The organism is Staphylococcus sp. GDY8P57P (assembly GCF_017892585.1).
In the GTDB taxonomy this organism is placed as follows: Bacteria; Bacillota; Bacilli; order Staphylococcales; family Staphylococcaceae; genus Staphylococcus; species Staphylococcus borealis.
In genome coordinates this window covers 57,672-115,342 of record NZ_JAESLK010000002.1, presented here as the reverse complement: position 1 = coordinate 115,342, position 57,671 = coordinate 57,672, and the positions used below count along the sequence as shown (strand labels likewise).

Genomic DNA, 57,671 nt, shown 5'->3' with positions numbered 1-57,671 from the left:
TTTTTATAGTATTCTGCTGCTTTATTAAAATCTTGTGTTTTATATTTTTGATCCGCCATTTTACGATAAAATGGTTCATCAAATTTCATTGAAATAATTTTATCATTGTTTTGCGCCATTCTTTGTCACCTCTCTTTATTTATAATGAATGTGCATAGGATTGCCATATGCAACGGCATCGTCTGGTATATCTTTCGACACAACTGTGCCGGCTTTCACAACCACATGATGACCGATATTTACACCTGGTAATATTGTCGAATTCGCACCAATTAAAGTTTGATCACCTATTCTAACTGGACCATAGCGATATTCATCTACTAATACCTCATGCGTTAATATTGTAGTATTATAACCAATTACTGTATTATTGCCAATGGTTATAAGTTGGGGATAAAACAAGTCTGGCATGACCTTATAGGCTATAGCTGTATGTTGGCCAATGGACATGTTCAATAAATGGATGTATAGCCATCTTTTCCAACTTAAATTCGGTATAAAGCGACAAATTTCAATAATCATAGTATTCCTAAGCACTCTCGGGAAACGTACAAAACGATAAATTCGCCATAATGGATTAATCTTATGATGACCCTCTTTCGTTAATCGTCTCATTATTTTACTTTACCTTTAGGACTAGGCCATGATAATGGGCCTGCCTCTTTATATAATGGTGGTTGATGTTTAATACGACGATAAATCATTAGCGCTAAACCAATCACAATCAAAATGACTGAAACAAGTTGGGCTACTCTAATGTTACTTGTTAACATCAAACTATCAGTTCTTAGACCCTCTACGAAGAAACGTCCAATGGAATACCAAATTAAATATGATGTGAATGTTTCACCCACACGTAAATGCTTTCTAATTGTAATTAATATGATAAAGCCTAATACATCCCATATTGATTCGTATAAAAATGTGGGATGGTAGTACACGCCTTCTATATACATATTACGGATAATGAACTCTGGAATATGTAAGTTTTCAAGAAATGTTCTTTGAACTGGGCCACCATGAGCTTCATGATTCATAAAGTTTCCCCAACGCCCAATTCCTTGAGCTAATATAATACTTGGTGCTACAATGTCACCTATTTGGAACGGATTAAGATTTTTTACTTTGCATACAATTATACCGGTAATAAATCCGCCTAGAAGACCACCATGTATTGCTATACCACCATGCCATATCATTAGAATTTCAATAGGGTTTTGCATGTAATATGGCCATTGAAAAATCACAAAATAAATTCGAGCAGTGATGAATCCAAAAATGGCACTATAAAAGATGACATCAACAAGCGTATCTTTATGTAGCCCAACATATTTCAAACTTTCTTGAGCTATAAAATAACCAATGAGAATACCTACAGCAATAATGATACCGTACCATTTTATTGAGAGTGGTCCTAAATTAAATGCAGTAGGGTCAATATAATTCAAATTTAAAAGCATGCTCTAGCTCTCCTTGCTTTGATGACCTTTTTTTAGGATTTCTTCATTTAATCGTTGGTTAAACTCTTCTGCAGTATTAATGCCCATTATATTCAGGCGATAGTTCATTGCTGCAACTTCTATAATAACTGCCACGTTTCGTCCTGGACGTACAGGAATCGTTTTTTTAGTGATTTCTGTATCAAGAATTTGTAATGTTTCTTCATTTAATCCAACTCGGTCATACAATTTATCTTTATCCCAATTTTCAAGGTTGATGTTCAAACGAATTTGTTTCTGTGTAAGGATAGAGCCTGCACCAAACAATGTCATAACATTGATGATACCAAGGCCTCTAATTTCGAGTAAGTGTTCAATCAATTTGGGTGGTGTGCCTATTAATTCATCTTTTGTTATTTCACGAATTTCGACATTATCGTCTGCTACAAGTCGGTGTCCTCGTTTCACTAATTCAAGTGCAGTCTCACTTTTACCTATACCAGAATCTCCAGTGATTAATACACCAACACCGTAAACATCGACCAATACACCATGTAATGATGTCGTCTTAGCTAATTCGTGTTCTAAGAACGTTGTTAATCGACTCATCAAACTTGTCGTTGCATCTTTGGATACAATCAGTGGTGTATCCATTTCTTGAGCTGCTTCTATCAACTCTTGTGGCGGTTCTAATCCTCTAGTCACTATGATTGCAGGTGTTTCGGGACGACATAATTTTCTCATTCGTCCGTGACGTTCCTCATCAGGTAATAAATTATAAAACGATAATTCCGTTGTTCCTAATAGTTGGATACGATCTGCAGCATAATGTGAAAAATAGCCAGCCATTTCTAAACCCGGTCTTGATATATCTGTATTTTTAATCGGTTTATGTAATCCTTTTTCACCTGTAAATAATTCTAATTTAAGTAATTTGACTAATTTCTCTGTCGTTAACATGAGTTCACCTCAAAATTTTCACTTGAATTCATTCATCTATTATCATATCAAAAATAAAGAGAAGATTAATATAAAAAAGAAGAATTCCTAATATATTTGTTTCGTTCACATTTTACAACACACTCAAATGAAAAGGGAGTGGGAGAGAATTCTTAATAAATTCGTTCTCCCACCCCCGCAAGGGTGACTAGAACTGAGAAAAGCTTGAATTAAGCGTCTTCTCAGTTCAGTCAGCTACTGCGAATTTGCAAAATAGCTTCATTATATTATTTTTGTTCCGGATTCTATACGGGTCTCGAGTGTCAGGAAAACTTAATTTGTAAGTTTTATGATTTAATGCCCCGTTCCAAGCCTACTTAGCTTGTAGATTTTGTAGTTAAAATTTAATAACTAGGCCACCTTGTGCATTATTAATCATTCTTCGTCTTTATAGTTTCCTGACGCTAGGTTTAGTTATTCAACTTTATCGCGTTCGAGTACTGTTTTTAAATATTTACCTGTGTATGACGATGGTACATTAGCGATGTATTCAGGCGTACCTGTGGCAACAAGTGTACCCCCACCATCGCCACCTTCAGGTCCTAAATCGATAATGTGATCTGCTGTTTTGATGACATCTAAATTATGTTCAATGATGACAACTGTATCACCATTTTCAACTAGTCGATTCAATACTTTTAGCAATCGGCTAATATCATCAACGTGTAGACCCGTCGTCGGCTCATCTAGAATGTAGATAGAACGTCCAGTTGAACGTTTGTGCAATTCTGATGCTAATTTAACACGTTGTGCTTCCCCACCTGATAAAGTTGTAGCTTGTTGGCCGAGCGTGATATAACCTAAGCCAACGTCCACAAGTGTTTGTAATTTACGGTATATTTTTGGGATATTTTCAAAGAAATATGCAGCTTCTTCCACCGTCATTTCAAGTACTTCGGCAATATTTTTACCTTTATACGTTACTTCTAATGTTTCACGGTTGTAACGTTTACCATCGCATACTTCACAAGGGACATACACATCAGGTAAAAAGTGCATCTCAATTTTGATAATGCCATCGCCTTTACAAGCTTCACAACGTCCACCTTTAACATTAAAACTGAAGCGTCCTTTTTGATAACCACGAATTTTAGCTTCGTTAGTTTGAGCGAATACATCGCGAATATCATCAAATACGCCAGTATAAGTAGCTGGGTTAGAACGTGGTGTTCTACCAATTGGTGATTGGTCAATATCTATAATTTTATCTAACTGGTCAATGCCTTCAATACTATCATATGCACCTGGCTTAACTTTAGATTTATTTATTTTTTGAGCTAAAGATTTATATAATACTTCGTTAACTAATGAACTTTTACCGGAACCTGATACACCAGTCACAACGGTCATTACAGATAATGGAATATCAACATCCACACCTTTTAAATTGTTACTTCTTGCACCTTTAATACTGATTTTGCGATCTGTCACTTCTCGACGATGTTCAGGGACATCAATACGTTTCTTACCGCTTAAATATTGACCTGTTAAAGATTTTTTGTCTTTCATCACTTTGCTTGGTGTACCACTAGAAACAATTTCTCCACCGTGATTCCCCGCACCAGGACCGACATCTACAAGGTAGTCAGCAGCACGCATTGTGTCATCATCGTGTTCAACAACTATAAGTGTGTTACCTAAATCACGCATTTCTTTCAGTGTACTTATTAATCGGTCATTATCACGTTGATGTAGACCAATAGACGGCTCATCAAGCACATATAGCACACCTGTTAAGCGTGAACCTATTTGTGTAGCTAATCGAATTCGTTGTGCTTCACCACCAGAAAGTGTACCTGATGCACGATTAAGTGTTAAATACTCTAATCCAACATTATTTAAAAATGATAATCTTGAAATAATTTCTTTTAATATTTGATTTGCAATTGCACTATCTTGTTCGGATAGTTCAATATTTTCGTAGTAATTCAATGCATTTTTAATAGAGTATTCCACTACTTCACCAATGTTATAGCCACCAACGTAAACAGATAGTGCTTCTTTGCTTAGGCGTTTACCATGACATGTTTCACAAGGCAATTCTGTCATATATTTACTCATCATTTCACGTGTATATTCTGATGGTGATTCATGATAGCGACGGTCAATGTTGGCAACAACACCTTCGAACTTCATTCTTCGATGACGTGTACCTCCATTTCGACTGTGGAAAGAAAAATCAATTTCTTTATCTCCTGAACCATGCATTAATATATTTTTCTGTCTGTCAGTTAATTTTTTATAAGGTTTATCCATATTTATTTTATAAACGTCGCATACGCGTTTTAATAATGTTGGATAAAAATCAGAACTTGTTGGTTCCCAAGGTTCAATAGCACCTTCATTCAAAGTTTTGTTGGGGTCTGGTACCACTAAATCAAGATCGACAGTAAGTTTTTGGCCTAGACCGTCACAAGTTGGACATGCCCCAAACGGACTATTAAAACTAAACATTCTAGGTTCTAATTCACCGATAGAGAATCCGCAAATTGGACAAGCGTGATTTTCAGAGAATTTAAGATCTTCGCCATCGATCACATCGACAGTAATATTACCTTCCGCTAATTCTAAACCTGTTTCTATTGAATCTGCTAAACGTGTTTCAATGCCTGATTTTACGACTAATCTATCTACAACTACCTCGATAGTATGATTTTTATTTTTATCTAATTCTGGCACTTCATTAACATCAACAATTTCGCCATCGACTCTCAGACGGACATAGCCCTTTTTACCAATATCTGAGATAAGTTTCTCATGGCTACCCTTTCTATGAGATACAATGGGTGCTAAAATTTGAATTTTAGTACGTTCCTCAAGCTCAAGTATACGGTCAACCATTTGTTGAACGGTTTGCGATTCAATTTCAATATTATGATTTGGACAATATGGCTTGCCTATTCGTGCGTAAAGTAGACGTATATAATCATAAATTTCAGTTACAGTCGCTACAGTAGAGCGAGGGTTTTTACTTGTCGTTTTTTGATCAATTGAAATTGCTGGAGACAATCCTTCGATTGTATCCACATCTGGTTTATCCATTTGACCCAAAAATTGGCGCGCATATGCACTTAATGATTCGACGTATCGTCTTTGACCCTCAGCATAAATCGTGTCAAAGGCTAAAGATGATTTACCTGATCCTGATAATCCTGTCATAACAATAAGTTTATTTTTAGGAAGTTCTATATCTACATCTTTTAAATTATGTGCGCGTGCGCCTTTTACTACAATACTTGGTCCCTTCATTTAACTGTCACCCTTCTGCTTTTAATTCAAATAACATATCTCTTAATTCCGTTGCTCTTTCGAAGTCTAAATCTTTAGCTGCTTTTTTCATTTCTTTTTCTATATTCTCAATCGTTTTTTGTCTTTCTTTTTTAGTCATTTTCTTAGGTAGTTCAGTTTGTTGTTTGTCATTTGTTTCATCATTATCTACGGTAGCACTAATAACATCATGAATCTTCTTGTTAATTGTTTTTGGCGTGATACCATATTTTTCATTATGTGCCATTTGTATATCACGACGTCTTTGTGTTTCATCAAGTGCATATTGCATTGAGTCGGTGATTTTATCAGCATACATGATAACTTCACCTTTCTCATTACGCGCCGCACGACCAATGGTTTGAATTAATGAACGGTTTGAACGTAGGAAACCTTCTTTATCCGCATCTAAAATGACTACTAATGAAACTTCAGGTATATCGATACCTTCCCTTAGTAAGTTGATCCCTACAACAACATCATATGTTCCCATTCTTAAGTCACGAATGATTTCAATACGCTCTAACGTTTTAATTTCTGAGTGCAGGTAATTCACTTTAATTCCCGCTTCTTTCATATAAGTGGTTAAGTCCTCACTCATTTTTTTAGTTAATGTAGTGACTAGGACACGTTCGTCCCTATCAATACGTTCTTGAATTTCACTAAGTAAATCATCAATTTGATTTTTAGTTGGTCTCACATCAATCTTAGGATCTAACAGACCCGTTGGACGGATAATCTGTTCAACCATCTCATCAGTATGTTCAATTTCATATGGCCCTGGTGTCGCTGAGACATATACTAATTGATTTGTTTTTTGTTCAAATTCTTCAAATTTTAATGGTCGGTTATCCATCGCGCTTGGCAAACGGAAACCATGATCAACGAGCACTTGTTTACGTGCACGGTCGCCATTGAACATGCCTCTAATTTGAGGTAATGTCACGTGAGACTCGTCTATCATGACTAACCAATCATCACCAAAGTAATCTAGCAATGTATAAGGCGTTGAACCTAAAGGTCTTAATGTTAGGTGAACAGAATAATTCTCTATACCCGAACAGAAGCCCATTTCTCTCATCATTTCTAAATCATAATTTGTTCGTTGCTCTAAACGTTGTGCTTCTAATAACTTGTTCTCATCTTTTAATTCTTTTAATCGTTCTTCTAATTCTTTCTCGATACGCTCTATTGCGATTTTCATTTTTTCTTCACGTGTTACGAAGTGAGAAGCAGGGAAAATAGCGAAATGTTCGCGTTCACGAATCACTTCCCCTGTTAAATAATTGACTTCTCGAATGCGATCAATCTCATCGCCAAAGAATTCAACGCGAATACACATCTCTTCGCGTGAAGCTGGAAAAATTTCGACAACATCACCACGTACTCTAAATGTACCACGTTGGAAATCAATATCATTTCTAGAATATTGTACATCTACAAGTTTACGAAGAAGTTCACTTCGGTCCATCTCCATACCAACTCGAACACTTACTACTAAATCTTTATATTCTTCTGGGTTACCTAAACCATAAATACAACTTACACTGGCAATGATAATGACATCATCACGTTCAAATAATGCACTCGTTGCAGAATGTCGTAGTTGGTCAATTTCATCATTAATTGAGGCATCTTTCTCAATAAATGTATCGGTTGAAGGTACATAAGCTTCTGGTTGATAATAATCATAATAACTAACAAAATACTCCACCCTATTCTCCGGGAAGAACTCTTTAAACTCACTATAAAGTTGTCCTGCTAGCGTTTTGTTATGTGCAATGATGAGCGTTGGTTTACCCACTTCTTTAATTACATTACTCATCGTGAATGTTTTACCTGTACCAGTCGCACCTAACAGCGTTTGATGACGCTTACCTTCTTTAACACCTTCCACTATTTTCTCGATTGCTTGTGGCTGGTCCCCTTGCGGATCAAACTCAGAATTCAATTTAAACGGGTAATGTTCCACCATTTTGACAAGCGCCTCCTTGAATTAAACATTCATTTCTATTACTTTTTTAAAGGTTTTATTTACTTATATTTATGTACTAAACCGAAGTTTTGATCTTTATAAATTGCATAGTACATTACAATCATAATGTAATGAGATTAACAGTGACACGCACACGTCGTACTTATAGATTGATATACTTATTAATTACCTATTATTGAAATAATATGCTCACTTAAGGTTATTTTATCAAATATACAAAGAAAAATACAAACGTTTGTTCGCTTACGTTTGTATTTTAAAAAATGTATCGCTATTTTGTATTCCACTTATGAATGTGATTGATTCATATCTCATCTATTGATGCCACGCACTTACATATATTTATTATCTTTACGCTTCAATGTACATATTGTGTATTTACACTATAAATCAACTGACTTTTACATTCAAAAGTTCTGTTTCATAATGTTTATTCTTGATGCTTATGAAATTCAAGATTATCTATGATGACATATCCAGCTAATAAAGAAACGACATCGATAAAAATAATCCACTCATTATGAAAGAAACCTTTATAAATAGAAGCTGCTATCAAAATAAGTGTAACAATCACACCAACCCACTTGCTTCGTGTTATGACACTAAACAACACAACAAGTACACATGGAAAAAATGCAGCTAGCGCGTACCAAATCATTCAACTCACCCATTTCTTCGATTTAAAATCGCCATTGTAGTTTCTCGCAATTCTGCACGAGGAATGAAATTCTCTGTCAACATTTCTGGTATTACATTTTCAATAAAGTCTTGAACAGAACTTAAATGATCAAATTGCATAATTGTTTCTAAACTATTTTCATAAATTTCAAAGAATAAGTCTTCAGGATTACGTTTTTGAATTTCGCCGAACGTTTCATATAGTAAATCAATCTTGTCGGCCACAGATAAAATTTGACCTTCTAGTGAATCATCTTTACCCTCTTGAAGTCGTTTTCGATAAATATCTTTGTAAGGTTCAGGTATTTCTTCATTAATAAACGTGTCCACCATATCTTGTTCAACTTGTGAAAATAACATCTTCAATTCTGTTTTAGCATACTTAACTGGTGTTTTGATATCTCCAGTAAACACTTCCGCAAAATCATGATTCAATGCTTTTTCATATAAACTTTTCCAATCAATGGTATTCCCATGATATTCTTCTACAGTTGCTAAATATTGGGCAATCTTAGTGACTTTGAAAGAATGCGCAGCAACGTTATGTTCAAAGTATTTAAATTTACCTGGTAAACGAATTAATTTTTCTAAATCTGAAAGTCTTTTAAAGTATTGATGAACACCCATATTACCTTACCTCCATGTTTTATTAAATAAAGATTATACTTACATTTATTATATCAATCAACATTTCTATGAGAAGTGTCAATTCTTTATACATTGTAGAAGGTTAAAATAGTATAAAAAATAAGACGCCTCAGTATTGTTCACGCTTAAATGAACGATCGAGGTGTCTTATGTATACAATTTATCGAATGGTTATATTGTGGTACTTTAAATTGAATTTGAGGCTTTCATCATTTTATCGAATACTTTGGTTGGCAATATAGCATGTAAAAGCACAAGGGGTTTAGCTGCAAACCCTATTAGATAACGTGGTTTCGGTTTATTACTATCTATGGCTTTTGAAATCGCTTTTGTAACGACCATTGGATTTGAAAGCAAATTAGAATGATATTGCTTATTCATACTTTCAGCCACTTTCATCGCAGTAGCTTCATAAGCACCGCCTTTTGCAGAATCAGCTAATTTATCAGCGGCGATGATACCCCAATCTGTTTTAATCCCACCTGGTTCAATAATAGATACTTCTATCCCGAATGCTTCTACTTCCATTCGTAAAGCATCACTAAAAGCTTCTAATGCATATTTCGTAGCATGATACCAAGCGCCAAAATATGTTGTAAGTCGTCCACCCATCGATGAAATATTAATGATATGTCCTGACTGTTGTGCTCTCATATGTGGTAAAACAAGCTGTGTAATTCGTGCTTAACCAAATAGATTTACTTCAAATTGCTGTTTCGCTTCTTCAATTGTGACGTCTTCGATTGCACCATATGAACCATAACCGGCATTATTTACGAGGACATCAATTCTTCCTTCGTTTGCGATGATTGTATCGATAGCCGTTTTCATCGATGCTTCATTTGTTAAATCTAATTTTAAAGGATGTACTTGTTTTAAATTTTCAAGGCTTTCTATTCTACGACCAGCGCCATAAACGATATTGCCCTGTGCTACTAAATATTCAGCTGTTTTATAACCAATACCACTCGTTGCTCCTGTAATTAAATGACTTTTCTCACCATTAATTCCACCTTATTATTTTATTTTGAAATCACGATTATGCGCAAAAAACGCAAATCAATTATTAAAATAGTCGCTTACACTAAGCGTACTTCAATACATAACAATTATTTTATTTTCTTTTGTTTTCCAATATATACTAGTTACATAGAAATGTATTGTGATAAGTATTTTAATTAAAGATTAAATTGGTTTCCTATACCTCGTTAATACATTTAATCGTTCTATTATTTTCTAGGAAATGACATTACTTATAAAATAAAGAGTTCAATGACTATGCTAATTCACATAGCCATTGAACTCTGACGACTGAATATATTAAAAATAGTGTCTAAACATATTTATTAGTGAATAAAGTTATAACTTGAAGTATTGGTAATTGTTCTATTAGTGACATGGTTATAGTGTCCATTCCAGTTCATTTCTGAAACATATACCGAACCATCTTGATTCACATGTTCCACAACACCTACATGACCATAATAACCTGCAGTTGTTTGGAAAATTGCACCTACTTCAGGACGATTATCTACTGTTAATCCAGCATTTTTCGCTGAGTATGCCCAGTTATTTGCGTTACCCCAATAACTTCCAATTGCGCGCCCTAATTGTTGGCGACGATCAAATGCATAGTATGTACAATTTCCGTAACTATAACGGTTACCTTGATTGGCAGTTGTAATATGTTGATATGATACTGGTGAATTTACTGATGATTGGTATGTGTCATTCGTTGTAGCCACAGGTGCACTTGTAGGTACAACATTGTAATTAGACACATTTGTTGTGCTAGCACTTACTGATTGAGCTACTACATCCGCTTGATTATAGCCTGTTGTTTCTGTATATGCTTGTGCATAATTAATCTCTTTATTTTCTAATTTTGCTGCACCTTTGTCACTTACCGCTATTAAATCACCTGGATAAATTAATGCCGTTACACCTGGATTAAGGCTATAGAGTTGTTCTAACGATAAATGATGTGATAAAGCAATTTGATATAACGTATCGCCAGCTTTAACTTTAACGATATCTTTATCTGTTAACCCTAAGTTTGTTTCTTGTGCCACTTGGCCATCATAAGCATTTGCTTGGTGTGATGTTGTATGTGTTGAAGTTGTATGTGTCGTTTCTTGCGCATTAGCTAAACCACTTAAGCCTGCTAAAGCCGCAATTGAAGTAAATGTTACTGTAAGCGTCTTATTTATCATGCTGTCATTCCTTTGTCGTTTTATATTATTCTTAATTTATACTCTAGCACACCGCATTTCATGTGTGTTCAATGTTATCGGCTTGTAATATAAAGGTTAAAAAGGACTTCAAGAACATGTAAAAAGACGTACTCTAGTAATAATTAATATTACATTTTACATTTATTTAGCGACTATTTATGTTTTATAAATAATTAGAGCCTGGAACATAAATAATATGATGATGTTATTTTGCAAATTGGCAATAGCTAACTGATTTGAAAATGCGCTTAAAGCAAGCTTTTTTCAAACCTAGTCATCCTTGACGACAGGCCCCCCAGCACTGAGTATTTCATCAAGAAATTCTACAAGTTAAGCAAGCTAAGAGCGGAACAGCAATATGAATTTTGGAAAAATCTTATTTTTGTCCCGCTCCCTAATCTATCATTCAATTTTTATTAATTATCGCTATGATTCATTGCTTGTCTTAAGTATGCTTCAATAAATGGTTGAATTTCTCCATCCATAACAGCATCAACTTTACCAGTTTCTTCATTAGTTCGATGGTCTTTCACCATAGAATACGGATGGAATACATACGAACGAATTTGACTTCCCCATCCAATCTCTTTTTGTTCACCACGTATTTCAGCCATTTCACGTTCTTGTTCTTCCAATTTTAATTGGTATAATTTAGCTTTCAACATTTTCATAGCTGCTTCACGGTTTTTTATTTGTGAACGTTCGTTTTGGTTATTGACTACAATGCCTGTCGGATGATGGGTAATTCGGATGGCAGATTCAGTTTTATTGATATGCTGACCCCCAGCACCAGACGCTCTAAATGTATCTACCGTAATATCATCAGGATTGATTTCAATTTCGATTTCGTCATTATTGAATTCTGGAATGACATCACATGATGCAAAAGATGTATGACGGCGTCCTGATGAATCAAAAGGTGAAATTCTGACTAATCTATGAACACCTTTTTCAGCTTTCAAGTAACCGTATGCATTGTGGCCTTTAATTAATAGCGTTACGCTTTTCACACCAGCTTCATCACCCGGTAAATAATCTACGGTTTCAACTTTGAACCCTTGTTGTTCACCGTAACGCTGATACATACGTAGTAACATACTAGCCCAGTCTTGAGATTCAGTACCCCCAGCACCTGGGTGTAATTCTAAAATAGCATTATTAGCATCATGTGGCCCATCTAATAATAATTGTAGTTCAAATTGATCAACTTTCTCTTTGAAGTCGTGTACATTCTGTTCTAAATCGTCTTTTACATCGTCATCTAACTCTTCTTGCAATAATTCCCAAGTTGCAGTCATATCTTCAACTTCTTCATCTAATTCATGGTAACCATTTACAACTGATTTTAATGCATTATTTTTATCAATAATGTCTTGTGCTTTATTTTGATCATCCCAAAAATCAGGTTCAGTCATCATTTCTTCATATTCTTGTATATTTGTCTCTTTATTTTCTAAGTCAAAGAGACCCCCTAATTTGCGTTAAGTTCTGACGATATTCATCTATATTTCGCTTAATTTCAGATAGTTCCATTTTTATCTCTCCTATTCTTTGTTCTTTGCACTTTTAAATGGATATGTAAAAAGTAGGAGCGTAGATTCAGTTCCACAACTCCCACTTATTATTAAAAATTAAAGCTATTCTTCTTTACCGTGGCAATTTTTATATTTCTTACCACTACCACATGGACATGGGTCGTTACGGCCAACTTTATCACCTTTAACAATTGGCTGTTTCTTAGCTTTTTCTTTGCCATCCTCAGCAGAGACATGTTGTGCTTTTCCAAAGTCAGTTGTTTTTTCTCGTTCTATATCTTCATCAACTTGAATTACTGATTTAAGAATGAATTTAGATGTATCTTCTTCAATATTTTGCATCATCATGTCAAATAGTTCATGACCTTCATTTTGGTAATCACGAAGTGGATTTTGTTGTGCATATGAACGTAAATGGATACCTTGACGTAATTGATCCATTGTATCAATATGATCCGTCCAATGCGTATCGATTGAACGTAATAATATCATACGCTCAAATTCTGCCATCTGACCACCGATTTTTGCTTTTTGACTTTCATAAACATTTTCGATCTTAGCCCAAACCACTTCGAAGATATCTTCAGGATCTTTGCCATTAATTTCTTCTTCTTTAAGATCGCCCTCTTGTAAAAAGACATCATTAACATAGTTAATAAATGGTGCATAGTCCGGATTGTCATCTTCTTCACTAATGTGATAGTTCACACCACGCTGTAATGTTGAACGTAACATAGCATTTACTAATTGTGAGCTATCTTCAGAATCGATAATATTGTTTCTTTCGTTATAAATAATTTCACGTTGTTTACGTAACACTTCGTCATATTCAAGTATACGTTTACGTGCGTCAAAGTTATTACCTTCAACACGTTTTTGAGCTGATTCAACAGCACGTGATACCATTTTAGATTCAATAGGTGTTGAGTCATCCATACCTAATCGGTTCATCATTTTTTGAAGTCTTTCAGAACCAAAACGAACCATCAATTCATCTTGAAGTGATAGATAGAAACGACTATCCCCTCTATCACCTTGACGGCCAGAACGACCACGTAATTGGTCATCAATACGTCTAGATTCATGACGTTCAGTACCAATAACAGCTAAACCGCCAATTTCTTCTACACCTTCACCTAATTTAATATCGGTACCACGACCAGCCATGTTTGTCGCTATTGTTACAGCACCTTTTTGTCCTGCATTGGCAACAATTTCAGCTTCACGTTCATGGTTTTTGGCGTTTAATACATCATGTCTAATGCCACGTTTTTTTAATAAATTAGAGATATATTCACTTGTTTCAACTGCAACAGTACCTAAAAGAACGGGTTGACCTTGTTTATGCTTTTCAACAACATCTTCAACAACTGCATCAAATTTACCTTTTTGGCTAATGTAAATTAAATCTGATTTATCGTCACGTTGAACAGGTTTATTCGTAGGGATTTGAGTAACCGTCATATTGTAAATATTACGGAATTCTTCTTCCTCTGTTTTCGCAGTACCAGTCATACCTGCTAACTTATTGTACATACGGAAATAGTTTTGGAAAGTAATGGATGCCATTGTTTTAGATTCATTTTGAATTTTAACGCCTTCTTTGGCCTCAATAGCTTGGTGAAGACCTTCTGAGAATCGACGACCAGGCATCGTACGTCCTGTAAATTGGTCAACAATAAGTACTTCTCCATCGACAACCATGTAATCTACGTCACGTTGTAGTGTTACGTGTGCTTTTAAAGCTGTATTAATGTGACTAATAACTTCCACATTTTGCACGTCATATAAATTTTCTATTTTGAACATGCGCTCTGCTTTGTCTGCACCTTGTTCAGTTAAATGAACTGCTTTTGTTTTTTCATCGTATTTATAATCATCTTCTGCTTTAAGCATTTTAGCGAACACATTAGCTTGCGTGTAAAGTGATGTTGATTTTTCCGCTTCACCAGAAATAATTAAAGGTGTTCTCGCTTCATCGATTAAGATCGAGTCAACCTCATCAATAATCGCAAAATGTAAAGGTCTCATTACACGCTCTTCAGCATAATTCACCATATTATCTCTTAGATAGTCAAATCCTAGCTCGTTATTCGTACTATACGTAATATCTTGTGCGTAGGCCTCACGCTTCTCAACCGTTGACTTACTGTTTAAGTTCAATCCAACTGTTAAACCTAAAAATTCATATAGCTCTGCCATTTCCTCACTTTGAACACTAGATAAGTATTCATTAACTGTGATAACGTGTACTCCTCGACCTGCAAGTGCGTTTAAATAGGTTGGCATCGTAGCCGTTAATGTTTTACCTTCACCTGTTCTCATTTCGGCAATATCGCCTTTATGAATTGCGATACCACCCATTACTTGTACTTTATACGGCGTCATATTGAAGACACGTTTTGCCCCTTCTCTTACTAAGGCATAGGCTTGTGGTAAAATTTTATCTAAATAGTCATTTTGTTTTTTTACATCTTCAATTTCTTGTAGTTCTTGTTGAAATTGTTTTGTTTTATTTTTAATTTCTTCATCAGTTAAGATAGCCATATCTTCCTCTAGCGAAAGTACTTCATCGGCTATTTTACTTAGACGTTTAGTTTCTTTTTTATTGCCGTCAACAATTTTTGATAAAAATCCCATTACGTCCGCTCCTTTAGCTTAAAAACTGTTTGGCTTACAACAATTTATCATATCATTTATACTTTTAAATTTATACTTAAATACTCATATAAGCACAATGCTTAATTGCGTACAACTTAAATAGCTTACTTTCTTTTCCCTCTATTTTGAATCGCTAAGCCTAATTTTTCAAATATCCAATTACTTCATTACATTAGCACAGCATGATAATAGCGTCCACGAATTACTATAATATAAGTTACAAAAAGAGTGGAACAGAATCCTTATCGAATTCACTGTCCCACCCTTATCACAATGACTAAAGCTAAATAGCACATTTTATGGTCACATGCTTAACCAACCAATGACTACAAACTTACATTGTAAATTTTATAATGTTATTGAATTTATAGTAACTTAAAGTTAATCAACTGAGTAAAAATTAATTATTCAGTTGTTTCAATTAATCCATATTTACCATCTTTACGTTTATAAACAATGCTTGTACCATCTGTATCACGATCAGTGAAGATGTAGAAATCATGACCTAATAATTCCATTTGTAATACAGCTTCTTCAGAATCCATTGGTTTTAAGCTAAATTGTTTAGAACGGATGATTTCAATATCGCTATCATTTGTAGCTTCTGCATTAGCCTCACCATTCGTTTCTGGTGGTGCCTCTTGAACTTCTGCTACAAACGCTTCTGGTTCTCCATGCGTTTTATGTTTACGATTAACACGTGTTTTATATTTACGAACTTGACGCTCTAATTTGCTTGTCACTAAATCAATGCCTGCATATAAATCATCGTGTCTTTCTTCAGCTCTTAATGTAACATTCTTCAATGGAATTGTTACTTCAATTTTAGTTGTTGAATTTTGATACGTTTTCACTTTAACATGTGCGACTGCATTTGGCACATCATTAAAATAACGTTCAAGTTTACCAATTTTGTCCTCAATATAGTTGCGGATGGCATCTGTAATAGTGAGGTTATCTCCATGAATTTCAAATCTAATCATAGCTATCTCTCCTTTAACCTCTTATGTTGGTAATTCTTACTATTATAATACCACGTTTAGCCTATCTTGAAAACGTAAACACTTTGAATTTTCTGACATTTTTGTCATATAATTTACACCCTGCGTGATGAATTGTTAATCCTGTTGTATAAATATCATCAACGAGTAAAATTTCTTTATCCGTTAAATCTATATCCTCTTTTATAAAGAAAGGATTCATTGCTTTTGCTCGTTCTACCTTACCTAGTTTTGATTGTTTAGGACGCAAGTCAGTCCCTAATATATCTACATAGTTGACGCCCATCTTTTCTAACACTGTTGCAACTGGATTAAAAGTCCTCAGTGTATCACGTGCTAATGGTGATGGTATAGGAACAATTAGATCATACGTTGTCTGTGGTAATTGAAGTTGTGACGCTAAAACCTCAGCTAAATAATAATCTCTCATAAGCTTGTATTGGTGTATGATGTCTTTCATTATGCCAGTATATTGATAATCGCAATAAAGTTGATCCATTAATGTAAAATTCTTAGCTAAAAATTGACAATCCAAACATTTGCCTTCTTTATTGTTATTGTCATTTAAACACTTAGGACAACGTTGCTCATCTTTAATTAATCGTACACTCTCCCACATTTGTAGACATGGCTGACATAAGCGTTGAGGTACACGATAGAAATTGAATACACTTAGTGGTTCATCTAGATGTACACCACACTGTATACACTTAGGCATTCACCCACCCACGTTGGATACCTAGTCGATTCATTTTTTTAATTTCTCTTTTTGCTTGTATCATAGCGATGCTCACACCTTCATGCATAAATACCACGTTTCCAGTGGGCGCTTCCTGTTTACGTCCCACACGTCCAGCAATTTGTATGAGGGCAGCCTGTTCAAAAGTATGTGCATTGATAACAATGACATCTAATGTCGCCATAGTGAATCCTCTTTCTAAAATAGTTGTTGTAAAAACAATGGCATGTTCACCATTTCGAAGTGCCTGAACTTTATGAAATCGTAACGCATCTTTACTTGAAACACATATTAAATCCGGAAAATAATAGCGATAGCGTTTATACGTTTCTGTCATTAATTCAATATTATTAAAGAATACTAATGTATAGCGGTTTGCATTGATTTGATTGATTAACATTTTCTTTAATTTAAACTGTATATGTTTAACGTTCAATTTGAAATATGAGAACTTAGGCACGGGTAGTGGGTGTTTATGAAAGCGTGCTGGTAAAGTGATGATTTGCGCAGTTGATAAACGCTTGATTAGGGATTTGGGAGGAGTTGCCGTCATAAAAATGTGGCCATGCTTTTGTTTGGATGACAGTTGGATTGCATTCATTAAGCGCGGATCCATAGATAAGGGAAATGCGTCAACTTCATCAATAAAGATAACATCGAAATGGGATTTGAATCTAAATAATTGATGAACTGTTGCAATAATGAAATGACCATTATAGTGCTGTTGACTACTTTGATGTAAGACATCAATTTTTTCTGAAATAAATGCTGCTTTAATGCGTAAACTAATTTCCACTACAACATCTACTCTTGGAGATACTATAGCAATGTTATAACCACGTTGACGCGCCACACGAATGCCTTCAAACATCATTTCAGTCTTCCCAGCGCCAGTAACAGCATACAATAATAAAGGTTGGTGCTGATTAATTGCTTGTACAATCGCATTTGACGCATATTGTTGTTGTTCTGATAGTTGAAAGGGCAACTCATAATATCCATCAGAAATCGTATGTTCACTTTGCGTAATTCTAAATTCTGTAATATTGTCCATACGGCCCAACTGTATGCAATACCTACAGTATATAATACGCTTGTCTGAAAAAGATGTTTCATATTCGCACATATCATGGATATTGGTATTACCACATTGAAGACAGCAATACCCATTATTTGTAGCGATTATACCAGGCGTGACTTTGATGACTGTTTCATCAGTCAACGTAACGTCAGGGCCTACTAATTTTCCATATGATTTGATTGACTATCACTCCTTATTTCATATAAAAAAGCCTAAAAGCATTTAGAATTCGGATATAAGATATAACGCGTTTAATTAAAATAGAACCCCCCACATGCTTTGTTTGCTGATTTCCATTTCTGAAATACCTTGCAACAAAGGAATTCTATCTTAAGCTTCTGGCGGTATGCCGTAGTTTTGCTACCACCAATGCACATCAATGCTCATTGTCTTAATCCTTATTTACTCAACACTTTTAGACTTGAATTGTTATTAATTAATTTCGATTTTTCTTGGGAAGTATCCTAAACCTAATCCACCTGACCCTAGATGAGATGCAATAACTGGTCCAAATTCTGAATATTGCACATTGATGTTTGGATACGTCTCTTTTAAATGGTTATAAAAGTCTTTGCCTTCATCAATTTTGTCACCATTGATTACAAAGACAGTCACGTCGTCGATGTCTTTAATAATTTCAAAGATATTATCTTCTAATGTATTAAATGCACGTTTTTTTGTACGTACTTTTTCAAATGGATGAATTTTGCCATCCTTTTCAAAACATAGTACAGGTTTCATTTTCAATAATGTTCCAACCCACGCTTGCGCACCAGTGATACGTCCACTTTTTTGTAGATTCTTAAGATCATCAACAAAAAAGTAAGCACCTGTTTGCTCACGGATTTCTTCTAATTCTTCGATAATTACTTCTGGCGTAAATCCTTTGTCAATAAGTTCTTTCGCGTATATTGTATAACTTCCTTCAATCATCGCTGCTAATTTAGTATCAAACGTATGAACATTGACACCTTCTACCATTTCTCCAGCTTGCGTTGCCGATTGATAACTACCACTTATACCACTTGATAAAGTAATCACAATAATATCTGTGTAACCTTTATCTCTTAATTTCTCATAGTTCTCAATCCATTCTCCAATAGCCGGTTGGCTTGTTGTAGGGAACGTCTTAGATGAGGCCATTTTATTATAAAAATGTTCAATCGGTACATTATCATTCTCAGTAAACGTTTCTCCATCATCAAATGCGACACTTAATGGTGCGATAGGTATCTCGTACTTGTCCATAAAGTCTTGTGGTAGATACCCTGTTGAATCTGCCATTACTGCGATTTTCATAGTAGTCCTCCTCAATTATACTCAAAGTTATTATAAATTATTTTTATTGAAAAAGAAATTCATAATCAGATATTTATTCATTTAAAAATTAGCGTGTATAATGAAAGTTAAACATCTTTTCTATTTATTGGAGGTGAACAACTTTGAACGATCCTATTATTACGATCAAACAGGAACATATCATTGAAAATGTCATTAATAAATCTAGATTCATTGCACATATAAAACCTGTCTCATCGGAGGATGAAGCGAAAGCTTTTATAAACGAAGTTAAACAACAACATAAAGAGGCTACGCATAACTGTTCAGCTTATACAGTTGGTGATCAAATGAACATTCAGAAAGCAAATGATGATGGAGAACCAAGCGGGACTGCTGGTGTACCAATGCTAGAAATATTAAAAAAATTAGACGTCCATAATGTTTGTGTTGTCGTTACACGATACTTCGGAGGCATTAAACTTGGTGGCGGTGGCCTTATTCGTGCATATAGTGGTGCCGTAAGGGATGTAATTTATGACATTGGACGCGTAGAATTGCGCGATGCCATCCCCACTACCGTGACCATTAATTATGATTTAACTGGAAAGTTTGAATATGAATTAGCCTCTACAACGTATTTTTTAAGAGATACTACGTATACCGATAAAGTCAGTTATCAAATTGATGTCGTACAAACGGAATATGATGATTTTATTGCATTTTTGAATAAGCACACAGCTGGTAATTTTGAATTGCATGAAGCAGACGTTAAAAAGTTACCCTTTGATATACCTACAAATTAATAAAAACCTTGTTTGTGTAACACTACCTAATCATTTAAGTAGCCTCACAAACAAGGTTTTATTTTTTATGATGTTCATCAATGTCATTATTGGCATGATGTGATTCATTCTTCTTTGTAATTAAATTGAGTATCGGGCGATAACTATCATCGATCAATCCCGTAAATTCAACAATCAATTCAATTGTAATCACGATTAATATGAACATTAGGAGTACACCTAAAGGTTGTGACAAGTATAAAATAATACTTGATAAACTAAATAATATCGCTATTGAATAGATTAACAATACCGTTTGTCTATGGCTGTATCCCAATGCTAGAAGTTTATGGTGCAAATGAGACTTATCCGCTTGCATGATGTGTTGGCCATTACGCATTCTTCGAATCATTGCAAACAATGTATCGATAAATGGTACCGCTAAAATTACAATTGGGAAAAATAGCGAAATAAATGTAATGTTTTTAAAGCCAAGCAACGATAGAAAACCAATGATGAACCCAATCAATAGCGCACCACTATCTCCTAAAAAGATTTTAGCAGGGTGAAAGTTAAAGCATAAAAATCCTAATAATGAACCTATTAACACACTACAAATCATGATAATGAATACATTCGCTTGTAAAATTGCAATAAACGCAATCGTAATAAGACCAATTGCGGATACGCCTGAAGCTAATCCGTCTAATCCATCAATTAAATTAATGGCATTCGTAATCGCCACAATCCAAATAATTGTAATAGGTATACTCAATATTCCAAAATGAATCGTTGGCCCCATCGGAAAGGATATAAAATCAATCGTAATACCATAAAACGCAACAATTGAAGCGGCGACAATTTGTCCAATTAACTTTAAAATAGGCTTTAAATCATAAATATCATCAATTAATCCTACTAAATACATTACAATAGCACCTAAAACTAAGGGCTTAACTTCTCTTTCAATAGGATGTCCAAGCCAAATTCCTATTAAGAAAGAAAGTAGTATAACAGTACCACCCAATACTGAGACTGGCTTTGTATGTACTTTTCTGAAGTTTGGCCTATCTACTAAATCGAATTTAATAGAGACCTTTATAATAATAGGTGTTAATATTAAACTGATTACCAATGTCACAGCAATAAGTAGTAAAGTATACATCAGTTCACCTTCAATAAATCTCTTTTTAATTTGTCATATTTGCTAGTTATCTATTCATTCTATTTAAACAACTTTTAATTCATTTTTGTATTGGACTATAGTTGTAAATTACTGACACTTCATCACAACGTTCAGTAAACTCCAACTATTTTACCCTATTTCTCTATGTTTATCCTTAATTTTTAATTGAATGTAAATTTTTTGTAAAGATATTATAACTTATATCATATCATTTCATTATTCATTTGAATACGAAAGTATATATATTCTATCTAATTTGTTTGTTATATCTGATACAACTTAATGACAAATGGTAAGTTTTCACTTACAATAACTAATGGTTAAATTAAAGGAGTCGATTCCAATATGATTGAATCTATCATTTACAATGTTGCAGTTATGGTAGCGGGAATATATTTATTCCATCGGCTACAATATTCCGAAAATAAAATCATGGTCTTTTCTAAAGGCTATGTCACGGTGTTGATGACTATTGTTGCCCTACTACTTGCAGCATATCCAATTCCATTCCATCAAGAATATTTAGTTCATTTAACGTTTGTCCCATTATTATTTCTAGGTCGTTTTACGAATATGGGTTATACCTTAGTTTCAGCAGTTATTGTTGCTCTAGTTGAAGTATTTGCATTTGGAAACTCACTTCTTTATGGCGTAGTACTTATCGTAATAGGTATCATCGTCAGTATGGTCGGTCCATTCTTGAAACAAAATGATATTGTGGCTTTAGTTGTTTTAAATTTGATTAGTGTCATTATTTTACTTATTTTATCCATCTTCAGCCCGCTATATGACCTTACTGAAATCGCATTTTTAGTTCCTATTTCATTCGTTTTAACCATTGCTTCAGCAATTACATTTGTTGATATGTGGCACTTCTTTTCATTAGTTACACGCTACGAAAATGAAGATAAGTTTGACTATCTTACTGGTTTAGGAAATGTGAAAGAATTTGATAGACATTTAAATCATGTATCACAAATCGCCGAAGAGAAAAAAGAAAGTCTTGCCTTATTATTAATTGATATCGATGGTTTTAAAGATGTTAATGATACGTACTCACATCAATCTGGAGATGCTGTGCTGAAACAAATGTCACAGCTATTAAAGAATTATGTTCCTAAACAATTCCAGATTTTCCGTAATGGTGGTGAAGAATTTTCAGTTGTCATCCGTGATTATTCATTGGATCAAAGCGTTAAATTAGCTGAAAATATACGAACTGGTGTTGAAAAGTCTTCATTCCACTTACCTAACAAGGAAGTTATTAAATTATCTGTCTCTATTGGTGTAGGCTACTTAACGCAAGATGATCATAAATCGCAACGCAAAGTCTTTAAAGATGCCGATGATATGGTCCATGTTGCTAAAAATGAAGGTCGTAATCAAGTAATGTTTAATCCAATCATTAAATTATAAAACTAAAAGCAGTCAACATATTAGATAATCAAAGTAGGATTCATATAGGTTATCTCATTATGTTGACTTTTTTATGATGTCTATCTTAACGTTGCGTTATTTTTCATGTTAATAGGAATTAGATGTGGTAGGAATACGTAGCGTACTATTGCAAGTTGCGTGTGCAAGTTGTACACTTCAAATTGTCTATGAAATTAAATTTAATTATCCAAAGTACTGGAGGTGCCGTTTATGTCAGATTCAATCACTATTATCGATGAAAATAAGGTGATTGATGTAGTTTTAATAGCTGGGAGAATCCTTCTTGAAGCTGGTGCAGAAACGTATCGTGTAGAAGATACAATGAACCGTATTGCACATAGTTACGGTTTAAATGATACATATAGTTTTGTAACGTCAACAGCCATTATCTTTTCACTTAATGACCGCACAAATACAAGACTAATTAGAATTCGCGAACGTACAACGGATTTAGAGAAAATTGCACTAACAAACAGTTTATCTAGAAAAATTTCTAGAAATGAATTAACCATTGATGAAGCAAAATCTGAATTGATTCATTTACGTCGTGCATCGTTACAATACTCATTTCTATTAAACTTTTTTGCAGCTGCAATTGCCTGTGGATTCTTCTTATTTATGTTTGGTGGTGTAGCTTCAGATTGCTGGATTGCTGTTATAGCTGGTGGGGCCGCTTTTTTAACGTTTAGTTTAGTACAACGATTTATTCAAATTAAATTCTTTTCAGAATTCGTTGCCTCAGCAGTCGTTATCACAATTGCAGCCACCTTTACTAAGCTTGGTATTGCAACGAATCAGAATATCATTACCATTTCTAGTGTAATGCCACTTGTACCCGGAATATTAATCTGTAATGCGATTCGAGATTTAATGGCTGGTGAATTGTTAGCCGGAATGTCTAGAGGCGTTGAAGCTGCATTAACTTCATTTGCCATCGGTGCTGGTGTAGCCATCGTTTTATTAATTATTTAAGAAAGGCTGTGTATAAATGTTATTTTATTTATTCCATTTCACAATTAGTTTCATTTCTACAGTGCTCTTCTCAATTATCTTCAATGCACCGAAGCGACTACTCGCAGCTTGTGGATTTGTAGGCGCTGTTGCATGGACCATATATCAATTCACTGTAGATATGGATTTAGGAAAAGTTGGCGCCGCATTTCTTGGAAGTTTAATCCTCGGATTATTAAGTCATGTTATGAGTCGTCGTTACAAACGCCCTGTGATTATTTTTATAGTGCCAGGTATCATTCCGCTTGTACCTGGGGGTACCGCATATGAAGCAACACGTTATTTAGTGTCAAATGATTATACACAGGCAGTAAACACTTTTTTAGAGGTAACACTTATTTCTGGTTCTATCGCGTTCGGAATTTTAGTAGCTGAAATCCTCTACTATATTTACACACGCATCAAGCAGTATTATGATAAAATTAAAGGTAAAACATATAGAAAATCATACAATATGAATAATAGAATCTAAGGGGATGTCTTGCTATGAAAGCACAGATTATAGACAGATTATCACGTTACGTCAAAATCGATACACAATCTAACCCAGAATCGTCAACCACACCTTCAACTGACAAACAATGGGATTTATTACATTTATTACAACAAGAACTTGAAGCCTTTGGTCTAGAAACAGACCTTGATGACAATGGCTATCTATTTGCGACGCTAGAAAGTAACATTTCTTCCGACGTTCCTACTGTTGGATTCCTAGCACATGTTGATACGTCACCTGACTTTAATGCTAGCAATGTGAATCCTCAGATTGTAGAAGCCTACGACGGTAGTGCAATCAAACTTGGCGATACGGGTCGTGTATTGAGCCAAGAAACTTTTCCAGAATTAAAAAAGCTTAAGGGCCATACACTCATGATTACTGACGGCACATCATTGTTAGGCGCAGATGATAAAGCTGGCGTTGTGGAAATTATGGAAGCCATTAACTATTTAATCGAGCATCCTGAAATTCAACATGGCCGTATTCGCATAGCATTCACACCTGATGAAGAAATTGGGCGTGGTCCACATCACTTTGATGTTGAACGCTTTGATGCAGACTTCGCTTATACAATGGATGGCAGTGAATTCGGTGAGTTACAATTTGAAAGTTTTAACGCTGCAGAGGCAAAAATTACGACACATGGCGTCAATGTACATCCAGGGTCAGCTAAAAACATCATGGTAAATGCAATATCATTAGGCCACCAATTTCATAGTCTTTTACCTGCAAGTGAGGTTCCAGAACGTACAGAAGGTTATGAAGGTTTCTATCATTTAATGAAATTTGAAGGTAATGTTGAAAAAGCGACATTGCAATATATTATTCGTGATCATGATAGAGATGCCTTTGAATTGCGTAAAAAGAAATTATTAGAAATTCGCGACGATATTAATATTCATTACGAAGATTTCCCAGTCGAGGTGACAATCGAGGATCAATATTATAATATGGCTGAAAAGATTAAACCACACCCATATATTATTGATATACCTAAAAAAGTGTTCAAAGATTTAAATATTGAACCTAATACAGCACCTATTCGCGGTGGTACTGACGGATCACAATTATCCTATAAAGGGTTACCAACACCTAACATATTTACAGGTTGCGGTAATTTCCATGGACCTTTTGAATATGCATCAATCGATGTAATGGAAAAAGCAGTACAAGTCATTATTGGTATTGCACAAGAAGTCACACATCATCATAAATAGATATCATCAATTAGGGAACCATGATGACCATATGGGTCATTGTGGTTCCCTTTTATTAGCATTTATTCATTTATCCATGGTTCAATGTCGTTTTTAATAATCTAAGTGCCTGAACAGTGAAATGTCTGATTTGTATGCCCATTTTAAAGTCTGTGTAGCTTTCTGGCATCTCAATAAATGTATTGAACATTGCTGTAACTTGATATTGGTCAAAGACATTAAATTTGTCGTCCGTCGCGCAAATAGCAATTGCTGGTTTATGATGTTTATGTGCTAATTCCGCAATTGTTAAAGTCGTTGTTTCAAGTAAGTGGTCTTCCTCTTTTACACCTTCACCAAAGATAATTAAATCAGCTTGAGATACGAGATCATCTAAATGCGTGATTTGATTGACTAATTCATGACTTGTTAATATCTCAGCATCATACAATCCACTTAATAATGCTGCAATACCACCGCCAGCGCCCCCTCTTTCGATTGGACCCATGGCAATTTTCATTTCATTTTTAACCAACTCACTAAAGTACCAAATTAAATTATCGATTTCAGCGGCCTTATCTCGTGTCATTCCATAACCTTCGTACGTCTTCATAATTTCACTATGTTTACCATATAATTTACTAGAAAAGTCAGACATCACTTGAATATGTGCATCTTTAAAAGTTTGAGGTATCTCAGAAAAGTCAATACGTCGAATAAATTTGATGACTTGAGCCCCTTCGCGCGCATCCAAAAGTTCTCCTTCATCATTATAGAATTTCGCACCTAAGGCTTGCATCATACCGATACCACCGTCGAAACTATCGATACCGCCTAGTGAAATAACAATGTTCGCAGCGCCGTTATTCAATGCATCTAGAATAACCTCTCCTAAGCCATAACTTGAGCGTTGTTCGATTGGCTTTTGACCTTTAACAAACAAATTGCCTTCAATTATAGTTAATCCTTGTTCAGTTTGACCATAGATTGTTTCAACTTCATTCATATCTGCATCATGGACATTCACTCTATATTTTGTGCCTGATTGCCACAAGAATACCGAATCCATAAGTTCATGGCGACCATTAAATAATGGCACTTGTACAATATCAGCATCTTCAATTTGACTGGCTACCGCTTCTTCAACAAAGCGATTTGCTTGATAACTCGAAATGATACCGTTAAATTCATCCATTGCTACTAATACTTTCATCTGTTAATCACCTCATGCCATTTTCTTTATTTATATATTGATTTAGATGTTATATATTCGACTTCACTTTCACATTATACATGGGTTGTCTCTACTTTTCATAATAATAGCAGTTATAATAACATAAATAAAAAACAGGGGTGACGCAGAATTCACTTTGAATTCATGTCCCCCTGTAAGGATGATGCGCACTAAGAGACGCCTGATATGGCCATCTTCTCAGTGTCGCCGGCTACTGTCCTTTTAAAATGTAGCCTTAAACAATGGTTGTTATTTGAATTTAATCTTTACTTTCTTAAGTCGTGATCTATTATTCTTCAGCTTGCGCTAATGAAGATACGTTAATATCACTGTGACTCGCGTTCCACTTTGCTTCTCCATCAATAAAATAGAATGCTTGTGGAGATTCATGTTTCACATGGGTCTTTTCAGCGATATAGTCAGAAAGTTTTCTTTCTTCTTGAACGACTAAATAATAGCCATCCATATCTCTTTCATATAAAAACTTGTTAAATTGATCGTATGCATCTGCTGAGATTGGACAAGTATCACTATGTTTTAATACAAATACATATTTATTGTCTTTAAGTACTTGTTCAAACTGGTCAATCGAACTCAGCTTTATAGCCATTCTATTCACCTCTAAAATTATTTATGTCCATATTGCACTTTATAATCATTATAAACTACTCAATGGGTTCAATTATACACATTTCATTGTCCATTGTTAACCAAAAATTTTAATTTTAATAACTGTGTCTACTTATTGCTTTTTTAACTTTTTCAATTCTTCGTAAAATCCACTATTATCCTTACTTAATTCTTTACCCGTTTTCGGTAACTTTTCTACATCAATTTTAGAAAGTTTTTTCTCTATCTCGATGGTTGTTTCTCGCGTATCATAATAATTCAATAAATTATAATACATTTCAATAGCATTTTTACGCGCACTGTTAACTTTTGGATCAGTAATATTCGTTTGATTCAATTCTGTTATTTGCTTCTCAATCAATGGCTTAATATGATCATCTATTGCTTTATTAGTAGTCGTATCATCACGCTCTAAATATTTTTGTGCTGCCTCTTTCAACTTCTGATTGTTATTTTCAATTTTAGATGTTAATTGATTCGCATCTTCTTGGTTCGTTGCTTTTTGAATTTGTGTTTCTACCTGTGAGCGATTGCTTTCAAATAGTTTAGTATAATCCAATATATCCTCATTCGCCTTGATTGATCTATTACATAAATCTACAAAGGCTTTAATGTCATAGATGGATTGTTTTTCTTGTTTCACATTTTGCAAATACTTATCTTTTAAATCTTTAACATCTTGATGTTCAGCAGGTAATTGTTTAGCCGATTTTTCATATTTCTTAAATTCAGGAATTAAGTGCTTGTTTATATCCTTCTGCAACGCTTTAAATTCTCTTTTATTCTTATCAGTGGTGTCCGTCTTGCTTAATTGGTCTAATTGTTTTAAATGAATTTTATCCATCACTGTTTTGACGTCTTTCTTCTCATCTTCAACCTTATTCAGTTGTGTTTGGAAATCATTTAAATCTGCACGCTTTTGATTACCACACGATGCGAGTAATACGCCACATATCAACATTATAGAAAGTATTGCTAATTTCTTCATAAATGCACTCCTATCACCACGTATTATACCTAAAGCTATTTATATTGAAAATGATTTGTGTTATAGTATTTCAGAATTTGACAAAACTTACCATTTAAAGGAGATACGTATGTACGCAACCGTTCAACCTTTTATTCAAGATGACGCACACAACGAGTATGATACATTATATCAAACTACGAAAGCATCGCTATTCAACTTGCTAGATTCTCCTGTAAAATTCACACAACATATCGGAGGCACACGTCATTTTAATTATGCAACTGAACCTATTCTAGATGTTTTAGTGGGTGTAAATAATTTACATGATATCACAGCTTTAGACGAGAAACGATTGAATTATTTAGGCTTTTATCGTCTCCATCATCCCTTTAAGAAGAAAGTGATGATGGCAAAGTTTAATAATATGATTGATTTAAAGCAAACCATTCGCTTACATATCATTCAAATGGATACCTTGCTATTCAAACAGTACATTGATGTTGACAATGCACTTGCAACATTGCCAGATATTGCGCATCATTTTTCAGAAAAAAAGCATTCTATCATTCAACATATTAATTATATAAGACCCTATGAAAATCAAAAGCAGAAATACTTCGAAGACATCTATCAAAAGTTATAAAACGTTGTCGTCTTCGCAAATCATCGACAAAATTGCTATAATAAAAGGTAGATTATAGAAGAGAAGAAAGGATGTACTTATGTTAAAGCAAGAAGACATCTTACAAGATTTAAAGTCCTTAATACCTGAAGATATTATTAAAGTTAATGAACCACTCAAACGCTATACATACACTGAAACTGGTGGTAATGCTGATTTTTATTTATCACCGACTAAAAATGAAGACGTCCAAGCTATTGTACGCTATGCCAAAGAGAAGGCTATCCCTGTTACTTATCTTGGAAATGGATCAAATATTATTATTCGTGAAGGTGGCATTCGTGGCATTGTAATTAGCTTATTGTCATTAAATCACATCAATGTATCTGACGATGCTATTATTGCAGGAAGCGGTGCGGCAATTATTGATGTGTCACGTGCTGCTAGAGACCACGTGTTAACAGGATTAGAGTTTGCTTGTGGTATTCCTGGTTCGGTTGGAGGCGCCGTTTATATGAATGCTGGCGCATATGGCGGCGAAATCAAAGATTGCATTGATTACGCACTTTGCGTTAATGAACAAGGTGATTTAATTCAATTGACTAATAAAGAATTAGAATTAGATTACAGAAATAGTATTGTTCAAAAACAACATTTAGTCGTACTTGAAGCTGCATTTACACTTGAACCAGGTCAACTAGACGATATTCAAGCTAAGATGGATGACTTAACTGAACGTCGCGAATCTAAACAACCGCTTGAGTACCCATCATGCGGAAGTGTATTCCAACGTCCACCTGGTCATTTCGCAGGCAAATTAATACAAGATTCAAACTTACAAGGCCATCGAATTGGTGGTGTAGAAGTTTCAAAAAAACATGCCGGATTTATGGTTAATGTAGACAATGGAACAGCTACAGATTATGAAGATTTAATTCATCATGTTCAAAAAGTAGTAAAAGAAAAATTTGATGTTGAACTTCATCGTGAGGTTCGTATTATCGGAGAACATCCTGAAGAATAACAACATGGTACGTTGATAGGAGACGATGAATGATGCCAAAGGTCTATGGTTCGCTTGTAGATAATGAAACACGCTGTACACACTATCATACATTTTTAGATGTAATCGCTATTAAATTTAAATGTTGTAATACATATTACCCGTGTTATCAATGTCATGAGGAACATGCGTCACACCCCATTCAACGATGGTCAGAACAAGAATTCAATGAAAAAGCGATTATGTGTGGTGTATGTAAACATGAGATGTCTATTCAAGACTATATGATGACAGAGCTATGTCCGAAATGTAAGGCACATTTTAATAGTCGTTGTAAATTTCACTATCATTTATATTTTGAATTATAATAATAATGGCTTAGTAACGATTGACAGATGGTTACTAAGCCATTATTTGTTTCTTATTTATTTAATTTTTCAATAATGTGATTTAATTCATCAATTTGTTTGATTGTCGTAGACGTTGATCCTGCGCTAAAGTACCATAGTTTAGGATCGAGTTCATAAACATTGCCGTGTTTAACGGCATTCACACCTTTAATTACATCATTAGATAACGTTTGTTTCGCGCTTGATTTACCACTCACAACTTGTCCTCTATCCATCGCTAGAATAATGTCAGGATTTTTAGTTGTAATATACTCATTATTAATATTTTGACCGTGTGGGCTAGCTTTAACATGCATATCAGTCGGTTTAAAGCCTAGTGTATTATAAATTAAATCACCAAATCTACCACCTGGACCGAAAGTTGATAACTCACCTTCATTAACTAACAAGTACATCGTTTTCTTATCTATTTTTTCAACTTTTGCTTTTGTATCTGCTATTTTTTTATCCAGTGCGTCATTTAAAGATTTTGCTTTATCTTCTTTACCATAAATTTTACCTAATTTTGTTGTTACTGATTTCATATCATTAATATAATTTTTCTCGCTAGCACCAACATAAACAATTTTGGCGTTTGGTGCAGCCTTCTTCAATTCATCTATATTTTTCACGGTTGCTGTTCTTCCAGAAATATAAATCACTTCTGGTTTTGCTTTAGCTACTTTATCAAAATTAATTTGCATTAAATTACCCGTATTGATGTATTTCTCATCTTTAAATTCTGAAAGAAATTCAGGTAATGCCGCATTTTTCTCACCTTTAGGTAAACCAATAATTTGGTCTTGTACGCCAAATGTTTTCAATACATCGACAGCACCGTAATCAAAGACAATTGCACGCTTTGGATGCTTAGGAACATCCACCGTTTCTTTAACCTCTTTAGCGTCACTTTTATCTTTCTTCTCGCCTCGTGTCTTATAATTATTTTCTATTTGAACGATGTCTTTATTGTCATCTTTTTTTGCGGCACCATGATCGCTATCTGAACTTTTGCCACATGCCGTTAAAACTAAGGCAAGACTTAATACTAAAAACACAATTATTTTCTTCATCGTTGCAACATCCTCTTGTTGTTGTATTTAAGTGATAACGATTATCAATATCACTTAAAAATATATTACTTTATTATAAAATATTTTTCAATAAAAAGTTGCAAGCTATACTGAATATAATGTTGAAGTATAAGCGTATTTTTTTAATACATGATAGGACTAACTTATTTTCTAAATAAAAAAGTCAATGAATGCATTTGTACACGCATTCACTGACTTTTAGCCTAAGCATTATAATTTAGATGCTTTGAAATGGTCTATTTATCTACGACTTCTTCTAATTCATCAATTTGTTTAATTGTAGTAGTAGATGAACCTGATGCAAAGTACCATAATTTAGGATCTAATTGATATACTTTGTCATTTTTAACTGCTTTAACATTTTTAATAACGTCGTTGCTTAATACTTTTTTAGCAGTTGATTCACCACCAACCACTTCACCACGGTCCATTGCTAAAATAACATCTGGATTGTGCTCACTGATGTATTCATTGTTCACATTTTGGCCATGTGAACTATTACTTACGTTTTTATCTGCTGGTTTGAAGCCTAATGTATCAAATACTAAACCACCAAATCTTCCACCAGGACCATAAGTTGATAATTCACCTTCGTTTACTAATAAATACATTACAGTTTTATCAAAGTTTTTAGTTTCATCTTTCATTTCAGCGATTTTTTCATCTAACTCTTCGTTGATGTCTTTAGCTTTATCTTCTTTGTTGTAAATTTTACCTAAGTTTTCAGTGTTTTTCTTCATGTCTTTAACTAGATTTTTCTCATCAGCACCAACGTAAACGATTTTAGCGTCTGGGGCTGCTTTTTTGAATTCATCTAAATTTTTCTGATTGGCAGTTCTACCTGAAATGAATATTACTTCAGGTTTAGCGGCTGCTACTTTATCGAAATTCACTTCTTTAAGATTTCCAGTATTTACGTATTTATCATCTTTAAAGTCTTTTAGGAAATCTGGTAATGATTCATTGTTTTCACCTTTTGGTAAACCTTTGACTTTATCTGCCACGCCTAATTCTTTAAGTACATCTAAAGCACCATAGTCTAAAACAATTGCATTTTTAGGATTTTTAGGAACTTCAACTGTGTTGCTAACTTTCTTAGCATCACTACCGTCGCGTTCTTCACCTGAAGCTTCAAAATTATTTTTGATTTTTACAGTTTCTTTTGAATCTTTGCTATCACTTTTAGATCCTGAATCGTTACTACTTGATCCATTACTACAAGCTGATAAAACTAATACTAAAGATAAGACTAAAAATAAGACTGTCTTTTTCATATGTACGACTCCTCTAAAAATTATTTAACCTTTATGCTGCGTATCGATGGACTTCTCTCTTGTCTACGTCTTCTAATAGCATCACCCCTTTAAAATATGAGGTTAAATGATTTAATTACAAAGTGAGTCAAATGTGATTTCATCGTAATACAGACAAATGCGTTGCCCTCTGATCTCTTCAATATGAACATCCATTTCATATAATTGCTTTAGAATCTCGGTCTGAATAACATTATCTCTTGTATCTGCTTTGACGATTTCACCATCTTTTAATGCGATGATATCGTCTGAATAACATGACGCAAAATTGATGTCATGTAGAACAATGACAATTGTTTTGTTTAAGTCTTTACAAAGTCGGCGTAACGTTTGCATAATCTGCACAGAATGTTTCATATCTAGATTGTTTAACGGTTCATCTAATAAAATATAATCCGTATCTTGCGCAATAGTCATTGCAATATACGCACGTTGTCGTTGACCCCCAGATAACGTTTTAATATTTCGATGACGAATGTTTTGAAGCTGCAATAAATCTAGCGCATACTCAACTTGTTCATAATCTTCCTTCTTCATACGTCCTTTTGAATAAGGGAATCGACCAAAGTTTACTAATTGTTCAATCGTTATATTCATATCTGTATGATTCGTCTGTTTTAAAATGCTTAACTTTTTAGCTAAATCATCACTTTTATAATCATCGACTGCTTTACCTTCAATCTTAATTGAACCCTTTTCATACTCAAATAAGCGACTTACCGCAGATAATAAGGTACTTTTACCAGCGCCATTGGGTCCTATAAGAGAGGTGAGCCTACCTTTCTGAATATCAACGTTAATATTTTTTAAAATTGGCTTATTCTGTATCGCTTTATCTAAATTTTTAATCTCAATCAATTTGCACTTCTCCTTTTGACAAGTAAGTAAATGAAGTAACTACCACCGATTAAATCAATGATTAAGCTAAACTCTGTTGTAGCTTCAAATAAATTTTCAACAACCCATTGTGCTAAAAATAAACTGATCCAGCTAATTAAAATGGTTGCTGGCAAAATGTATTTGTGTTCATACGTCTTCATTAATTCATGTGCTAAATTTACAGTTAATAATCCTAAGAATGTAACCGGACCAACCAAAGCCGTTGAGATAGAGACCAATAAAGCCACTAATATAAGAAGTAAACGCGTCATTGTCTCATAAGATACACCTAAATTGATTGCTTGCGCTCTTCCAAGTAGTAATACATCTAAGTATGGACGCAATATCACTGTAATCACAATTAAAACAAGTAATAAGCATGTAGAAATAAGGACAAGTTTAGAGTTAGATGCCTCAAAACTTGCAAACATAGCACTTTGTACTGCTAAGAACGACTCAGGATCCATAATCAACTGGATAAAACTCGTAATACTTCGGAAGAATGTCCCTAAAATCACACCTACAAGTAAAATAAAATATACTGAGAAGTTCCCTAATTTGAACATGCCTTCAAATAGCAATAATGAAAATAAGACCATAGCAATTAGTGTCACAAAAAAGTTCAAGTATACATTAGTGACAACTGCAGCTTGTGTACCTACTAAAAAGACTGGCAACACTTTTACAAATAAATAAACAGAATCCAATCCCATAATTGATGGTGTTAATAATCGGTTGGTTGTAATCGCTTGAAAGATAACAACTGATGCCCCAATCGCACCACCTACAATGAGGATAAGCACCAATTTTCTCAACCGACTTTGAAATTGATACTGAAAAATCTCATAGTCTAAACCTACTAATAAGTAAAATGCTGCCATGCAAATTGTCGCAATAATTAATATGGTAATTTTCTTGTTAGAACTCATTTGCATAATGCTTTCTACCTTTCATTAGTAATATTAGGAATATCACTGTTCCGAAGACACCAATAGTCAATCCGATATTAATTTCATAAGGATAGACAATCAATCTACCTACGATATCAGCGAACAATACAAATATTGATCCTAGCATGAGTGTATGTGGAAGTGCATTTTTTAAATGGTCACCTCTATACATCGAAATAATATTTGGTACGATCAGACCTAAAAATGGTAGCGTACCTACAGTAACAACTACTAATGCCGTCAGTGCAGCTGTAATGAACAATGCAATATTTATAATTTTTTCATAGCTAACACCCAAGTTATGGCTAAAATCTTTCCCCATACCAGCAATCGTAAAGTGATTTGCGAAGATAAACGCAATAATCAGTAGCGGCACAACAAGATAAAGAACTTCATAGCGTCCACTTGTTATAATTGCAAAGTTGCCATTCATCCAGTTCCCAATGCTTTGCAATGCGTTAGTTCTTAAGGCAATAAATGTCGTGAAACTGGATACAATACCACCAATCATAATTCCTAGTAATGGCACAAAGATAACTTCTTTAACACGAATTAAATTAATTAATTTCACAAATAAGAATGTCCCTGCCAAACTTAATCCAACCGCAAATAATAATTTAATTAATATATGACCTTTTGGGAAAAAAATAAGCGAAATTAAAATACCTAACTTAGCCCATTCCATTGTTCCTGCCGTCGTCGGGCTTACAAATTTATTTTGCATCATTTGCTGCATAATTAATCCTGCTAATGCGAGTGAACTACCAGAAAGAAGAATACTAACTGTTCTAGGTATACGACTTGAAAACAAAATATTTTGCTGTTCTTCGTTTAAGTGGAAAATATCTGAAAGAGAGAGCTGACTCACCCCAACAAATAAGGAGACTATAGTTAAACATACTAATATGATAAGTAAAACATAACCCTTAAATAAAAACTTCACTATCTATTCTCCTCGTCTTGCTATATGTATTGAAATGATAGTCGTTATCAACGATAATGATTATCATTGTCGCTATAATCAATATTAAAGATTACTGACCTGAATTTCAATAGTAATTTGAAGATATATTCATATTTATACATGAATCGAAAGAAATAATTTAGATTGTACGAACCGAACACATAATAGATAACACGGTTAAGTTGTTTCATCATGATGGCCAACAATCAGACGTATCACAACCAAAAAAGGTCCGCGGCAAAGAGACTTTCAATATGAAAATCAACAAGCAAAACGAGCTGGGGTTGAGGAACTTAAGTGCACACACTTACGTAAATAGTTCTAAGATAGATAACGAAACATAGTTGCGGAGACTCCTAGGGGAGCAGTAATTTTAATGAACCTAAGTGCAATAGCACTTAAGTAAGAAATTCTAGAGATGAATGACGAATATTTTTGCGCGCGGGGCCCTAGCAAAGAGATTTTCAACATGAAAATCTACAAACAAAACAAGCTGGGGGTGAGGAACTTAAGTGTTTACACACTTAAGTAAGTAGTTCTAATGATTAAAATCAAAGAACTACTTTAGAGACGGCACCCCAGGAACACGAAGCAACTTATGTGAGTGATTATCTATCTAAGATCGCCTTTAGAGGACTACAGGCTGAAACCATTCCATAAGAAGGGCCCCAACACAGAGAAACTGAGTTAATCAGTTTCTACAAGCAAAGCACGTTGGGCAAGCAAGCCAACAATACGAAGTATTATAAATAAAGAAGCCAGTAAATGCATTTGTTAAAACGCATTTACTGGCTAACGTTCTGAGAACTAGGCCTCAGATATTATCTCATTTATATCATATTGTTACTGATTAATCTTCAAAAATAAAATCTTCATCTTGTAATGCTTCTACATTTAATGCCAATGTGTAACCATCACCTTTTACTGAGAAGAAGTCATGGTTTTTAGTTGAAGTATCTAAAGCATTTTCAATGATAGGATTAAATTCTTTTTCCTCAAAATAAGGTTCGAAACCTAAATTTGATAAAGCTTTATTTCCGTTATATTGAACATAATTCAATACATCTTCACTTAATCCGATATCATCATATAGCAAGTGTGTATAAGAGACTTCATTTGCATATAAATCCTCTAATAATTTATACATTTCTTTGTCTGCTTTTTGTTTTTCATTTTCAGAAAGTTCATTACGCAAACTTTGTGCATCTAGTCCTGTAAATACACCATGTATCGATTCGTCTAATAAAATCTTTCTAATGATCTCACCAGAAGTAGTCATTCTACCTTGCCCAGCTAGGTATAGAGGATAATAGAAACCAGAATAGAATAGGAATGTCTCTAAAAATACACTTGAAACTCTCGCAATATATTGATCATATATAGAGGCTTCTTTTCCCCACAATTTATGATAATTTTCGATAATTTTATCAGATTTATATTTTAAATGAGGCTCTTCAATAACCCAAGTATCTAGCAAATAGTTCGTTTCACTAGAAGGAAGTAAAGTTGTAAAAATATGTGAATAACTTTTCGCATGAATTTGTTCCATCATTGCCATAAATGAATACACTGCTTTTTTACGTAAGTCTGTTGTGTGTAACATAATCAACGGCATACCATCATCTGCTTGATGCGTATCCAATCCTGTTAATCCTGCTAATGCACGTTTAAATGTATTTTTCTCGTCTTCAGTTAGTGTCTTCCAACTTGCAATATCTTTTGATACTTTAAATTCTGTTTCTACCCACATCTGAGAGATATTCTGACGCCAAAACATATTCGTCATATCTTCTTGGGTATTCCAATTGACGGCCTTCATTTAAAAATCCTCCTTAATTACTAAAAAGCAAATCTCATTCGTTAAAGGGAAAGGAGGTGAATCAATTTGTCGTGTTGACCCTACAACCTTCCCCTATTTAATACTTTATTCTATTAACTTCTAAAAATTAAATTGCGCAACTTGTACATTCTTCAACGCTTAATAATTTATTACGCGTATAATATAGTGATTTAAGCCCTTTGTGATGCGCATAAACATATAATCTTGATAATTCACGTGTTGAAATTTCAGAATTCACATATAAGATTGTTGAAATACCTTGGTCCACGTGTGTTTGAATCGTAGCAATCAAATCGATGAGTTTCATTTGATCAGTATTGAAAGCTGATTTATAGTACCACATTGTCTCTGGAGACAAGAATGGCATTGGGTAGAATGTTTCAGCGTTTCCGTACGTACGACGCTCAATTTGATCAACAATTGGCATAACTGAACTTGTTGCATTTTGTACATATGAAATACTTTGTGTAGGTGCAATCGCTAATCTATATGCATGATATAAACCATGTTGTTGCACTTGTTCTTGTAATGCTTTCCAATCATTAGCCGTTGGAATATCAATATGATCAAATAAACGTTTTACCTTTTCAAATTTAGGTTCAAAGTCTTGAGATGTATAGAAATCAAAATATTTGCCACTAGCATAATCAGACTTATCAAAATCTTGATATACTTCACCACGTTCTTTAGCAATTTCCATTGAACGCTCAATTGAGTAGTAGTTCATCATCATGAAGAATATATTCGCAAAATCTTTAGCTTCTTCTGATTCATACCCTATTTTATTTTTAGCTAAATAACCATGTAAGTTCATAACACCGAGTCCAACTGAGTGTAACTCACTATTTGCTTTTCTAACGCCTGGTGCATTTTGGATATTAGCTTCATCACTAACTACAGTTAACGCATCCATTCCAGTATGAACAGAGTCTTTAATTTTACCTGTTTCCATGACGTTAACGATATTTAATGAACCTAAGTTACAAGATATATCACGTTTGATTTCATCTTCAATACCATAATCGTTAATTACTGATGTTTCTTGTAACTGGAAGATTTCTGTACATAAATTACTCATTTTAATTTGACCAATATTTGAATTGGCATGCACTTTATTCGCATTATCTTTAAACATTAAATATGGATAGCCCGATTGTAATTGTGTTTGTGCAATCATATTCAACATTTCTCTTGCATCTTTTTTCTTCTTAACGATATTAGGGTTTGCTACCATATCGTCATAATATTTTTCTAAATCAATATCATCTAGTGTTACACCATATTCTTGTTTAACCGTATGTGGTGCAAACATATAGAAATCTTTGCCTTCTTTTGCTAAATCAAAGAATTTAGAAGGTACAATCAAACCAGTAGAAATTGTTGATAAACGCAAGTCTTCATCAGCGTTTACTTTTTTAGTGTCTAAGAATTCTTCAACATCATAATGGAAGATATTTAAATAGACAGCACCAGCACCTGGACGTTGACCGAGTTGATCCGCGTAGCTAAATCCACCCTCTAACGCTTTCGCTACAGGTAACACACCTTTCGCTACACCTTTAATACCTTTAATAGCTTCACCACGGGCACGTAATTTAGATAGGTTGATTGCTACACCACCACCAATTTTACTTAGCTGTTTGGCAGTAGAATCAATGAAGTTGATAGAATTTAAGCTATCATCCACTTCTAACAAGAAACATGATACTAATTCACCACGACGTGCGCGTCCTGCATTTAAGAACGTTGGTGTCGCAGGTTGGTATCGTTGTTCAATCATTGCTAGAATAAATTGCTTTGCTTGTTGTTTATTTCCGTCTGCTAAATAAAGCGCAACGATTGCGACGTGTTGATTATAATCTTCTAGATATTGTGATTTATCGTTAGTTTTTAACGCATAATCTTTATAGAACTTACTAGCAGACATGTAGCTTGCAAATTCAAAGTTGATTGATTTAGCAAATTCAGTGATTTCAACTAAGTCTGCTTCGCTATATTTCTCGAAGACATTAAAATAAAAATTGTTATCTACGAGATAGTGTAATCGTTCAATCTCACTGTCAAAATAAATTGTTTTATCATGGATTTCTTCAAGGTAAACCGCTAATGCTTCCTGATCCTTCTCTAAGTTAAAGAAACCATTATCTTTACGTTTCGTAACTTCATTATTTAGTTCAATATGATTGTACTTTTTCTCGTTCATCATTTTCATTGAAATGCCCCACCTTATTTTTAAATTCAATAACATCTTTATTAGAACCTTGTACTTCAAATTTCATTAATAGAGGTACATGATATGATTCGGAAATTGTTTTACCCGCTTTAGCAAAGTTTTGTCCCCAGTTTCGGTTACCACTTGCTACAACTGCGCGTAAATTTTGATGATTAACATCTAAAAACGATTGTACTTCTTTAGGCACTTCACCAAATCCAATTGTTCCCGTAACTAAAATATAAGGTTCATCAAATGGATCTGTACAATTATCTTTAGTTATTTCCATTACATCTGAAATTTCACTTCGCTTGATAAATCTTCTTACATTACCAGAAAAAGAGAAATAAACTACTTTCATTGGAACGCCTTCTTTCGTCAGTCCATATTATTAACTAAAAAGAAGTTCTCTTAATTAAATAAGAAAACTTGCTAGACATTAAATACGACATATTTTAGACATTTATTTGGATGTCAACTAGCTGATGATTGTTATACTTAAAAGAAGTGACTTTCATTTCTAGCCACTACATGTAGTGTTTAGACTAAAATTTCGAGACTATTTCATCTATTAGCTCGTTCGTATAAATAGCATTGAATTGGGGATTTATACTTAAAATCCAGTGTGAAATTTCTATTAAAATGAATAATTTGTATAACACAAACTTTTTATACAACCACAACATGTTGTGGTTCATTTACAAATTCAATACTATATTCTGTGTTTCATTATACAGAATTGCTCTCTCAATTGAAAGTAACTATTTCGTGACAAAAGTTCGGAAAAACGTCTGAATGTGCATCACATCAAAGTTAAATTGATACAAATATTTATTTTTGAATATTTAATGTGTTTTAGTTGCATTTTCACCAGCAATATAAATGATTGAATTGTCAGCGTTCTTGAAGACCAATTATTTAAACAATCAATGTATTTTGTACAATTATTCAAATATATATTATGTCTCTCTCTAAAAACACGAATATAACATTTATAAAAAAATGGCATCTAACGTGTTTTTATTTAAACAGAACATTTGTTCGTGTTTAAATCATATTACATCCCCATATTATTTTCAAGTATTTATGCATTACTAATTGAATTATGCTACTATATATACGGTAATTTTTTACAAATGAGGCGATTAACCTTGAATCCAAAAGTTAAGGGCATCATTGCAATTCTAATTTCAGCGATTGGTTTTAGTTTTATGTCTGTATTTTTCAGGCTTGCAGGAGACTTACCTGTATTTCAAAAATCATTAGCAAGAAATTTTGTCGCAATGTTTATCCCATTGTTTTTCATATTTAAATATAAACAGCCTATGTTCGGGAAATTAAGTAGTCAACCTCTGTTAATTTCTCGCTCCACATTAGGACTTATAGGTGTCTTATTAAATATATATGCCATTGATCATATGGTATTAAGCGATGCAGATACTCTAATGAAACTTAATCCTTTTTGGACTATTTTACTGAGTTTAATTTTTCTAAATGAGAAAGTTCGTAAATATCAAATCGTTGCTATGATAGTAGCAATCTTTGGTATGTTATTTATCGTTAAACCTGAGTTCTCTTCAACAATGATTACGTCATTAGCCGGATTATTCTCAGGTATTTTCGCAGCCTCTGCATACACATGTGTTCGTGCACTTAGTACTAGAGAAGCACCTTATACTATCGTGTTTTATTTTTCATTATTTTCAGTTGTCGTTTTAATTCCGTTTTCAATTGCGACATATGAACCAATGACAACGATACAAATGGTTTACCTTTTAGGAGCGGGTCTTTCAGCAGCAGTTGGCCAAATTGGTATTACACTTGCCTATAGCTTTGCACCTGCGAAGGACATATCTATCTTTACGTATGCTTCGATTATTTTCACGGCAGTCTTCGGATTTATTCTGTTCGGAGAAACACCAGATTTCTATGCACTCATTGGTTATGTCATTATCATCGGCGCAAGCTATTATATGTTTGAAAAAGCGCGACGACAAACAGTAACAACGCAACACCAAACTAACACTAAGGAGTGATTCATATGACGCAAGGACGTCAAAAAGAAGAACTACAAGATATTACTTTATTAGGTAATCAAAACAATAAATATGAATTTGACTATACGCCAGAAGTTTTAGAAACATTTGACAATAAACATCAAGGGCGCGATTACTTCGTAAAATTTAATTGTCCTGAATTTACATCTCTTTGTCCTATTACAGGTCAACCGGATTTCGCTACCATTTATATTTCATATATTCCAAATGTTAAAATGGTAGAATCTAAATCATTAAAATTATACTTATTTAGCTTTAGAAATCATGGCGACTTCCACGAGGATTGCATGAATATTATTATGAATGATTTAATAGAGTTAATGGATCCACATTATATCGAAGTTTGGGGTAAATTCACGCCACGTGGTGGTATCTCTATCGATCCATATACAAATTATGGTCGCCCTAATTCTAAATATGAAAAAATGGCTGAGCATCGATTAATGAACCACGATTTATATCCAGAAAAAATAGATAATAGATAAAAGATTAATAAAATCCACTAAATTGTTTGACAATTTAGTGGATTTTTTCATTATTTGTGATATTTTATTTAAATTTACTATTGCCTATTAGTGAATTAAAGCGTATTTTATTATTATCATTTAAAATTACAAAAGAGTAAGATGATCTAAATAAAGCAACTTATTCTCATTCAATTTTAAATCATCAACTCATTGACTGAAATTTCTAAAAATTTCTATTTTTAAGAAATTACATTATTTTACATATCATCATCTTGATTATTAAATTTCAGTCTTTAAAGGGAAGAAAGGATTGGGATACATATGGCAACAAACAATTCCCATGAACAAGCAGTTCAAACAATACCTCAGCGTGGATTCTTCGGACATCCTAATGGCTTAGGTGTACTATTCTTTGTAGAATTTTGGGAGCGATTTAGTTATTACGGTATGCGCGCCATGCTCATTTTCTACATGTATGACCAAATTAAAAATGGTGGTCTAGGCATTGACCAAACGACTGCAATGTCTATTATGTCCGTTTACGGGGCATTAATTTACATGTCTTCAATTCCAGGTGCATGGGTCGCAGATAGACTCTTCGGTACTAGAGGCGCGACCTTGATCGGTGCAGTATTGATTATTATTGGACATATTTGTTTAAGTTTACCATTCGCAATGTTTGGGTTATTTGCATCAATGTTCTTTATCATTATCGGTTCTGGTTTAATGAAACCAAATATTTCAAACATTGTTGGACGATTATATCCTGAGAATGATACACGTATGGATGCTGGGTTCGTTATATTCTATATGTCAGTTAACTTAGGTGCATTAATTTCACCAATTATCTTGCAACATTTCCTTGATGTGAAAAATTATCACGGCGGTTTCTTAATCGCAGCAATTGGTATGGCATTAGGTTTAGTATGGTATATGATTTTCAACAAGAAAAATTTAGGCTCTGTTGGTATGAATCCAACAAATCCACTTTCTCCTGAAGAAAAAAGAAAATATGGATTAATTGTTAGCTTAGTTGTAATTGTAATTGCTATTGTATTATTAGTTACATACTTTACTAATACATTATCATTTAACCTTATTAGTAATACTGTTTTAGTTCTAGGTATTGCATTACCAATTATTTACTTTACAACGATGATTCGTAGTAAAGAAGTTACAGATGTAGAACGTTCTCGCGTTAAAGCATTTATTCCATTATTTATTCTAGGAATGTTATTCTGGGGAATTCAAGAACAAGGTTCAAACGTTTTAAATATTTATGGATTAGAGCGTTCTGATATGCAACTGAATTTATTTGGTTGGCAGACACAATTTGGTGAAGCATGGTTCCAATCAATTAACCCATTATTTATCCTACTCTTCGCACCAGTCGTTTCAACAATCTGGTTAAAAATGGGTAAAAGACAACCAAGCTTACCAGTCAAGTTTGGTATTGGTACCTTATTAGCAGGTGCTTCATATATTCTAATGGGACTTATCGGTATGAGTTATGGTGATTCACACTTCTCAGTAAACTGGGTTATCCTATCTTATGTAATCTGTGTAGTTGGTGAATTATGTTTATCTCCTACAGGTAATAGTGCAGCAGTTAAATTAGCACCGAAAGCATTTAATGCGCAAATGATGAGTGTTTGGTTATTAACAAACGCATCTGCACAAGCACTTAATGGTACGTTAGTTAAATTAATTGAACCTTTAGGTCAAACAAATTACTTTATCTTCTTAGGTAGTGTCGCAATTGTCATTACTGTGATTATCTTAGCTTTCACACCGAAGATTTCTAAAGCAATGAAAGGTATTCATTAACCTTTTAGACTATTTAAAAAGTGTCCTAATATTTAGGGATGGAACAATGAATTCAAATTGAATTCTGTTCCATCCTTTTTCTTTGTGTATCAACGTAAAAAGTGTAATCATAAAGACTTGAGCACTTGAAATACGCAAATCATAATTAAGTAAACCTGATTTCGGGTAAATATAAGATAATTAAAGTAAATTACGAAAGTAGGCATTATTATGGATCAAACATTTAATCATGGGGTTCTTTTTTACCATGAACATAGTGGTCTAAAAGATATATATGATGGTTTAGGAGAAGTTACTAAATCGCTAACAACCATTTGTAAGCATTTATCCATTCAATTAAGTGAAAATGAAGGCGACATCATTAAATATTGTGAAGATATTAAAAATCAAAACTATAGCAGTGATGTGGATATTGTCTTCATATTAGGTGGCGATGGTACTGTTAATGAACTTATCAATGGTGTTATGACAAATCAACTCAACCTCCCTATCGGAATTATTCCTGGAGGGACATTTAATGACTTTACTAAAACATTAAATCTACATCCAGACTTCCGAAAAGCCAGTGAGCAGTTAAAGACTTCACATTTAGAATCGTATGATGTCATGAAAGTAAATGATACGTACGTACTCAATTTCGTTGGCTTAGGATTAATCGTTCAAAACGCTGAAAATGTCCAAGAAGGTCGTAAAGACATCTTCGGCAAGTTGAGCTATGTCGGTTCTACCGTTAAAACATTAATGAACCCTGAACATTTCGATTATAAATTAACTGTAGATGACAAAGAATATACAGGTAACACATCAATGCTTGTTGTTGCTAATGGCCCAAACATAGGCGGTAGTCGTATTCCACTTGTCGATTTATCTCCTCAAGATGGTAAAGTGAATAGCTTTATCTTTGATAAACAAAGTTTCACTATTCTTAATGACATCTTTAAGAAACGCGATAGTATGGATTGGAACGAAATTACAAACGGGATTGATCATATTGCTGGTGCGCATATTACATTATCCACGGATCCAATTATGAAAGTAGACATTGACGGTGAAATTAATTTAGAAACACCTATTTCTATTGAAGTTCTGCCAAAAGCAATTCAAATTCTAACTTTCCCAGAAAATGCTGAACAATAACTATTAATTCTATCAATATAAAAGCGATTAAGGTTAATGACTCATTCATCATACCTTAATCGCTTATTTTTAATTATGTTTCAAGAAAGAATGCTTCCACATCTTTCCATCCATTAACACGTTTAAAGCGTTTTTCATTAACATTATGAGACGCAGTAAACATGATTGGTTCTCCTTCAAAAATTTGTAATTGTCGAGGATTATCATCAATGAGATAATCTGTTTTTACTATATTTTTACGACCGCAAAAGATAAATTGTTGAGGGTCTAAAAATGGGAAGAACTCAAGTAACCATTCATATTTATCATGAAATGATGTTGGTACATCCATCGCCGCTGTTGCAATGTAAACATCGTAATGTTCTGTTAATTTCTCAACTACCTCTTGTGCATGTGGCATTACCTTTAGATTTCTAAAAAAGCCAGGCGCTCTTAAAATATCACGCACTAATCCATCATGTTCCGGTATCACGTTTTTAAGCTTTTGACCATTGAGCGACTCAACCGTGATCCCTAATTCAGTTTTAACATTAACCGCTTCAATAATGGCACCTAATGTGTCTGCTAAGACTTCATCCATATCAATAGCTATAGATTTTCTAGACATAATATCTCTCCCTTAATCATCACCTATATACTGTTAAAGTATAGCAAAAATTCAAAAGAGAGTGGTACAGAATTCATATCGAATTGATTGTACCACTTTCTTGCTATATTTAAATTTATAGCACTATCAGAACTGATTCAATTATCTTGCATCGAAAGCTTAATCCGTTAGATTCGTCTTTAATAATCAAAGTGTTTCAATACTTCTATCATCTTGTCATTTTGTTCTGGGAATCCGATTGTAATACGTACACCAATTGGAAATGGTCGTGTAATACAACCAATATTTAATAATGCTTCGTATAATTCTTGTGCTTTGTTTGTAACCACAAATACAAAGTTCGTTTGACTTGGTAAGAAATGTTTACTTTGCGGTATAGCATAAAATTTCTGACGTTCGACAGCATTTTTAGCTGTAATCTCATTTAAATAGTCTTGATCTTCTAACGCTGCAATGGCTGCATATTCTGAAATACGAGTGACATTAAATGGTGGACGAATGATGTTCCATTTTTCAATTGCTTCATTCGTAGCAACAACATAACCTACACGTAATCCTGCTAAGCCATAAGCTTTAGAGAACGTTCTTAATAAAAATGCATTATCAAAACGTTCTTGCAATTTCAATGTATCAGGATAATCATTTGCCGTAACGAACTCGAAGTATGCTTCATCAATCAATACTGGTACGTGACTAGGCACTTGTTCTAAAAAGTGTTCTAGTTCATCATGAGTGAAATACGTTCCAGTTGGGTTGTTAGGATTACATAACCATACTAAGGCAGTATCTTCATCTACTTCTTTTATAATCCCATCTAAATCAAAGCCACCATCTTTCAATGGTACTTGGACAACATCAGCTGATTCTACAATCGCGTTGTGATAGTACTGACCAAATGTTGCTTCACTCGTTACAATCTTATCACCCGGTGTTAATACCGCTCTTGAAATCATCAAGATAACTTCATCTAACCCAGCACCAAATAGAATTCTAGACGCATCCACATTCAAGTGCTCACTAATCGCTTTGCGTAGTGATGGCGACCCAGTTTCCGGGTAGTAGAATAATTCATCTACGTGTGCTTGAACTGCTTCTTTTGCTTTTGGAGAAGGGCCATATAAATTCTCATTTGAGGCAAGTTTATATAGGTCCCCTTCAATGCCATGTTTTTCTTTAAGTGCTTGTGGTGATAAACCTGGTTGATACGCTGTTAATTGATTTAATTGTTGTTTCATTGCCAACCACTCCTTTTCATAAATATAAAATGTTTATTCAATCATAAACGATGTTGCCTTACACAATATCAAATTGCAGGACTGCTATCGTATCTTAATGTACGCCATTCATTGCTTTTTTAACAATTGGAGAAATCGCAACTAAGATAACACCAATGAGAAGTGTAAACAATCCAGAATATAAGAAGAATTCTTTTTCACTAATAATTTTAAATAGGACAACAATTTGACTATTGATACTTTGTGCAGTCGCGTTACTTAACATCCATAGTGCCATCATCTGTGCTGAGAATTTTGCAGGTGCTAATTTAGACGTTACTGATAACCCAACTGGTGAAATACATAATTCTCCCAATGTGATTAAGAAGAAACTTAACACCAACCAAATAGGATGAATCATTTGAACATGACTACTTAACGGTATAATCATGACTAAATAAGATAACCCAGCGAAAATTGCACCTAGTGCAAATTTGTATACTGTACTTGGATTATGCTTACCTAATTTCGTCCATATACTAGCAAAGATAGGTGCTAATATTATGATAAATACCGGGTTAATCGACTGGAACCAGGCTGCTGGTATATGAAAATCGAGAACACCATTTGTCAGTTTAGCCAAACTTAGTTCTGTCTTCTGATCTGCAAAGTTAGCTAAAACTGTTGAACCTTGTTCTTGAATCATCCAGAATGCAACAGATGTAATAAATAACGGTATGTAACTATAAATTCTTGAACGCTCTTCTTGACGCGTCTTATGACTTGATAACATATAAACAAAAATACAAATCGGTAAAACGATACCTACGAATGTAACAATCATACTAAAACTAGATAGGCTTAATTGTCCAGTAAATTGCAAGATAAGTAGGATAATTGCGAAAATTAAAACGATAATACCAGTAATAATTGATAACCTTTTGATTTCTTCTTTGCGAAGCGGATTAGGCACACTTAAACCAGCTAATCCTAAGTTCTTTTTATTGGTAATATAGTATGTCACTAATCCTACGAACATACCTACTGCAGCTACAGCGAAACCATAGTGAAATCCTAGTCTTGTTTGTAAATATCCTGTCGCAAATGGTGCTAAAAAACTACCTAGGTTAATACCCATATAAAAAATAGTAAATGCTGCATCTAAACGTCTGTCATTATGGTCATATAATTCTCCAACGGTAGTTGAGATATTAGGTTTCAATAAACCTGTACCAATAATAAGCAGTAATAATGCAATCATAACTACGGTTAAACTACCCGGTATCGTCAACAGAATATGTCCAAACATAATAAGTATGCCACCATAAAACAGGGCATGACGTGTGCCAATCATTCTGTCTGCGATCCAACCTCCGATGGTACCAGACATATAGATAAGTGCACCGTATAACGATACAATTTGTAGTGCTGTCCCTTGTGGTAAACCAAAGCCACCTTTACTAACAGAATAGTACAGATAATAAGCTAAAATGGCTTTCATACCATAGTAACTGAATCGCTCCCAAAATTCAGTAAAGAATAGTGTACTTAAACCTTTAGGATGACCGAAAAATCCTTTTTGAGGTACACTCTCCACTATTTCTTGTCTAGAATAGTTCTTTGTATTCATTTTCTCCCCCCTAAAACCATACACGCTAATTTTGTGTATTTATTCATTAGTGTAAATAAAATCAAATCAGATTACAATTGTCTATACGAAATTCTCACTAAAAAAAGAAGCAGGACAGAAATTGAAATCAATTCGTTGTCCCGCTCCCTGAGCATCATTTGTACTATGAGAAACTTAATGTTAGCGTTTTTCAGTTTAGCAATCATCAAAGGCACTTTTATCAAGTAGCCTTAAAATAATCGGTGTGTCAATCGCTATACACTTCTTTTATTTGACTAAACCTTCTTGTTCAAGATAATGTTTTGCAACCTTATAAGGATCTTCATTTTTTACGGTAACTTTATAATTCATTTCTTGCATCTCTTCATCTGAAATTTTACCTTTTAACTTATTCAATGGTTTTTTAATTTCAGGATGTTCTTTTAAGAATTTCTCTTTAAACATCGGTGCACCTTGATATGGTGGGAAGACATGCTTATCATCCTTTAAAACGACCATATCATATTGTTTTAATTCCGCATCGGTTGAATACGCATCAATCAAATTGATATCGCCTTTTTCGACTGCAGTATATCGTAATTTTGGCTCCATTTTTTTAATATTTGATAAATCGAGTCCATAAGCTTTAGACACAGCTTTGTAGCCATCAGGACGGTCGTTAAATTCCATCGTAAATCCTGGTTTAAGTTTGTCCTCGACTTTTTGTAAATCACCTATCGTTTTAATATTATTCTCTTTAGCGAAATCCTTTTTTACTGCTAACGCATACGTGTTGTTGTACTTCATAGGTTCTAACATGGTCATGTCATATTTTTTCTCTAAACTTTGTTTAGCTTGTTGATATACAGCATCTTCTTTTTTAGATTTTAAATCTTCTTTCGTTAATTCTCCTAACACTGTACCTGTAAATTCTAAATAACCATCTATATCATCTGATTTCAAAGCATTGAAGAGGAATGATGTTTTCCCCATACCATCTTTAACATCAACTGTATTGTCTGTTTCATCTTCAATTAAAATTTTATACATATTTGTAATAATTGAGGGTTCTGAACCTAATTTACCTGCAAGCGTAATTGTGTCCCCTTTTTTCCCGAAAAGTGGTACAACAATGACCAATAATATAATAAGGATCATCACTCCAACAGTGATTAATAATTTCTTGTAAGACAATTTCTCCATATATCGCAATATCAAATCAAACATAATAGCGAGTAATGCAGCAGGAATCGCACCAATAAGAATGAGTGATGCGTTATTACGGTCAATACCTAATAAGATTAAATCACCAAGTCCGCCTGCACCAATTAATGCAGCTAAAGTTGCTGTACCGATAATTAATACCATTGCTGTACGAATACCGGCCATCATCACTGGCATAGCAATAGGTAACTCAACTCTCGTTAATCGACGCACCGGTTTCATACCTATACCTTTAGCAGCTTCAATGAGTGATGGATCGACTTCTTTAATGCCTGTATATGTATTTCTTAAAATTGGTAACAAGGCATACACAACTAACGCGATAATTGCAGGAAGTCGACCAATACCAAAGATTGGAATCATCAAGCCTAATAATGCTAAAGATGGAATAGTTTGTAATATTGCCGCTAAATTCATGATGACTTCAGACAAACGCTTCGTTTTCGTTAAAGCAATCCCTAGTGGAACAGCGATTAAGATCGCGATTAATAATGCGATAAATGATATTTGAATATGTTCTACAATAGTTGTAAATACTTCGCCTTTACGGTCGTTGAGGGTACTCAATAAGTTACTCATACTTTACCCTCCTTATCGTAGTCATCTTGAGATAAAAATTTAAAGACATCTTCACGCTTTAAGAGAGACTGCGTAGAAGTTGATGCATCATTCACAATCACCGCTTCATGCTGTGCTAATTTCGAATAAATTGAACGTAATTGGACATCACTATTGATGATTGGGTAATCGTGTTGCGTTTCTGTCTCTGTGAGCGGTGTTGTAATCTTTAAGTCTTTCAACTGCAATGTTTCTTGATTTTGATTTAAATGACTTCCCATAAATTCTTCTACAAATGCATTTTTAGGTTGATCTCGAAACGCTTGCGGTGTATCAATTTGTTCAACACGGCCATTGTTGAGTAAGCAAATACGATCGCCTAACTTCATAGCTTCTTGTATATCATGTGTGACGAACACGATTGTCTTCTTTATTTGTGTTTGTAATGTTATTAAATCATCCTGTAGCTTTTCACGACTTATCGGGTCCAATGCGCTGAATGGCTCATCCATCAATATGACTGGAGGATCAGCAGCTAATGCTCTGATTACCCCAACTCTTTGGCGTTGTCCACCTGATAATTCATCTGGTTTACGATCACGATATTTTTCTGGTTCTAAACCAACCATTGTAAGTAATTCGTCTACACGTCGATCAATATCTTTGTCTTTCCATTTTTTCATCTGTGGCACTTGTGCAATATTTTCTTTAATTGTCATATGCGGAAAAAGTGCAATTTGTTGTAACACATATCCAATGTCCCATCGCATTTCATAAACGGGATAATCGCTAATGGGCTTATCTTTGAAATAAATATAGCCTTCACTTAACGGAATTAGTCTGTTAATCATTTTCAAAGTGGTCGTTTTTCCACACCCAGATGGGCCGATGAGTACAAAGAACTCTCCTTCATTGATTTTGAAACTCACATTATCGACAGCTACATTATCGCCATAACGTTTGGTTACGTTTTTAAATTCAATCATTTAGTCACCTTCATTTAATCTACCTATTTAAAATGTTTGCATTCTTATTCCCTATTTAAACATGTTTAATGATGAATTCATATTAAATTAGTCATATTATTGTAATTACATCCAAAAAATATAGCATAACAATATAAATAAAAAATAAAGAGAGTAGGATAGAATGTTTTGTGCATTCATTATCCCACTCTCAAGTAAATTGGACTGTCTTTTCAATTCAGCTAGTTGCTATGCATTGGCTCAGGCGCCTCATAACATTGTTTGTTCTAGGTTCTCCTAATATATTTAGATGTTGCGTTTATATACTGGCTTTATAAGAGTGAATAGTTTCTAAGAATTTCGGACAATAATGTTTTAGCTTGTAACTACCAACACCATCAATAGATATCATTTCTTGCTTAGATTCCGGCTTACGTTTAGCAAATTCTTCTAAGGTATAATCTGAAAAGATACTTACCGGCGCAATATTTAATTTCTCACTTAATTTACGACGTACTTCAACCAATTCACTGTATAATGCACGATCGACACCTTCAACTGTATTGATATAAACCTTCTCTTTAGATTTTTGTTTAAATGGTGTCGTAAATACTTTAATTTCATCATTAAGTAGCTTTTTAACACTTTCATCACATATCAATATTTCATCAAATTCATTTAAAAATCCTTTAAAGCGCAATTCGTCTATTAAATGACTTAATTCTGAAGTAGTATAATCTTTCATTAAGCCGTGTGTCGTCAACTTATCATAGTCATTATACTTAATATAATCACTTGTTTCTCCACGCAAGACTTGAATGATCACACTATAACTTTCTTTTTGACGCATACGTGCAATACAACTAATAATCATTTTAGCTTCTTGTGTCATATCATATGTTTTATTTTGTTGAATACAACTACTACATTGGCCACACTCTTCTAGCTTTTCATTGGGTTCAAAGTAATGAACGACTGTTGCTTCGAGACATTTTTTTGTTTTTGTGTATTGAATCATTTTAGTAAGTTTTTCACCCATTTTATCTTTGTAGTCCTCATCGGCCTGTGACACCGTAATAAAGTATTCATGTAAACCTTTATCACGCTCACTAAATAAAAGGATGCATTCACTTTCTAATCCATCACGCCCTGCACGGCCTGCCTCTTGATAATATGATTCCAGATCACCGGGCATATTGTAGTGTATGACGTATCTAACATTTGATTTGTCTATCCCCATACCAAACGCATTTGTCGCAATAACAACTTTAACTTTGTCATAGACAAATTCATTTTGAGCTGTCTCACGTTCTTTATTTGTTAAACCTGCATGATAAATAGCAGAAGAAACATTTATAACGTCAAGTGCTTCTTGTAACTCTTCAACTTGTTTACGTGTAGAACAATAGATTATACCCGCTTGTTCTTTATGCTTTTGCACATAGTCTACGACAAATTTTTGACGTTGATACGTAGGATTCACTTTAAAAATTAGGTTACGGCGTTTTGTACTCGTTTTTACTTCATCGTGCCTATCGATGTTTAACTTTTCCATAATATCTTGTTGCACTTCTGCAGTTGCTGTTGCCGTCAGTGCGACAATTGTAAAGTTTTGGGGTAATGTGAATACTTTCTTAATCACACTTTGATAGCTAGGTCTAAAATCATGCCCCCATTTAGATATACAATGGGCTTCATCAAATGCGATAAGATGAATATCAATACGACTTAATAAACTTAAAAAATATTGATTATCAAAACGTTCTGGTGCCACATATAAAAATTGAATATGACCCTTCATTAAATCATTTTCAATATCCTTTTGTTGTTTCTTGGTTAAACTACTATTTAAATAGGCGGCTTTAATTCCCATAGCCTTAAGCTGATCGACTTGGTCTTTCATTAAAGAGATTAATGGACTAATGACAATCGTCGTTCCGCCCAACATTAAACCAGGCACTTGATAACAGATTGATTTCCCACCACCTGTAGGTAATACACCTAACACATTATGATGATTCATTATTTTAGTTATGATTTCTTTTTGCCCCGGTCTAAACTTCTCATAGCCAAAATAATGCGATAATGTTGCTTCCATACTTTACATTCCCCTTATTGCTCTTTTAGTTCTTCTAATTCACTCCATCTCGTGATGTCTGTTTCATATGTTAGCTCTAATTGTTCTTTCTCTTCATTTAATTCTTTGATTTTGGCATAATCAGCACTAGCCGCAATCATCTCTTCATCGATTTCTTCTAAACGTGTTTCTGTTTGATCAATACGTTCCATCAATGACTCATATTCACGTTTTTCTTTATATGATAAGCCAGATTTTTTTCGAACAGTTGTCTTTTGTTTCGGCTGTTGCGCTTGTTTCTCTAATGTCGCAATTTTATCTTGCTCTTTCTTGTATGCCTCATAATCTTCAAACGTTCCTACGATACGTTCCATTTTCCCGTCATGAATATACCAGTATGCTTGAGCAACTTTATTTAAGAAGTAACGATCATGACTCACAGTGATAACTGAACCACCAAACGTACTAATGTAATCTTCCAAAATGGTTAATGTTTCAGTATCAAGGTCGTTCGTTGGCTCATCCAACAACAATACATTAGGTTGATGTACGAGCAAACGTAGTAAATATAAACGCTTTTGTTCTCCACCCGATAATTTGTAAATTTTCTTACCATGCGTTGCACTTGGGAATAAGAATCGTTCAAGTAATTGTGTTACAGAAATGGATGTGCCATCCTTTTCTTTAGCCACTTCACTTTCTTCTCTCAAGTAATCAATCATACGTATGTCTCTATCTAACGTTTCTTCTGTTTGTTTGAAGTAGGCTACTTTTACAGTCTGACCAATTTTAAGCGTGCCTGTATAATCGTTATCTTCTCCACTTAAAATATTTAATAATGTCGTTTTCCCAGCACCATTCGGACCAACAATACCAATACGCTGACCGCTTTGAATGATTTCTGTAATATCTTCAAACAACGTTTTACCATTCATTTGCTTAGATACGTGTTCCAGTTCATACACTTGCTTACCTAATCTTGAATATGCCAAGTTAAGTTGACCCTTATCTTGGGCGTGGTGGCCTTGAACTTCTGATTCCAAATCATTAAAACGATTGATACGCGCTTGTTGTTTTGTCGTTCTTGCCTTAGCACCAGCTCTCATCCACGCTAATTCCTGTTTATATAAAGCCTTTTGTTTGTCTTGTTGCTTTTGTTCGATCATTTCATTTTCAGCTCGCATTGCGATGTAATCTTCATAATTACCCGGATACGATTTTAATTTACCTCGATCTAGCTCAATGATTCTACTCGCGATTTCATTTAAAAAGTAACGATCATGCGTTACAAATAAAACAGTATGAGGATATTGTTTGATGTAATTGATTAGCCATGTAATGGATTCAAAATCAAGATGGTTCGTTGGCTCGTCTAGTAACAATAAATCAGGTTGTTCTATTAACGTCTTAGCTAGTACGACTCGCTTTTGTTGGCCACCAGACAACTCACTTATCTTTTTAGTCGTATCGTGAATACCTAGTTTAGATAAGATCGTTTTGATTTCTGCGTTATAATCCCATGCATGATGTCGATCCATAGCTTCTTGCGCTTCCATCATTTTTTGAAAATGCGTATCATCTTGGTGCTGTGTGTAATTTGTTACGGCTTCTTCGTAAGCTTTAATAATTCGAAGCGTTGTTGTATCAGAGCTAAGTACAGCTTGGAAGACCGTCATAGTGCCATCTAAATCTTGTTTTTGAGAAGAATAACGTATACGATATTGATTAGGATGTGTAATATCAGCTGTAAAATCATCGTCTAGATTGCCAATCACTTTAAGTAATGTACTTTTACCAGTACCATTAATTCCTACTAGTCCTATTTTTTCATGTTCAGAAATAGATAGGTTTAAATCATCGAAAATGATTTTATCCGCATATGATTTATTTAAGTGTTCTATTTTATACGCTTCCATGCTTCTACTTCCTTTTCCAAATCGAAATATCGAATTTTTAAATATTTTTTGATAAGCTTAAATCAGTTCTATATATTATACACCTTTTTAAGGTTAAATGATACAAGGAGACAAGAGTTATGATTGACTTTTTCGAAAGTTTACCGCCCTATTTACAGGCACTTATAGCCGGTATTATTACGTGGCTACTCACTGCATTGGGTGCGGCTGCTGTGTTTGTATTCAAATCCGTTAATGAACGCATATTAACTTCAATGCAGGGCTTTGCTGCTGGGATTATGATTGCCGCCAGTTTCTGGTCATTATTACAACCTTCAATTGAATATGGTAAAGATGGTAGTTTACCTGCCTGGTTACCTGCTGCAATTGGTTTTTTATTTGGTGGCATCTTCATACGTGCCCTCGATTCAGTTATCCCCCATTTACACCAAAGAATTGGAGATAAAAGTCAATACCGTGAAGGTGTAAAAACGTCATTAAGTAAGAATACACTCTTAGTACTTGCCATTACGTTACATAATATTCCAGAAGGTCTATCAATCGGTGTTGCTTTTGGTGGTATCGCGACTGGTAATAGCCAAGCAACATTTCTAGGTGCTTTGGGCTTAGCAATAGGGATTGGGATTCAAAATATTCCAGAAGGTGCAGCATTATCTATGCCAATCAGAGCTGCTGGCGCATCTCGTTGGAAAGCCTTTAATTACGGCCAAGCTTCTGCAATTGTTGAACCCATTTTTGCTACGATTGGTGCGGCGTTAATATTAGTGATTACGCCTGTGTTACCATATGCTTTAGCTTTTGCAGCTGGCGCTATGATATTCGTTGTTGTCGAAGAGCTCATACCTGACTCACAATCTGGTAATAATACAGATTTGGCAACATTAAGTTTAATGTTAGGCTTTACTATTATGATGATTTTAGACGTTGCGCTTGGCTAATTGATGTAAATAGCATAAATATTTAAATTATATTGTTCTATATTTTGTTAATACCACTACTGATAATGGGTATCTAAATTATGTAGTATGTTACAAATTAATCATGAAACAACGTCTAGAAAGTTAAGTTTTAGACAAAAAAGCAAATTCTATTGAAATACGATAGAATTTGCTTTTTTTATGATTATTTAAATCTTAGTTAATTTGGTTTAGTGATTTTAATTAAATGATATGGAAGTGCCTTATTTTTAAAGTATTCCAATGTTAAATTACATATAAATACAATGTATTTTGACGAGACCCCTATGTTGATTATTAATGCACATAAGTGCTAGCGCACTTATGTAAGAAATTCTAAAGATGAACGACGAATGACGTTGTGTGCGGGGCCCCAGCAAAGAGATTTCCAACATGAAAATCTACAAGCAAAGCACGTTGAGCAAGCAACCAACAATTCGGAGTATCGTAAATAAAGAAGCCAGTAAATGAATTTGTTAAAACGCATTTACTGGCTTCTTACTTTTACATTAAAACCAGACACTGTTTCAATTATTTTTGATTACCTTGTGGTCCAGTTTTATACTCATATTTTGATGGATTAATTTTCTTGAAATCAGGGTTGTTATAGAATCTGAACAAGTCACCATTTAAGACATTGTCACTCATTTCTAAATCTTTCTCAACCTGTTTCTTATTCTTTTCTAAATCTTTAGGTGGCGTTTCTAATAATTCGTTTGTTTTATTAGAATACGCTTTACCATTTACAAATTTATAGTCTTTCGTAATGAAGTCACCATTTCGGAATGGAATGACATCATCATGATCTTTAGACAACATATCCGTACCGAACATTAAGTAGTTTTTAGAATCAATTCCTACTAAATGTAAGATAGTAGGCATAACGTCTACTTGTCCAGCATATGTTTTATCTACTTTACCTTCTTTACCAGGAATTTTAAGCCAGAAACCTGTACGGTTTAAGTCCATAAATTTCGCTGGCGTAATCTTTTCACCTAATAGTTTTTCCATTGCATTATTATGATTTTCTGAAATACCATAGTGGTCACCATAAATCATAATAACTGAATCATCATATAGACCTTTTTTCTTAAGATCAGTAATATATTCTTCAAGTGCTTGGTCTAAATAATGTGCTGTTTGAATGTAACCATCAACAGTTGAATCACCTGTATTAGGTTTATCAATATCTGCATCTTCTTCACTCAATGTGAATGGGTAATGGTTTGTTAATGTAATTAAGTGTGAATAGAAAGGTCCTTTCATTTTAGATTGATACTCTGCTGA

General features: G+C 34.0%; 48 protein-coding genes and 1 pseudogene (2 of these 49 cut by a window edge). 13 read left to right on the top strand and 36 right to left on the bottom strand.

Annotated features, from left to right (window positions below; all coding sequences use genetic code 11):
* The 16 genes and pseudogenes from KA878_RS00555 to fakB1 form a co-directional block, all read right to left on the bottom strand.
* Positions 1-119: the beginning of a tetratricopeptide repeat protein gene (locus KA878_RS00555; RefSeq protein WP_193839628.1), read on the bottom strand. Its footprint begins 1,321 nt before the window's first position; the window shows 119 of its 1,440 coding nt (coding positions 1-119); its start codon is at positions 117-119; its stop codon lies off the left edge, out of view.
* A 16-nt stretch (positions 120-135) separates the two neighbouring features.
* Positions 136-615 (bottom strand): acyltransferase, encoded by a 480-nt coding sequence (locus KA878_RS00550; RefSeq protein ID WP_075108219.1) that lies wholly within the window; start codon positions 613-615, stop codon positions 136-138.
* Complete coding sequence (gene lgt, locus KA878_RS00545; RefSeq protein ID WP_193839629.1) at positions 615-1,460, bottom strand: prolipoprotein diacylglyceryl transferase; 846 nt, start codon at positions 1,458-1,460, stop codon at positions 615-617. Before lgt ends, KA878_RS00550 begins: the two co-directional genes overlap by 1 nt.
* A 3-nt stretch (positions 1,461-1,463) precedes the next feature.
* On the bottom strand, positions 1,464-2,399 hold the full coding sequence (gene hprK, locus KA878_RS00540; RefSeq protein ID WP_053029918.1) for an HPr(Ser) kinase/phosphatase: 936 nt from the start codon (positions 2,397-2,399) through the stop codon (positions 1,464-1,466).
* A gap of 453 nt (positions 2,400-2,852) precedes the next feature.
* Positions 2,853-5,687: an excinuclease ABC subunit UvrA gene (gene uvrA / locus KA878_RS00535; RefSeq protein WP_210142047.1), complete on the bottom strand. Its 2,835-nt coding sequence runs from the start codon at positions 5,685-5,687 to the stop codon at positions 2,853-2,855.
* A 7-nt stretch (positions 5,688-5,694) separates the two neighbouring features.
* Positions 5,695-7,680, bottom strand: a complete 1,986-nt coding sequence (gene uvrB / locus KA878_RS00530; protein WP_075108222.1) for an excinuclease ABC subunit UvrB — start codon at positions 7,678-7,680, stop codon at positions 5,695-5,697.
* A gap of 451 nt (positions 7,681-8,131) precedes the next feature.
* The gene (locus KA878_RS00525) at positions 8,132-8,359 is read right to left on the bottom strand and encodes a CsbA family protein (protein WP_053029921.1); all 228 of its coding nucleotides are present in this window, start codon (positions 8,357-8,359) and stop codon (positions 8,132-8,134) included.
* Positions 8,360-8,364: 5 nt separating this feature from the next.
* Positions 8,365-9,006, bottom strand: coding sequence for a YfbR-like 5'-deoxynucleotidase (locus KA878_RS00520; RefSeq protein WP_053029922.1), 642 nt, complete (start codon positions 9,004-9,006; stop codon positions 8,365-8,367).
* Between the two features lie 207 nt (positions 9,007-9,213).
* A pseudogene (locus KA878_RS00515) lies at positions 9,214-10,035 on the bottom strand (oxidoreductase).
* A gap of 338 nt (positions 10,036-10,373) precedes the next feature.
* Positions 10,374-11,237 carry a COG3942 and LysM peptidoglycan-binding domain-containing protein gene (locus KA878_RS00510; RefSeq protein ID WP_193839913.1) on the bottom strand — a complete coding sequence of 288 codons (864 nt, stop codon included), beginning with the start codon at positions 11,235-11,237 and terminating at the stop codon, positions 10,374-10,376.
* Between the two features lie 440 nt (positions 11,238-11,677).
* Positions 11,678-12,794 (bottom strand): peptide chain release factor 2 gene (gene prfB / locus KA878_RS00505; protein ID WP_176747945.1). Its coding sequence is split into 2 segments (ribosomal slippage): positions 11,678-12,721 and positions 12,723-12,794, totalling 1,116 coding nucleotides; the frame shifts between segments, so codons are not numbered across the junction.
* Positions 12,795-12,898: 104 nt separating this feature from the next.
* A complete protein-coding gene (gene secA, locus KA878_RS00500; RefSeq protein ID WP_053029924.1) occupies positions 12,899-15,436 on the bottom strand; it encodes a preprotein translocase subunit SecA in 2,538 nt (845 codons plus the stop codon).
* Between the two features lie 425 nt (positions 15,437-15,861).
* Entirely contained in the window at positions 15,862-16,440 is a 579-nt protein-coding gene (gene hpf / locus KA878_RS00495) for a ribosome hibernation-promoting factor, HPF/YfiA family (protein ID WP_070854846.1), read from the bottom strand.
* Positions 16,441-16,501: 61 nt separating this feature from the next.
* Positions 16,502-17,176 carry a ComF family protein gene (locus KA878_RS00490; RefSeq protein ID WP_193839630.1) on the bottom strand — a complete coding sequence of 225 codons (675 nt, stop codon included), beginning with the start codon at positions 17,174-17,176 and terminating at the stop codon, positions 16,502-16,504.
* Positions 17,169-18,251 (bottom strand): DEAD/DEAH box helicase family protein, encoded by a 1,083-nt coding sequence (locus KA878_RS00485; protein ID WP_245336737.1) that lies wholly within the window; start codon positions 18,249-18,251, stop codon positions 17,169-17,171. The genes KA878_RS00490 and KA878_RS00485 overlap by 8 nt, the downstream gene beginning before the upstream one ends.
* Positions 18,252-18,710: 459 nt before the next feature.
* Positions 18,711-19,577, bottom strand: coding sequence for a fatty acid kinase binding subunit FakB1 (gene fakB1 / locus KA878_RS00480; RefSeq protein WP_193839631.1), 867 nt, complete (start codon positions 19,575-19,577; stop codon positions 18,711-18,713).
* A 143-nt stretch (positions 19,578-19,720) separates the two neighbouring features.
* Between fakB1 and KA878_RS00475 the strand changes: the two genes are divergently transcribed.
* On the top strand, positions 19,721-20,362 hold the full coding sequence (locus KA878_RS00475; RefSeq protein ID WP_070854849.1) for a YigZ family protein: 642 nt from the start codon (positions 19,721-19,723) through the stop codon (positions 20,360-20,362).
* Positions 20,363-20,420: 58 nt separating this feature from the next.
* On the opposite strand, the gene KA878_RS00470 is transcribed toward KA878_RS00475, so the two are convergent.
* A complete protein-coding gene (locus tag KA878_RS00470) occupies positions 20,421-21,506 on the bottom strand; it encodes a glycosyltransferase family 4 protein (protein ID WP_193839632.1) in 1,086 nt (361 codons plus the stop codon).
* A 366-nt stretch (positions 21,507-21,872) separates the two neighbouring features.
* On the opposite strand from KA878_RS00470, the gene gdpS reads away from it, so the two are divergent.
* The 4 genes from gdpS to pepT all read left to right on the top strand — a co-directional run bounded on the left by gdpS (position 21,873) and on the right by pepT (position 25,691).
* Complete coding sequence (gdpS, locus tag KA878_RS00465) at positions 21,873-22,943, top strand: GGDEF domain-containing protein GdpS (RefSeq protein ID WP_193839633.1); 1,071 nt, start codon at positions 21,873-21,875, stop codon at positions 22,941-22,943.
* Positions 22,944-23,174: 231 nt separating this feature from the next.
* Positions 23,175-23,936: a threonine/serine exporter family protein gene (locus KA878_RS00460; RefSeq protein ID WP_053029932.1), complete on the top strand. Its 762-nt coding sequence runs from the start codon at positions 23,175-23,177 to the stop codon at positions 23,934-23,936.
* A 16-nt stretch (positions 23,937-23,952) separates the two neighbouring features.
* The gene (locus KA878_RS00455; RefSeq protein ID WP_053029933.1) at positions 23,953-24,447 is read left to right on the top strand and encodes a threonine/serine exporter family protein; all 495 of its coding nucleotides are present in this window, start codon (positions 23,953-23,955) and stop codon (positions 24,445-24,447) included.
* Between the two features lie 14 nt (positions 24,448-24,461).
* The gene (pepT, locus tag KA878_RS00450; protein ID WP_053029934.1) at positions 24,462-25,691 is read left to right on the top strand and encodes a peptidase T; all 1,230 of its coding nucleotides are present in this window, start codon (positions 24,462-24,464) and stop codon (positions 25,689-25,691) included.
* A 70-nt stretch (positions 25,692-25,761) separates the two neighbouring features.
* On the opposite strand, the gene KA878_RS00445 is transcribed toward pepT, so the two are convergent.
* The 3 genes from KA878_RS00445 to KA878_RS00435 form a co-directional block, all read right to left on the bottom strand.
* Positions 25,762-26,883, bottom strand: coding sequence for a glycerate kinase (locus KA878_RS00445; RefSeq protein ID WP_193839634.1), 1,122 nt, complete (start codon positions 26,881-26,883; stop codon positions 25,762-25,764).
* A 310-nt stretch (positions 26,884-27,193) separates the two neighbouring features.
* Positions 27,194-27,514 (bottom strand): bacillithiol system redox-active protein YtxJ, encoded by a 321-nt coding sequence (gene ytxJ, locus KA878_RS00440; RefSeq protein ID WP_053029936.1) that lies wholly within the window; start codon positions 27,512-27,514, stop codon positions 27,194-27,196.
* Positions 27,515-27,646: 132 nt separating this feature from the next.
* Complete coding sequence (locus KA878_RS00435; RefSeq protein ID WP_193839635.1) at positions 27,647-28,522, bottom strand: EMYY motif lipoprotein; 876 nt, start codon at positions 28,520-28,522, stop codon at positions 27,647-27,649.
* Positions 28,523-28,631: 109 nt separating this feature from the next.
* On the opposite strand from KA878_RS00435, the gene KA878_RS00430 reads away from it, so the two are divergent.
* From KA878_RS00430 to KA878_RS00420, 3 genes are all read left to right on the top strand, one after another.
* On the top strand, positions 28,632-29,147 hold the full coding sequence (locus tag KA878_RS00430; protein ID WP_193839636.1) for a GrpB family protein: 516 nt from the start codon (positions 28,632-28,634) through the stop codon (positions 29,145-29,147).
* Between the two features lie 79 nt (positions 29,148-29,226).
* Positions 29,227-30,150: a UDP-N-acetylmuramate dehydrogenase gene (murB, locus tag KA878_RS00425; protein WP_075108235.1), complete on the top strand. Its 924-nt coding sequence runs from the start codon at positions 29,227-29,229 to the stop codon at positions 30,148-30,150.
* Positions 30,151-30,182: 32 nt separating this feature from the next.
* Complete coding sequence (locus tag KA878_RS00420) at positions 30,183-30,497, top strand: CHY zinc finger protein (RefSeq protein WP_075108236.1); 315 nt, start codon at positions 30,183-30,185, stop codon at positions 30,495-30,497.
* Positions 30,498-30,550: 53 nt separating this feature from the next.
* Here KA878_RS00420 and KA878_RS00415 read toward each other — a convergent pair whose 3' ends face one another.
* The 8 genes from KA878_RS00415 to nrdI all read right to left on the bottom strand — a co-directional run bounded on the left by KA878_RS00415 (position 30,551) and on the right by nrdI (position 40,131).
* Positions 30,551-31,591, bottom strand: coding sequence for a ferrated catecholamine ABC transporter substrate-binding lipoprotein SstD (locus KA878_RS00415; protein ID WP_193839637.1), 1,041 nt, complete (start codon positions 31,589-31,591; stop codon positions 30,551-30,553).
* 257 nt (positions 31,592-31,848) lie between these two features.
* A complete protein-coding gene (locus tag KA878_RS00410) occupies positions 31,849-32,886 on the bottom strand; it encodes a ferrated catecholamine ABC transporter substrate-binding lipoprotein SstD (protein ID WP_075108238.1) in 1,038 nt (345 codons plus the stop codon).
* A 111-nt stretch (positions 32,887-32,997) separates the two neighbouring features.
* Complete coding sequence (locus KA878_RS00405; protein ID WP_075108239.1) at positions 32,998-33,783, bottom strand: iron ABC transporter ATP-binding protein; 786 nt, start codon at positions 33,781-33,783, stop codon at positions 32,998-33,000.
* Positions 33,780-34,739 (bottom strand): iron chelate uptake ABC transporter family permease subunit, encoded by a 960-nt coding sequence (locus tag KA878_RS00400; RefSeq protein ID WP_075108240.1) that lies wholly within the window; start codon positions 34,737-34,739, stop codon positions 33,780-33,782. Before KA878_RS00400 ends, KA878_RS00405 begins: the two co-directional genes overlap by 4 nt.
* On the bottom strand, positions 34,723-35,697 hold the full coding sequence (locus KA878_RS00395) for an ABC transporter permease (protein ID WP_075108241.1): 975 nt from the start codon (positions 35,695-35,697) through the stop codon (positions 34,723-34,725). The genes KA878_RS00400 and KA878_RS00395 overlap by 17 nt, the downstream gene beginning before the upstream one ends.
* 871 nt (positions 35,698-36,568) lie before the next feature.
* Positions 36,569-37,537 carry a class 1b ribonucleoside-diphosphate reductase subunit beta gene (gene nrdF, locus KA878_RS00390; RefSeq protein WP_053029945.1) on the bottom strand — a complete coding sequence of 323 codons (969 nt, stop codon included), beginning with the start codon at positions 37,535-37,537 and terminating at the stop codon, positions 36,569-36,571.
* Positions 37,538-37,664: 127 nt separating this feature from the next.
* On the bottom strand, positions 37,665-39,770 hold the full coding sequence (nrdE, locus tag KA878_RS00385) for a class 1b ribonucleoside-diphosphate reductase subunit alpha (protein WP_193839638.1): 2,106 nt from the start codon (positions 39,768-39,770) through the stop codon (positions 37,665-37,667).
* Positions 39,733-40,131: a class Ib ribonucleoside-diphosphate reductase assembly flavoprotein NrdI gene (nrdI, locus tag KA878_RS00380; protein ID WP_193839639.1), complete on the bottom strand. Its 399-nt coding sequence runs from the start codon at positions 40,129-40,131 to the stop codon at positions 39,733-39,735. Before nrdI ends, nrdE begins: the two co-directional genes overlap by 38 nt.
* A 790-nt stretch (positions 40,132-40,921) precedes the next feature.
* Here nrdI and KA878_RS00375 point away from each other — a divergent pair.
* The 4 genes from KA878_RS00375 (at position 40,922) to KA878_RS00360 (ending at position 45,258) form a co-directional block, all read left to right on the top strand.
* The gene (locus KA878_RS00375) at positions 40,922-41,806 is read left to right on the top strand and encodes a DMT family transporter (protein WP_075108243.1); all 885 of its coding nucleotides are present in this window, start codon (positions 40,922-40,924) and stop codon (positions 41,804-41,806) included.
* Between the two features lie 5 nt (positions 41,807-41,811).
* Complete coding sequence (queF, locus tag KA878_RS00370; RefSeq protein WP_053029949.1) at positions 41,812-42,312, top strand: preQ(1) synthase; 501 nt, start codon at positions 41,812-41,814, stop codon at positions 42,310-42,312.
* Between the two features lie 303 nt (positions 42,313-42,615).
* Positions 42,616-44,121 (top strand): S-Cys-Gly-3M3SH uptake peptide MFS transporter, encoded by a 1,506-nt coding sequence (locus KA878_RS00365; protein WP_053029950.1) that lies wholly within the window; start codon positions 42,616-42,618, stop codon positions 44,119-44,121.
* Between the two features lie 210 nt (positions 44,122-44,331).
* Positions 44,332-45,258, top strand: coding sequence for a diacylglycerol/lipid kinase family protein (locus KA878_RS00360; RefSeq protein WP_075108245.1), 927 nt, complete (start codon positions 44,332-44,334; stop codon positions 45,256-45,258).
* A 73-nt stretch (positions 45,259-45,331) separates the two neighbouring features.
* Here the strand turns inward: KA878_RS00360 and KA878_RS00355 are convergent, their stop codons facing one another.
* From KA878_RS00355 to KA878_RS00325, 7 genes are all read right to left on the bottom strand, one after another.
* Positions 45,332-45,865 (bottom strand): 5' nucleotidase, NT5C type, encoded by a 534-nt coding sequence (locus KA878_RS00355; protein WP_193839640.1) that lies wholly within the window; start codon positions 45,863-45,865, stop codon positions 45,332-45,334.
* 179 nt (positions 45,866-46,044) lie between these two features.
* On the bottom strand, positions 46,045-47,100 hold the full coding sequence (hisC, locus tag KA878_RS00350; protein WP_193839641.1) for a histidinol-phosphate transaminase: 1,056 nt from the start codon (positions 47,098-47,100) through the stop codon (positions 46,045-46,047).
* 94 nt (positions 47,101-47,194) lie between these two features.
* Entirely contained in the window at positions 47,195-48,709 is a 1,515-nt protein-coding gene (locus KA878_RS00345; protein WP_193839642.1) for a peptide MFS transporter, read from the bottom strand.
* 267 nt (positions 48,710-48,976) lie between these two features.
* Positions 48,977-50,491 carry an ABC transporter permease/substrate-binding protein gene (locus KA878_RS00340; RefSeq protein WP_075108248.1) on the bottom strand — a complete coding sequence of 505 codons (1,515 nt, stop codon included), beginning with the start codon at positions 50,489-50,491 and terminating at the stop codon, positions 48,977-48,979.
* Positions 50,488-51,456: an ABC transporter ATP-binding protein gene (locus tag KA878_RS00335; RefSeq protein ID WP_075108249.1), complete on the bottom strand. Its 969-nt coding sequence runs from the start codon at positions 51,454-51,456 to the stop codon at positions 50,488-50,490. The genes KA878_RS00340 and KA878_RS00335 overlap by 4 nt, the downstream gene beginning before the upstream one ends.
* 298 nt (positions 51,457-51,754) lie before the next feature.
* The gene (gene recQ / locus KA878_RS00330) at positions 51,755-53,533 is read right to left on the bottom strand and encodes a DNA helicase RecQ (RefSeq protein WP_107629644.1); all 1,779 of its coding nucleotides are present in this window, start codon (positions 53,531-53,533) and stop codon (positions 51,755-51,757) included.
* Positions 53,534-53,547: 14 nt separating this feature from the next.
* Positions 53,548-55,428, bottom strand: coding sequence for an ABC-F family ATP-binding cassette domain-containing protein (locus KA878_RS00325; protein WP_075108251.1), 1,881 nt, complete (start codon positions 55,426-55,428; stop codon positions 53,548-53,550).
* Between the two features lie 119 nt (positions 55,429-55,547).
* Here KA878_RS00325 and KA878_RS00320 point away from each other — a divergent pair, with 119 nt between their 5' ends.
* The gene (locus KA878_RS00320; protein WP_053029959.1) at positions 55,548-56,366 is read left to right on the top strand and encodes a ZIP family metal transporter; all 819 of its coding nucleotides are present in this window, start codon (positions 55,548-55,550) and stop codon (positions 56,364-56,366) included.
* Positions 56,367-56,915: 549 nt separating this feature from the next.
* Here KA878_RS00320 and ltaS read toward each other — a convergent pair.
* Positions 56,916-57,671: the end of a polyglycerol-phosphate lipoteichoic acid synthase LtaS gene (gene ltaS, locus KA878_RS00315; protein WP_193839643.1), read on the bottom strand. The gene runs 1,182 nt beyond the window's last position; the window shows 756 of its 1,938 coding nt (coding positions 1,183-1,938); its start codon lies off the right edge, out of view; its stop codon occupies positions 56,916-56,918.

Excerpts from the sequence above, each read along its gene's own strand:
- KA878_RS00550 (WP_075108219.1), bottom strand. The coding sequence starts at position 615 with ATGAGACGATTAACGAAAGAGGGTCATCATAAGATTAATCCATTATGG.
- lgt (WP_193839629.1), bottom strand. The coding sequence starts at position 1,460 with ATGCTTTTAAATTTGAATTATATTGACCCTACTGCATTTAATTTAGGA.
- hprK (WP_053029918.1), bottom strand. The coding sequence starts at position 2,399 with ATGTTAACGACAGAGAAATTAGTCAAATTACTTAAATTAGAATTATTT.
- uvrA (WP_210142047.1), bottom strand. The coding sequence starts at position 5,687 with ATGAAGGGACCAAGTATTGTAGTAAAAGGCGCACGCGCACATAATTTA.
- uvrB (WP_075108222.1), bottom strand. The coding sequence starts at position 7,680 with ATGGTGGAACATTACCCGTTTAAATTGAATTCTGAGTTTGATCCGCAA.
- KA878_RS00525 (WP_053029921.1), bottom strand. The coding sequence starts at position 8,359 with ATGATTTGGTACGCGCTAGCTGCATTTTTTCCATGTGTACTTGTTGTG.
- KA878_RS00520 (WP_053029922.1), bottom strand. The coding sequence starts at position 9,006 with ATGGGTGTTCATCAATACTTTAAAAGACTTTCAGATTTAGAAAAATTA.
- secA (WP_053029924.1), bottom strand. The coding sequence starts at position 15,436 with ATGGGATTTTTATCAAAAATTGTTGACGGCAATAAAAAAGAAACTAAA.
- hpf (WP_070854846.1), bottom strand. The coding sequence starts at position 16,440 with ATGATTAGATTTGAAATTCATGGAGATAACCTCACTATTACAGATGCC.
- KA878_RS00490 (WP_193839630.1), bottom strand. The coding sequence starts at position 17,176 with ATGCCTAAGTGTATACAGTGTGGTGTACATCTAGATGAACCACTAAGT.
- KA878_RS00485 (WP_245336737.1), bottom strand. The coding sequence starts at position 18,251 with ATGGACAATATTACAGAATTTAGAATTACGCAAAGTGAACATACGATT.
- fakB1 (WP_193839631.1), bottom strand. The coding sequence starts at position 19,577 with ATGAAAATCGCAGTAATGGCAGATTCAACAGGGTATCTACCACAAGAC.
- KA878_RS00470 (WP_193839632.1), bottom strand. The coding sequence starts at position 21,506 with ATGTATACTTTACTACTTATTGCTGTGACATTGGTAATCAGTTTAATA.
- gdpS (WP_193839633.1), top strand. The coding sequence starts at position 21,873 with ATGATTGAATCTATCATTTACAATGTTGCAGTTATGGTAGCGGGAATA.
- KA878_RS00460 (WP_053029932.1), top strand. The coding sequence starts at position 23,175 with ATGTCAGATTCAATCACTATTATCGATGAAAATAAGGTGATTGATGTA.
- KA878_RS00455 (WP_053029933.1), top strand. The coding sequence starts at position 23,953 with ATGTTATTTTATTTATTCCATTTCACAATTAGTTTCATTTCTACAGTG.
- pepT (WP_053029934.1), top strand. The coding sequence starts at position 24,462 with ATGAAAGCACAGATTATAGACAGATTATCACGTTACGTCAAAATCGAT.
- KA878_RS00445 (WP_193839634.1), bottom strand. The coding sequence starts at position 26,883 with ATGAAAGTATTAGTAGCAATGGATGAATTTAACGGTATCATTTCGAGT.
- ytxJ (WP_053029936.1), bottom strand. The coding sequence starts at position 27,514 with ATGGCTATAAAGCTGAGTTCGATTGACCAGTTTGAACAAGTACTTAAA.
- KA878_RS00435 (WP_193839635.1), bottom strand. The coding sequence starts at position 28,522 with ATGAAGAAATTAGCAATACTTTCTATAATGTTGATATGTGGCGTATTA.
- KA878_RS00430 (WP_193839636.1), top strand. The coding sequence starts at position 28,632 with ATGTACGCAACCGTTCAACCTTTTATTCAAGATGACGCACACAACGAG.
- murB (WP_075108235.1), top strand. The coding sequence starts at position 29,227 with ATGTTAAAGCAAGAAGACATCTTACAAGATTTAAAGTCCTTAATACCT.
- KA878_RS00420 (WP_075108236.1), top strand. The coding sequence starts at position 30,183 with ATGCCAAAGGTCTATGGTTCGCTTGTAGATAATGAAACACGCTGTACA.
- KA878_RS00415 (WP_193839637.1), bottom strand. The coding sequence starts at position 31,591 with ATGAAGAAAATAATTGTGTTTTTAGTATTAAGTCTTGCCTTAGTTTTA.
- KA878_RS00410 (WP_075108238.1), bottom strand. The coding sequence starts at position 32,886 with ATGAAAAAGACAGTCTTATTTTTAGTCTTATCTTTAGTATTAGTTTTA.
- KA878_RS00400 (WP_075108240.1), bottom strand. The coding sequence starts at position 34,739 with ATGCAAATGAGTTCTAACAAGAAAATTACCATATTAATTATTGCGACA.
- nrdF (WP_053029945.1), bottom strand. The coding sequence starts at position 37,537 with ATGAAGGCCGTCAATTGGAATACCCAAGAAGATATGACGAATATGTTT.
- nrdE (WP_193839638.1), bottom strand. The coding sequence starts at position 39,770 with ATGAAAATGATGAACGAGAAAAAGTACAATCATATTGAACTAAATAAT.
- nrdI (WP_193839639.1), bottom strand. The coding sequence starts at position 40,131 with ATGAAAGTAGTTTATTTCTCTTTTTCTGGTAATGTAAGAAGATTTATC.
- queF (WP_053029949.1), top strand. The coding sequence starts at position 41,812 with ATGACGCAAGGACGTCAAAAAGAAGAACTACAAGATATTACTTTATTA.
- KA878_RS00365 (WP_053029950.1), top strand. The coding sequence starts at position 42,616 with ATGGCAACAAACAATTCCCATGAACAAGCAGTTCAAACAATACCTCAG.
- KA878_RS00360 (WP_075108245.1), top strand. The coding sequence starts at position 44,332 with ATGGATCAAACATTTAATCATGGGGTTCTTTTTTACCATGAACATAGT.
- KA878_RS00355 (WP_193839640.1), bottom strand. The coding sequence starts at position 45,865 with ATGTCTAGAAAATCTATAGCTATTGATATGGATGAAGTCTTAGCAGAC.
- hisC (WP_193839641.1), bottom strand. The coding sequence starts at position 47,100 with ATGAAACAACAATTAAATCAATTAACAGCGTATCAACCAGGTTTATCA.
- KA878_RS00345 (WP_193839642.1), bottom strand. The coding sequence starts at position 48,709 with ATGAATACAAAGAACTATTCTAGACAAGAAATAGTGGAGAGTGTACCT.
- KA878_RS00340 (WP_075108248.1), bottom strand. The coding sequence starts at position 50,491 with ATGAGTAACTTATTGAGTACCCTCAACGACCGTAAAGGCGAAGTATTT.
- KA878_RS00335 (WP_075108249.1), bottom strand. The coding sequence starts at position 51,456 with ATGATTGAATTTAAAAACGTAACCAAACGTTATGGCGATAATGTAGCT.
- recQ (WP_107629644.1), bottom strand. The coding sequence starts at position 53,533 with ATGGAAGCAACATTATCGCATTATTTTGGCTATGAGAAGTTTAGACCG.
- KA878_RS00325 (WP_075108251.1), bottom strand. The coding sequence starts at position 55,428 with ATGGAAGCGTATAAAATAGAACACTTAAATAAATCATATGCGGATAAA.
- KA878_RS00320 (WP_053029959.1), top strand. The coding sequence starts at position 55,548 with ATGATTGACTTTTTCGAAAGTTTACCGCCCTATTTACAGGCACTTATA.